Genomic DNA, 46,536 nt, shown 5'->3' with positions numbered 1-46,536 from the left:
ATGCTTACGGTGTGCGTAGCGATCGCCCTTTTGGAAAAACTTTTTGGTTTACTGTTACTATCGCTTTAACGTAGTACGAATTGAACTGCCACCTTTGCGCGATCGCCCCGAAGATTTAGAACAACTTACCCAACATTTTCTCAGTTCTATTGCTCTAAGAAACGGAATTAAAAACTTAGCAATTACCTCAACCGCCCTAGAAAAACTGAGAGATTACCCTTGGCCTGGAAATGTCCGAGAACTGCAAAATACTTTAGAGAGAGCAGCAATTTTTTCTGGAGGAAGAACCATTCTTCCAGAGCATCTAATTTTTAATCAAGAACATCAGATAAATTTGAACTTAGAACAAGCGATCGCTCAGTTAGAAATAAACTTTATCCGCCATGCTTTAGCACTTTATCCCCAACAACCCCACAAAGCATTAGGAATTTCCGCCGAAAGCCTTGAGCAAAAAAAGAAACAATGGAATTTATAGCACAATACTTTCCAAGTCTCATTCCCATGCTCTGCTAACCATATCATTTAATCTTGACAAAGCTATTCATAACTCCTAATTTAATCCAGTTAAGTCTTTCTTTCCTTTGCGCTCTTAAAGGTTGTTTGAAAAGTCGTTGGCTGTGATTTTAATCGCATAGTTACCCCCCTTCGTCCCCCCTTATAAAGGGGGTAAACAAGAAAAATCCGGTTCCCTCCCCTTAGCAAGGGGAGGGTTAGGGTGGGGTAAAAAATGACTTTGGCAAATATTTTTAGCCTTAATTTAACCACTATCTCCTAACTAATGAATTCCTTAAACTCAACATCTACACTAGAAACACACCTAGAAACTCAAACCGTTATTTACCCAACCCTACAGTACTTAGTTCGCTTCTTACCGTGGGATGGAAAACGAGTATTCGACCATCTTCGAGAAGAATCTAAACACAATCCATTTATAATAGAAAACTCTGATTTCCATAACAGCGAAGCACTTTTAGACGATATCAAACCTAATTGGTACAATCCCATCGCCCAGGAATTAAGCCTAAGCGAACATCTTCTCGGACAAATATCAGCTTTATCAATCCCATCAAAACAACGTCAAGCCTTAACCTATCTAACTCAGTGGTTATCCAACTCCGGTTACTTAGAAGAAACTCCAGAAATTTGGGCAGATGGTAGTATATGGAGTCCAAAAGAACTAGAGGCTGTAGTGCCTATCCTCCAAACTTTAGATCCACCTGGAATTGGTACTCGCTCCCTGCGAGAATGTCTGTTAGTACAACTAAAAGACCAGCCTGAAAGCCTAGCTTTTCTACTAATTAAAAATTATTTAGAAGACATACCAAATTGTATTGGTAACACTTCCGAAGCAAAACACAATTGTCAACTACTATTACAAAAGCTGCATCAAAACCATCAAAATATTGATATCGATAAAATCACCGATGCTATTCATGAAATTCAAGAATTAGAACCACGTCCGCCAGAAACTTCGGTGGTAGTAATGCTCACATCGTCACCCCTGATTTAAAAGTTGAGCTAATAGCTGGAAGTTGGGAAATTTCTTTAGCCTATGAAATCAAACAACGTTTTTGTCTGAATTCCGAAGCCATTAAACTTTTGCAGGAATCACCAAAATCAAGGCGAGATACCCAACAACTAGAAGCATTATTACAAAAAGCTAGAAATTTACTCACAGCATTGCAACAATGGCAAGAAAATCTGCTCAAAGTTGGTCAATTTTTAGTTGAGCGCCAGCAAGCTTTTTTGCAGAGTCGGGATAAATTAGACTTAATTTCTACCCCTCAGCAATTAATAGCTCAATCGGTGGGACTTAGTAACTCTACAATCAGCCGGATTGTGCGGGGACGATATATATTAGTTTGTAACCAAAACAGTCGGATAATTCCGTTGCATTCTCTATGTGTTCCTGTCGGAGTAGGCGGGCGTACTCCTCAACAAATCCAACAGATGCTATTACAGTTAATTGCAGAAGAATCACCCGCCAATCCTTATACTGATGAGCAATTAGCCCAGCTTTTGAAAATCCGATTTTGTCTGCCAATCACTCGCAGAACAGTTACAAAATACCGTAAAATTTCCGGGATAAAGTCATCACATCACCGCAAGTTGACTGATAAAAAGATGGGAAGCAAGAGCAGGAAGCAAGGAAGTCTCTTGAAATATCAAAGTTGAGCCTTTGAACCTGAACGTTGAGCCTTTTAGCCTGAACGTTGCACCTTTGAGCTTGAACGTTGCGGCTTTGAGCCTGAAATTTTAAGTTTGATTGTTGACGAATGACTAATGACTAAGACAATACGCTTGGGTTAAGGAAAGAGACGCGATAAATCGCCGTCTCTACAAAGGACTGATTATTGTAGAGACGGCGATTTATCGCGTCTTTGCAATTAGCGGCGTGTCATCAAAAAACCTTATCCGAACCGTATTGGAAGGAGAGAGTTTTTTCGCCGGGTTTTTGAGTATTTTTTTATTTGGAAGTCCCTAAATCCAAAAATAAGCCAGGATAAGAGTCAGCACAGTTAACGGTAGACCAAAACGTAGATGTTCCCAGAATGACAATTGATAACCAAGTTTTGCGACAGCCTCAGCAACAATTAAATTAGCAACTGAACCTAACAAAGTTAGATTACCTGCTAAGGTAGATCCTGCTGCTAATAGTAACCAGGTTTTTGTATCTGGATGGGGAATTAAATGTTGTAGTAACAATACGGCTGGAACATTAGAAACTAAATTTGAAAGGAGAGCAGTAATTCCTAATATGTTCATAGGAGTATAAACTAAACCGCTAAATAAATTCAATATTCCTAATTTTTCTACTCCAGCAGTCACAACAAATAGTCCAGAAAACATCACCAATAAGTCCCAATCTACTTTATTTAAAACTCGTTGCGGTTTGATTCGCCTAGTAATGAAGAGTAAACCAGCAGCTACAAATGTTGCTTGGGCTGGGGGCATCCCAATTAAGAATGCAATTAATAGCCCTCCGGTTATCAATAGGCTTTTAGTCAGCAACGGTTTAAATATGCGGTAACGCACGGGGGTTACACTCGGACAAGATTTAGTAGAACGGACATCAGGATAAAGCCACCACAATAACCCAATTTGGATTAACAAACTTACTAATGCGATGGGAGTCAATGCTTTTGCAAAATCGAGATAGCTGATACCAGAGAAGGAACCAATTAGGATATTTTGCGGATTACCACTTAAGGTAGCCACTGAACCCAAATTAGTTGCTCCCGCCAAGGCAAGTAGGTAAGGAATCGGATTGAGCTTCAAAGTTTGGGTTAAACCGAGAACCAAAGGAGTCAAAATTAGAGCGATGGTATCGTTCAAAAAAAAAGCCGAGAGAATTCCACTGCCGAAAGTTAAAACAATTAGCAAACCCAAAGGGCTACGGGTAAAGTGTGTAACTGTATCAAGGGTTAGTTGAAAAAAACCAGCGTAAGCTAAGTTTGTGCTGATTACCATCATGCCAAACAGGAAAATCAGCGTTTTATAGTCTATCGCTTGCCATGCTTCTTTGAGGTCTAATACCCCGAATGCCATCAGTAAAGATGCACCAACTAAAGCAATACTGGCTCGGTTCATCCGCAAACCAGGGAGATATCCTAAACCCAAACCGATATAAGTCAGCCCAATGATGATGTATCTGAAAACAATCATGATTTCGCTAAATGCTTTTGATGTGATGCTTTTCTATTAACTCCTGTTTTTGTTTCAGGTACACAGAACCAAAAAACTGCTAAAGCCACAACTGCAATCGCTGCTAAAATCAAAAAACCAACATTGTAACCAGCACTTTTAACTACAAACCCAGCCAACACGTTGCTCAAACCCGCACCAACACCAATGGCAGTGTTGAGCATCCCTTGGGTAACATTAAAGCGTCCCGTGCCTTTAGTCAAATCAGCTACCATCAACACCGAAAGCACACCAAAAATCCCGCCTGCAATACCATCCAGAATTTGCACAGAAACGAGAAAATAGGGATTGTCCGAAAGCGTATACAGCACTCCTCGAATCGGTAAGACGGCAAAGCCCAGCAAAAATATGGGTTTTCGGGCTGTATTTGCGAAACGTCCAGCCAAATTGGATACCGGAATCATGACTAACTGAGCCACAATGATACAAGCAGACATATAAACTGTGTCACTTGTCCCTTTACCCTGTGCCAATTCTTGACCAACTAGCGGTAACATGGCAGCATTGGCAAAGTGAAACAGAACGACTGCGACAGTAAAAAATAAGATTGGGCGATCGCTTAATAATTCCAATATGCCTTCATAGCGCTGTTGATGTTTTTCATTATCTTCTTCTTCCCCCTCTTCACCGTCTCCACGCGCTAATTCGTGGTCAATCTCTCTTTCACGAATCATCCTCACTGAAATAATACTGCCCACGGCCATAGCTGCAACCAGGAAAAATATTGCCTTACGTGCAATAAAGTAACCTGCTAAACCAGCGAGAGTTGCAGCTAGCAGATTTCCGGCATGGTTAAATGTTTCATTACGACCTACCCGCCTATCTAATCTCTCATGTCCTACAAGTCCCAGAGTAATAGCAGTAATCGCAGGTGGAAAAATTGCTGCTGCAATCCCAATCATAATCTGAGAGCCAATCACAACAGGCAAATTGGGGAATAAGCCGATAGCAATACAGCCGATAGAAACAAACACCGCCGCCAGTACAATCAACATTCGTTTTTGACGTAGCCTGTCAACCAATGCACCAGCTGGTGTTTGGGCGATAACTGTGGCAATTGCCGAAGCTGACATCGCCAATCCAATTTGAGCAGGGTTCCAATTTGCTGAAGCTTTCAGGTAAATACTCAGATATGGCCCAACACCATCGCGCACATCTGCGAGAAAGACATTCAAGTAATCAAGCGATCGCAAACTCTTCTCACTCGGTTTTCGCTGTTTTTGCATAAGTCTTTAGTGATATTTTGTCAGCTATGGAGATGTCACAATATTCTTATGCAAAAATCGTGCCAAATCAATGGGCATCTGGGGAGAAAACCTTCTTTGTGAATATATAGAGACTGAGTTGAGGGAACTCCAAGAAATAAATTATCCAAGATTGTGGGGTGGGCATCTTGCCATTGGTGTCAAGTTAAAGCGTCAGCCCAGATGTCAAGAGACCTTGCGGTGTTAGGTCGGTGTCGCTGACGCACTGCCTTAAGTAGTCCCATAGAACGTTGATGCTCGACGAACCTTCGTAATGAGTTGTAGTTTTGGATTTTGCGTGCGTAGCCCGCCTTCTCTACGAGACGCTCCGCGAACGGCATCGTGCGCGATGGAAAAAATATAAACTGCGGAAGTCCCTAAAAGTTGGCAGTTGTGTTGCACTTAGATGTGTATTTATGACAAATTACCCAGCAAGAGTCGATCTGTTTCTTGCTGGGTAATCTGTTAATGCTTGCGATAGTTAACTTTCGTTAGGCAATGACAGTAATATTTACATTAGTGAGCATTGCCTGATTCGAGAACTGAGCGATTTGAACTTGTGCAGCCTTACCAGTGCCATCTGCGTCAAAGAAAAGATTACCCGTAGTTTGATCGTAGATAAAGCGATCGCCTCCTGCGATCGCACTAGTACCAAGTCGAAATAAGCCCGAATCGAGCGTCGTATTCTGAGATTGAACCAGCGCGAATTCAGCTTTGGAAATCAAGATAGTATCATCTCCAAGAGTAAAATCAGCGATCGTATCATAGCCTCCAGTACGGCTACCAGTTAAGTTGAAGCTGTCTTGCCCAATTCCACCAGTCAGCACATCTCGACCAACTCCACCAACTAGTAAATCATCACCTGTACCACCGAGTAAGGTGTCATTGCCTGAGTTCCCAAAGAGGCTATCGTTACCATCTCCTCCTGTTAATGTGTTAGCAGCATTATTTCCTGTCAGGATGTTATAGAAGCTGTTACCAGTACCATTGATTATCCCGGTTCCACTTAAAGTCAAGTTCTCCAGGTTATTTCCCAACACCCAACTCACCGAAGACTTGACTAAATCTGTACCTGCATCTACGCCTTCAACAATCGTATCGTTGAGGTTGTCTACAGTGTAAATGTCATTGCCAACTCCACCATCAAGATTGTCAACTCCCGCACCTCCATCCAAGGTGTCATCACCCGCACCGCCTAACAAGGTGTCATTGCCAGTACCACCAACCAGGCTATCATTCCCATCTTCTGCTTTCAAGGTGTTAGCGCCACCATTTCCAATCAAGATGTTATTAAGGCTGTTACCAGTACCATTGATTGCCGAGCTTCCAGTCAGGGTAAGGTTCTCCAGGTTATTTGCCAACACCCAAGTTACCGAAGACTTAACTAAATCTGTGCCACCATTGGCCGATTCAGTAATCGCATCGCTGAGGTTGTCCACAGTATAAATGTCATTGCCGACTCCACCATCAAGATTGTCAACCCCTACACCTCCATCCAAGGTGTCATCGCCCGCACCGCCTAACAAGGTGTCATTGCCTGTACCACCAATCAGGCTATCATTCCCATCTTCTCCGCTCAAGATGTTAGCAGCAGTATTTCCAGTCAAGATGTTCTTAAGGCTATTACCAGTACCATTGATTGCCCCAGTTCCAGTCAGGGTCAAATTCTCCAGGTTATCTGTCAACACCCAAGTTACCGAAGACTTCACTAAATCTGTACCTGCATTTAAGCCTTCAGTAATCGTATCGTTCAGGTTGTCTATGGTGTAAGTATCATTGCCAGCCCCACCATTGAGACTGTCAGATCCCAGACCTCCATCCAAGGTGTCATTACCTGCACCACCATTAAGGGTGTCATTGCCGGAATCACCAAAGAGGTTGTCATTGCCATTTTCTCCACTCAAGATGTTAGCGGCAGTATTTCCAATCAAGATGTTATTCAGGCTGTTACCAGTACCATTGATTGCCGAGCTTCCAGTCAGGGTCAAGTTCTCCAAGTTATTTCCCAAGACCCAACTCACCGAAGAATTAACTAAATCTGTGCCAGCATTGGCGGATTCAGTAATAGTGTCGCTGATATTGTCCACGGCATAGGTGTCATTGCCCGCCCCACCGATCAGACTGTCATTTCCTGTACCACCATCTAAGAAATCATTTCCATCGCCGCCATCAAGGGTGTCGTTATCACCTAGTCCTTTGAGCGTGTCATTGCTTTGTAATCCAGAAATGATATCCATATTCACCGTACCAGTCAGGTTGTCTATACCTGAAGTACCAGTAAACACATTAGTAGGTTGATTAATGGTCAAGTTGACAGTAGCAGTGCTACTGCCTCCATGCCCATCACTTATGGTGTAAGTGAAGCCGTCGGAGCCATAATAGTTTTCGACAGGTGTATAGGTGTAAGTACTATTACCATTATTGACTAAGCTTCCTTGACTAGGTTGAGTGAAGCTAGTAATGCTCAAGATGTCACTAACATCCACATCTGTATCATTTTTCAACAGAGTACTAGTACTAATGACAATAGGTGTATTTTTGTTTGTGGTGATGCTGTCGTTAACAGCGACGGGCGCATCATTGGTATTAAGTACTGTCAGAGCAAAAATATCGCTGACAGTTGCCGTTCCATCACTGGCGGTAACTTTGATGTTGAGGCTACCAACATTGTCATTTGTGGGAGTACCACTGAAGGTCGTGCCGTTGAAGATCAACCAACTGGGAATTGGATTACCATTTTCCAGAGTAGCGCTGTAGGTGAGGCTACCTGCGGCATCCACATCCGTGAAGGTGTTAGCTGGTAAGGCGAAACTGAAGGGGGTGTCTTCTGTCGCTATTTTGTCACTAATGGGGTTGGCAAGGACTGGGGCATCATTCACCGCCGTAATATTAATATTGCGGGTAACGGCAGTACTATTACCAGTCCCATCATTAACGACAAAGCTGACAGTACGAGGTGTAGTATTGGGGTTGTCACTGCTATTGGTATAAGTAACAGAACGCAGTGCAGTTTGATAATTAGCAACGGTAGCACTACCATTTAAAGTTAAAACACCTGTGTTGGGGTTGTAGCTACCCGTAATCCCATTTTGGTTGGTAAAGGCGAGGATGTCTTGAGCAGAGGCAAAACCACTGGTAATACTGACAGTAGCACTAGCCAGGTTAGAGGAGTCTACATCGCTGACGGTGATGCCTGAGTCAATGACTGTAGTAGCATTCTCTGTGTATGCTAAAGCAGAATTAGTAGCAGTAGCAACGGGCGCATCATTCACCGCCGTAATATTAATATTGCGGGTAACGACGGTACTATTAGCAGTCCCATCATTAACAACAAAGCTGACGGTACGAGGTGTAGTGCTGGGGTTATCACTGCTGTTGTTATAAGTAATGGAACGCAGTGCGGTTTGATAGTTAGCAACCGTGGAACTGCCAGTTAACGTTAAAACACCTGTGCTGCTGTTGTAGCTACCCGTAATCCCATTTTGGTTGGTGAAGGCGAGGGTGTCTTGAGCAGAGGCGAAACCACTGGTAATGCTGACGGTGGCACTAGCTAGGTTGGGGGAGTCTGTATCGCTGACGGTGATGCCTGAATCAATAGCTGTAGTGGCATTCTCAGTGTATGTCAGGGCAGAAGCAGAACCAGAGGTGATTGTCGGGGGAACCCCACTATTGCTGTTTAGTTGGGCATATATACCATCCGCAGATCCATCCTGACCATCGCTAGTCCAGGAAATTACAAAGTCTCCAGTGGCATCTATCGCTACTGTGGAGTTACTTTGAGAGTTGTTGGTGTAGGTATTGACCTTAAATTCGCCCCCAATAGCTACCCCAGAACTGTTGTAGCGTTGGGCATATATGCCATCCGCAGATCCATCCTGACCATCGCTAGTCCAGGAAATGATAAAGTCCCCATCTGCATCCATCGCTGCTGTGGGGTTATATTGAGAGCTGTTAGTCTGGGTATTGACTTTGAATTCAGCCCCTTGAGCTACCCCAGAACTGTTGTAACGTTGGGCATATATGCCATTCCCAGATCCGTCCTGACCATAGCTTTGCCAGGAAATTACAAAGTCCCCAGTGCTATCCATTGCTACCGTGGGATTATATTGATAGCCGTTAGTATAGGTATTGACCTGAAATTCAGCCCCTTGAGCCACCCCAGCACTGTTGTAGCGTTGGGCATATATACCCAAGTAAGACCCATCCTGATAATAGCTTTGCCAGGAAATAACAAAGTCCCCTGTGGCATCTATCGCTACTGTGGGGTTATATTGAGAGCTTTCAGTGTGGGTATTGACCTGAAATTCAGCCCCAATAGCTACTCCAGCATTGTTGTAGCGTTGGGCATATACCCCATAGCTAGATCCGTCCTGACCACTGCTTTGCCAGGAAATAACAAAGTCCCCATCGGCATCCATCGCTACTGTGGGGTTAACTTGATTGTTGTTGGTGGAGGTATTGACCTGAAATTCGCTCCCAACAGCTACCCCAGCACTGTTGTAGCGTTGGGCATATATCCCAAGACCAGACGCATCTTGGCTTTGCCAGGAAATAACAAAGTCCCCAGTAGCATCTATCGCTACTGTGGGGTTCGTTTGATCGTTGTTGGTGTTGGTATTGACTTTGAATTCATTCCCAACAGCTACCCCAGCACTGTTGTAGCGTTGGGCATATATCCCCAAGCCAGAAGTGTCCTGACCATTGCTTTGCCAGGAAATGACAAAATCCCCATCTGTATCTATCGCTACTGTGGAGTTAGATTGATTGCCAGTGGTGTAAGTATTGACTTGAAATTCATTCATGAAAAAACCTCTGAAAAAATTAAAAATTTGATTTCAACAATTACCGTCTGATTAAACAGATTCCTTAGTCATTAGGAATCACTGCACTTGGTCGCAGCCAGTAGTTAAACTCTGGTGCTGTAAATGCTTGGCGGATTTCTTTTCGTTCCTGATTTAAAACCATCGGACGTTGTATACCAGGGAGAAACTGCACATCATAAAGTTCTTGACAGCCTGTCGTGAACTTCAGCATCCCTACCTGCTGCCCATTTCGCAAATCCACGACTGCTACGCCACAGAGCAACTTTTCAAACCGTTGGGTTATGGGCAACCCTCCGAAAATATGCCGTTCCCGAATCTGGCAAAGTCCCACTAGGGCGTAATATCCCACGCAGCACAACCCCCGCAGAAATCCTGGCAACACGCAGACTACTTGTTTGTCTCCTGATTCTGGATGAATGCGCCATATTTCTCCAGCACCAGAGTTGAGCAGCCACAAAAATCCGTCATGCCAGGTTGGGGAATGAGGCATTGATAATCCATCTAAAATAATTTCATTGCTCTCTACTTCTATAACGACCCCACCGTTGGCTTTACTCGCTCGCCATCCGCCGACGGTATCTGTCGCACCGAGGGCAGTTACATACTTGGGTTTGCCATCGACCATCGCTAACCCATTGAGGTGGCAGCGATCTTCTGGAACTACTTCAGAAATAAATTTGGGATGCCAGCGCGGTACAAAGCTAAAGTCTGGACTCAAGGCAGAAAGACAGGAAAAGCGGGTGTTGACAATCCATAGCCCTTCTCTGCCAAATTCCAAGTCGTGAATATTCAGGTCGCCTGTGAAGTATGCCATCCGTGGCAGGTAGAGGGCATCGTAGCGTCCGGGCTGGTCTTCTAAGAACTCATAAGCTAATGCAGGGGCATTGGCTAATAAACAGACTTCGTGATGGCTAGCCAGTGCCAGACGCGAACCATGAACTGCCAATCCCATTGGTTTGGAAAATTGGCGTAACAGCATGGTAATTTGTTGCCCATTCCAGCCCACAACTGCCAGTTTTCCAGCTTGGTAGGTGGTGATGGCAACTGAGCCTCCGGCTTGACTTAGCCAGGAAATAAATCCGGCATCGGCATCACATTGAATTAAGTTATTCTCTTCTGGGGCAGTAGTGGGAAAGGTTGATAACATAAATCAGTTGAATTAAATTTCAAATTTTGTTGGGGAACTTTAGACTTAGTTAAGTACAAAAATAGTCAGTGCCTTTAGCCTTTAAAATTGAGCGATAAATCGCTCACTACGAACCTCGAAAATTACTGATACAAACCACTAGTACAGCACAGCGTAAATACATCTGCCACCTCAATTAACCAGACCAGTTGCTCTGAACTGGTTAAAGGGGGCAAGTTTATGCCAAAGTGTACTAGTGTTGTGTACCATTAAATATGATGAGTTTGTAGTAAGCACTTCAGTGCTTAAAAATCCAGGACTAAAGTCCTTACTACGAACTTATTCATCCCTCGTAACTCTCGTAACTAATGAAATAGACCACTAGTCCTGCGATCATTGTCAATAAACAAACCTGTGCCAGAAACAGCACCTAAAGGAATTGCCCCTAGATAATAGGTCGCGATGCTATAAAGCTGCACTGGATCTAAACTTTGCAGATATTTTAAACTTAGTTTTTTTATAATGTCCTAGTGGTAAGTCTTATTTGGTAACTTACTGTTATAATAAAGACTTTTTCCTTTAAAAATAAACTGTATATATACTGAATATAAAACTTAGTTAAAACTTAAATAATTTCAAACCTGGGTCAGCAATTTTTGTTACTATAGCCGCGAAGTCCATTATTTGGCTTGATAAAATGCGTAGATGTAGCCCGTCGTAGATATCACCAGACCCTGTATCAAATATTGGTACTAAATACGTATAATTATATGATTCCTTCACTCCAAATCAGTAAAGGAAAAAGTAGCAAGCTTGACACGGGCTGCATTGTAATAGCTAAAATTACTGCTAAAAAAGGGTTATAAAAATAAAATTACTATTTGACCCATAATTACCTAAAAAAGCTTTTTTTCGTGTGCCATTTAAAATGTACGGCGAAAGTAGGATGAGACAACAAGAGTGTGGTGTGACAGTATGGTTTACTGGTCTGAGTGGTGCAGGTAAAACTACTATCTGTCAATTCGTGGAAAAGGAACTGCGGATACAGGGATACAGAGTTGAAGTTCTGGATGGCGATGCGGTGCGTCAAAACCTATGCAAAGGATTGGGTTTCAGTAAAGAGGATCGAGAGGAGAATATTCGGCGCATTGGTTTTGTAGCTCAACTTCTTACCAGAAATAATGTAATTGTATTGGTTTCGGCTATTTCACCGTACCGCGAAATTCGGGAAGAAGTGCGCCAAAGTATTAAATTTTTCATTGAGGTTTACGTCAATGCATCATTAGAAGTTTGTGAACAGCGAGATATAAAAGGGTTATATAAAAAAGCAAGAGCTGGAGAAATTAAGCATTTCACTGGTATTGACGATCCTTATGAAATACCACTCTGTCCTGAAGTCGAATGCAAAACTAATCAAGAAAGGATTGCTCAAAGTGCAACTAAGGTCTTAGAAAAGCTAGAAGAGTTAGGTTATATAGTTGGCTGGAATCAGTGATTTATAAGTTAATAAAGTTTATTTAACTCATAATTTTTACTAGTACAGGTCGGCAGAAAACTGATTGTATTAATACTTTCCCTGCCCCCTGCTCCCTTCATTGACTTGCATTTACGCCAATCACCCCGATGATGATTAAGGCGATCGATACTAGTTTGATTAATGTGGCAGATTCCCGAAACCAAATAATACCAATAAGAGCAATTAGAACAGTTCCCAATCCAGCCCAGACAGAATAAGCGACACTCACTTCAAGTCTTTTCAGAGCAAAGGTCAAAAAAGTAAAACAAAGTCCATAGAAAACAAATATTAATACCGAAGGAACTGTTTTAGTAAATCCCTGCGATAATTTCATGCAAGTCGTGCCTGAAACCTCAAAGAGGATTGCTAATACAAGGTAAATCCAATCACTTATTGACATACGGTATTAAGTGTTCCGAAGTTAAAACCAAAGGTGCAGTAGTATAGTTTAGCCTGATTTTGGAGGCTTTATAGCTATGAAATTAGTGAAGCATTGGGGCAACGCTTGCTGTAGGATGATTGTGGTTTTGTCCTACTAATGGTATGAGAGATGACGGCTCAATTTGAATACAGCACTCTTGCCCATCCACAGGATATTAAGCAGCTTGGGACTATCTTTGAGCAGTGTTTTATCAGCGCTCTTGTTGGCGAAAAAGCTTATATCAACCTAATTGGCATAGAAAATTTCCGCATTATTCGTGAGTCAGAACAATTAGTTGGTGGATTGGCAACTCTAAATATGGGTCAGTGGTGGGGTGGTGTGCGTGTACCAATGACAGGAATCGCCGCAGTGGGTATTGCTCCAGAATATCGCGGTTCGGGAGCTGCGATCGCTCTGATGCAGCAGACGCTCAAGGAACTTTATGTTAAAGGTATACCACTCTCTGCTCTTTATCCAGCTGTGCAAACTCTCTATCGAAAAGTCGGGTATGAGCAAGGGGGTAGCTGGTGTAATTGGGAAGTTCCGACTAAAAGTATCCAAGTGCGAGAGCAACCCCTACCTTTGCAACCCATAGTGGGTATTAATCATCAAGTATTTCATCAACTATATCAGCAGCAAGCGAGACGAACGCCTGGATATTTAGACCGACATCCAGCAATCTGGGAGCGCTTAATTCAACCAGATGAAAAGGAAACATTTTATGCATATTTTATTGGTACAAAAGAGCAACCCGAAGGTTACATCCTCTTCAGTCAACATTCAACAGATGATGGTGCAATCTTGCGAATCAAAGATTGGGTAATTCTCACGGCTGCGGCTGCACAAACATTTTGGTCTTTTCTTGCCAGTCATCGCTCCCAAATTGAACACGTGCGATGGAGGAGTTCTCTAAACGATTCCTTGACATTGCTGTTACCAGAGCAAAGTGCCAAACTCAAGCATACGATGCGTTGGATGCTGCGGATAGTAGATGTAGTCAAGGCGATGGAGATGCGGGGTTATCCATCGGGAATTGAAACTGAACTGCACTTAGATATTCAAGATAATTTGTTAGATGGAAACAATGGTAAATTTATTCTTTCTGTTGCCAATGGACGCGGTGAAGTTACAAAAGGTGGAAAGGGTGAGTTGCAGTTAGATGTCCGAGAATTAGCACCACTATATACAAGTTTGTTTGCTCCCTACCATTTGCAAATAACCGGAAAACTGCATGGGACAGAAACCGCTATTTCAGCAGCTACACAAATATTTGCAGGTAGTTCTCCTTGGATGGCTGATTTTTTTTAACGCCTAGATGCTCTGCTTGCCGAATTAAAAAAAACCTGGAAGTCGTGAATTACCGAAAGGTGATTCGTGCAATACTGGATTTTGAACCTTCTTCCAGAGTCAAAGTAAAGTACAGGGAGATGAAAAAGTATGGCTGAACACTCATTTCATGACCAACTGAGTTTAGAAGAACAAGCTGAAAAACTCGGAAAGCAAGCGGTAAGCTTGGGTTTGATTCCCAGCTTTGTGGTGCATTACTTTCCTGATACCTGGGTATTTTATATACCTAATGAAAAGCAATCGGAAGCGCTGACACCAGAAGAGGCATACTTTCGTTTAAAGCAACTAGTTAAATAGTAGATATTTTGACGACAGATTTTTGAAGATAACGGCTAGACACTGCAATTGTTAAGTAACAGTAGTTATGGCGAAACCAGCAATTTTAACCGTCGATGACGATCCAGAAGTTTTGCAAGCGGTGTCACGAGACTTGCGTCATCAGTATGGCGATCGCTTCCGCATTGTTCGGGCAGATTCCGGTATTATGGCTCTGGATGTGGTACAGCAACTAAAATTGCGGAATGAACCAGTTGCTCTATTTTTAGTGGATCAACGTATGCCCCAAATGGGAGGCGTGGAGTTCCTAGAACAAGCAAAAAACATCTTTCCCAATGCCAAACGTGCCTTGTTGACCGCCTATGCAGATACGGATGCTGCCATTAAATCGATTAATAATGCCAGACTTGATTATTACTTACTCAAGCCCTGGAATCCACCAGAAGAAAAGCTATATCCGGTTTTAGATGATTTGCTAGATGATTGGCTAGCTGGATTCCGCCCAACATTTGCAGGTATTCGAGTCATTGGTAATCGCTGGTCGCCTTTTTCACATCAGGTAAAAGATTTCCTCGCACGGAACCAGATTCCATATAAGTGGTTAGATATTGAACTGGAGCCGGATGCAGCAAAATTAGTTGAATACGCCCAAGCTGATGGTAGACAACAATTGCCCTTGGTGCTATTTCCCGATGGTTCCCGGTTAATTCAACCATCTAATTTAGAAATTGCCGCCAGAATTGGACTGCAAACTCACGCAGAGCGCCCCTTTTATGACTTAGCGATCGTAGGTGCTGGCCCTGCTGGACTGGCCGCCGCCGTCTATGGCGCTTCTGAGGGATTGAGTACTGTCTTAATTGAGCGTGAAGCCCCAGGAGGACAAGCAGGTACGAGTTCGCGGATTGAGAACTATCTAGGGTTTCCTGTTGGCTTAAGTGGCAATGATTTGGCCAGGCGAGGAGTCACTCAGGCGCGGCGATTTGGGGTAGAAATTCTCACTCCTCAAGTAGTAACTGGGGTTAAGCTGCAAGATCCTTATCGGGTTTTGCAATTGGGGGATGGTAGCGAGATTAGTTGCCATGCACTTTTAGTTGCAACCGGTGTTTCCTACCGTTGGCTAAATGTTCCAGGAGCCGAAAAGCTCACAGGAGCAGGAATTTATTACGGTGCTGCGATGACGGAAGCGATCGCCTGTAGCAACGAAGAGGTTTACTTGGTAGGCGGGGCAAACTCTGCTGGACAGGCAGCAATGCACTTTTCTAAGTATGCCAGCAAAGTAATCATGTTGGTACGGGGAGAGTCCCTATCATTGAGTATGTCCCAATATTTGATTGACCAAATTGCCGCTACTGAAAATATCAAAGTTTGCACAGGTTGCAGTGTCGTGGAAGTCAAGGGAGAGGAACATTTAGAAGTAATTGTGATTGCCCATACCAACACCGGAAAAACCGAAATCGTCCCCGCGCGATCGCTGTTCATTTTCATCGGTGCTAGCCCCAAAACTGATTGGCTCGATGGCGTTATTCAACGCGATGCTCAGGGATTTATCATCACAGGGCCGGACTTGATGCATAATGGCAAATCTCCTCGTGGTTGGCCTTTAGAACGCTCTCCTTTCTTATTAGAAACCAACATTCCCGGAATCTTCGCAGCCGGAGATGTCCGCTACGGCTCAATTAAGCGGGTGGCATCCGGTGTCGGAGAAGGTTCGATCGCTATTCAATTCGTTCACCGCTACCTAAGTAATGTTTAGTTGAAGTGGCCAATACTAAGCTGTGAAAACCCTGCCCCCTGCCCCCTGCCCCCTGCTCCCCTGCCCCCTCAAGGAGGTTTACTGATGTTGTGTGTTGAAGAATTAATCAACTTAGACCCATTTCAACAGCTTCCCAAAGAGCGATTGCAGTGGGTTTGCGATCGCTCTCAAACAGTTGAACTTTCGGCAGGAGAAGTGCTGTCCCATGAGGGAGATCCTGTATGTCGCTTATTTATCCTAGTCAAAGGTAAAATCAACATTACCCGCCGCAGTGAAGGAGTTGAAATTCCCATTGGCCAACACGAAGCCCCATCCTTTTTTGGTGAAATTGCAGTACTCACAGATGAACCGGCACCTGTGACAATGCGGGGATTGACAAATTGCAACATTTATGCAATGAAGGGAGACGACTTCCGTAAACTGCTGCATGAATGTCGTGATTTTGAGCGGATGGTCTTTCGGATTATGCAACATCGTGTCCGGGGGTTAGAGTCTTTCATTCGTGGGCGGGAAAAGATGGCAGCTTTAGGGACACTTGCCGCCGGTCTTGCTCATGAACTGAACAACCCAGCCGCAGCCCTGGTTCGGACTTTAGGAGAAATGCCAGCCGCTATCTTAGAGTTACAACGAATGAGCTTAGTTTATGGGCAACGCAATGTTGACGAAGCCCATACTCAACACTGGTTGAAAGTACGCGATCGCGGCTATGATCTGATTTTGAATAATCGCCTAGATCCGGTGACACTAAGCGATCGCGAAGAGATATTGCTGGAATGGTTAGAAGACTATGGTGTAAACCAAGCATGGAAATTGGCAGAACCTTTAGCGGAAGGTGGTGTTGAGGTTGAAACCCTAGAGCAACTCATGGAACGTTGGCGCAACGACAAGACGGAATTGCGAGAAATGGGATTGCACTGGCTAGCGCTTTCCTTTGAAGTCATATCGATGATTAAACATGGTTTGCGAGGATCTGAGAGGATTTCCGAACTTGTGCAAGCGATGAAGTCTTATTCTTACCTCGATCAAGGCACTCAGCAAGAAGTAAATATACATCAAGGCTTGGAAGATACCTTGCGATTGTTTGCTCATAAACTCAAGTCCGGTGTCCAAGTACAACGCAACTACGATCAAAGTCTTCCGAAAATCCTTGCCTATGGCAGTGAACTGAATCAAGTGTGGACAAACTTAATTGACAACGCCATTGATGCAATGGATGGTAAGGGACTGTTGGAAATTACAACATACCATTGCGATCGCTTTGCCCATATTGACATCATAGATTCTGGCAGTGGAATTCCACCAGAAATTAAAACCCGAATTTTTGAGCCTTTCTTTACCACCAAATCAGTGGGGCATGGTTCAGGACTAGGTTTAGAAACCGTTCGCCGGATTGTAGAAAATCGCCATCACGGTACGCTTTCATTTGAATCGCAGTCAGGCAGAACTTGTTTTACCATTTGCCTACCCTTATCAAATCAATGAAATGGGAACCAATGGTTCCCAAAATATAGCAGCAAATGAATATTTTCGTCAGACTTCTAGTTTATTATTGGTTACTACACTAGAATTCGTTTTGTAGTTATAGGACTAGTATTTGATTTTTGAAATGCACGTAGTGGACTGTCTACGCATTTTAGTCCCTTAGACGTAGGTTGGGTTGCGCAAAGCCTCCACCCAACATATATCAGGATGTTGGGTTGCGCAAAGCCTCCAACGCCACTTGCTACAACTCGGGGAACCCGCGCAACGCAGTGGCTCCCCAACCTACAATTTTTTTGCAACATTTTAGCCAAGAGAATCCATTACAAGACTACCGAGATTTTTTCAGAAATCAAATCTGATTCTTATATAAGATAATGACTAATTAAAATTAATTTTAACTCACTCAAACAATCTTCTATAACTAGAATGATCGCAAACCACATAATACTCAACCGTAAATCTCTAAAATAACCGATTGCTTAAATGGAGTTATATTTTATATTAAAAAATTAAACAATATGTTGAAAAATAACTTTTAGTAAATCTCCTTGTTTAAAAGGCTTAGTCAAATAGCCTGATGCTCTGACCATCTTCGCTTTAGCTCTATCTAGAAATCCTACTTTTTCTGACACCATAATCACAGGTGTATTTTTAAAACACGAGTGTTTACGCAGCAAAGAGCAGAGTTCATATCCATCTAGATTAGGCATTGATATATCTAACAAAACTATGTCAGGTTTAATGTTGATAATCTGCATTAAAGCTTTTAAAGAGTCAGTAACTCCAATCACACAAAAGGTTTGCTCGTCTAAATAACTTTTAATAGCATTTAGCACTGTAGGATTCTCATCAATGCAAAATATTTTGTAGATTTTTTTATCCGCAGGTGGTTGGATGATTTGCTGACCCCTGTGTTCATTAGTGTTAATAGAGTAGGCTGCTGGTTTATAGCCGTTTATTTTAGGCAACTTTGGCGTAGTCTTGGCTTTCGGTTGTAGCTCATTTATTTGGAAAAATTGTGAGGGATGCGATTGATAACCTGGCGATGTTTGACGATAAGCCGCTTCTCTTTCAGAGACTCTAACGCTTCGGGGCATTTGACATTGTTCAACTAATAAACGGAGATTTAGATGACAAAACTTTGGCATATCATCCAGAAAGCTCTCAGGAATAAATTCATAACTCCCCTCTTCTAAGTTTAGAAATGACTCTAGAACTTCTAGCGCCAATTGCTCTATTAGCATTGCTGCTTGAGAGGGACTGATATATTTCTGATTGACTAACCAGCAAATAGCCAGATAGTCTGGGTTTGGTATTGACTGATTTTCAATACCAGTTTCAAATATCGCCCGTAATTGATCTTTGATTCCGTAAGGGAGAGTAGAAATTTCCTGACTCAATTGTTGCAAATTTCTGTAAAGCGGCTCAAACATTTTCTCTGAGTAACAGGCATAAATTAATTTACCCTCATCTACATATATTGACCAAGAGCCTGATGTACTAAACACCTGCAAACAACCAGTAACCGACTTACCAGTGATTTTTTTCAACAAAGGTAGGGGCTGGAGCTTTTGAAAAAATCTGTATCTACTAATCGGAAGTGTCTTCATTGCGATCGCTCTGGAATAAAATTAATATTTGCAGGCAAAATTAGTGAATTTCCTTTTCAGAATTCACTGTGACTTTGTTGGAAGCACTGTTCAGATAAATATAGCGGCAACAATTGAGTTAGTACAGAGATTCCACACCCCCCAACTCTTAATTGACCAATCTCTGTTAAGCTATAATCCACGACTCACAACTAAACCAATTCATGCTATTTTTCAACAGAAAAATGACCTGACTGGTTGCCAGGATATAGTATTTCAAAAATTAGATTGGTTTTCTGTATCTTTAGCTAATCTAGCCAATCTAACAGTAACTCAAGTGCCACACAAAGACCATTGGCTCTCGCCCATCAGTCACAAAAGTATCATTGTTATCCGTATTTTGCAGCTTAAAATTATAGATACGTTAGTTCTCTTGCAAAAGTTTATTTTGTCCCTAATGCTAAAGTCTGGAGCAACTAAAATCTACTGTAATGTAGATGTAAATGCTTCTCTATCAAGACTTTTAGGCATTAATCCCGCGTTGACGATGTATGTTTTTATAGCCGTGAGGAAAGTCGGCGGGTACTTTTTCAAGAAGTTTATTCTTGAGGGGAACTTCAAAAGAGAAAAAGTATTATTAAAAACTAAGCATTCCAAAATTCCAATATCTTACTTAAGTTTGTGATTGTAGAGCAACTCTTAGTCTTGGGATTTGGCAAAATTATCACTTGCACAACAATAATGGTAAACCTCCGGCCAAGAATGAGTTTGCTGATAATTGCCGCCATGATGGTGTGTGGTGTGATGCACAGGCGACCAAATCAGCAGAAGGGAATCTCTTCATAAGTACTAGAAACGGGTTCTAATGTTCTTGTGGAGCTAAATAGTCACCCCTACACAAATTGGAGTGGTAAATTCAAGAACTTACAGCAAAATTCTTGATTAGTAGTACATACCTGCAAAATAGCTATTTTCAGCTAGATGGTAGATAACAAGTAAGGTACTCACTAAAACTTAGGTTACTATAATTTTCAAAAAAAGTTAGCAGAAATATATAAACTTCATGATAAATCAGTAAAGTAAATATGAAAACTAATTGATATCATCTTCCAGATAATTGTCATAAATATTTATTTTTTTAGATGTCCGGGAAAGCTGAAAATGTACAGTAAAAGATAATATTGTCTGCTGATTAAATTTACACTTATAAACAATGAATCATTTCATGGTAACAGTTTACCCGAACAATCCCAAGTTTTAAAAGTCACAAATATAAATACAAAATTGTATGCATAGGCGTAGTCTATTTTAAACATCGTATTCATTAAGCTAACCGCAGTAGACGCTTTGCGGCTACTCTACGAGAACGCTAAGAGCGAACCCGCAGGGTGGCGCAGAGAACGCAGAGAGAAGAATCAGAGATTTTCACGACTCATTTAGGATTGCTATAGTATTTTTTACTTAGCACTTTCTTTTTCAGGCTGACATATCTGCAAAAGGATGCGATCGCAGTTGAGCTAGAGCTAATATTTTTTAAGTACAATTACTTATAATGCACGGTTATTTTCAGGTCGATCGACTATACTCTACGGATACAGGAATGCTTATCAGAGTGCCTTTGCAAAATATTATTAGGCAACATTAGCAATCGATCGCCTGGGTAAAACATTGTTTTTTCGTTTATCTGAGGGGTCTGACCCTCTATTTATCATCTGTATGCCCCAAGGGGAAGGGGTTTTGGTTAAGCCATGCTTGTTGGTAATCAACTTGAGCGTTTATTCACAGGATGACGCTGGCTAAACAAGGGATTAAACTATGGATAATGTCGAGCAATTGTTGCTTTTAACACCACTTACATAAATTTAATCTCATTGTTAAATCTAAAATCTCATCCTGTTATATAAAATACCAGTTATGTCAGCGTATCAAGCAAGTTGTGGGGAGACCACCGATTTGATTATTGGTGTTCACAACCAAGAAAACCTCGAATTACCAGCAAATTCTGCTCCTGTGGGTGCTCTTGCCACAAGACAAGGAACTTTTTCTACGTTTCTTGCTCCCCTAACTCAGGATACTTTTAAACAGGTAGTTCAGGATGTCGAGCAAAAATTACAGATTGTTCATCAAACCCTTTCAATGCTGGATTCTCATGGGTTTGAAACCATTCTGCAAGAAATGTTGCATTCCATTACCTTAAAAACCGGGGAATTACTGGGCGCAGACCGGACGACAATATTTTTATTGGATGAAGAAAAACAAGAACTTTGGTCAATTTTAGCTGAGAGTGAGGGGGGTCGCTCTTTAGAAATTCGCATCCCTGCTAATAAAGGTATTGCTGGTGAAGTCGCCACTTTTAAAGAAGTTATTAATATTCCCTTTGATTTTTATAACGATCCGCGATCGCATTTTGCCCAAGAACAAGAAAAGAGAACTGGCTATCGCACCTACACCATGTTAGCTTTGCCACTCTTAAATGAACATGGGCAATTAGTTGCAGTAGTACAATTACTGAATAAATTAAAATCTGGAAATAATCACAATGCTCCACTTGCAGAGCGCATTGATACCAAAGGTTTTATCTGGGCTGACGAACAATTATTTCAAGAATTTGCCCCTTCAATTCGCCTGATTTTAGAGTCCTCACGCTCTTTTTATGTAGCCACCCAAAAACAAAGAGCAGTGGCGGCGCTAATGAAGGCGATTAAGTCTCTCTCTCAAAGCAGTCTCGACTTAGAAGACACCCTAAAGCGGGTGATGGATGAAGCCAAAGAACTGATGAATGCCGATCGCAGTACACTATGGTTAATAGACCGCGATCGCCATGAATTATGGACAAAAATCACTCAGGATGATGGTTCAACGAAAGAGTTGCGAGTCCCCATAGGTAAAGGCTTTGCTGGTTTAGTAGCGGTTTCTGGCAAAAAGCTAAATATTGGCTTTGATTTGTACTACGATCCTGACTCAGAGACAGCCCAAAAACTAGACCAGCAAAATGGCTATCGCACCTGTAGCTTACTTTGTATGCCAGTATTCAATGCCGATCAACAACTGATTGGCGTTACCCAACTCGTAAATAAAAAGAAAACTGGTGATTTTCCCCCTTACAATCCAGCTGATTGGCCGAAAGCTCCCGACTGCTTCCAAGCTAGTTTTGACCGCAACGATGAAGAGTTCATGGAAGCTTTTAATATTCAAGCGGGAGTAGCGCTGCAAAATGCCCAGTTGTTTGCCACAGTCAAGCAACAAGAACAAATGCAACGGGATATTTTGCGTAGTCTTTCCAATGGAGTGATTTCCACTGATAAAACTGGCTTAATTATCGCCGCCAATGAAAGCGCTCAACGTTTGCTAGGACTTGAGCCAGAAGACCGTTTAGAAGGTAAATTAGTTACTGATGCGATCGCCCTCAAAGAAGGTGACTTTAGCAAGTGGTATCAGGATGCTTTACATGCAGCTGACTTAAAAGGCCGGCAGCAATATTACCCTGATCGCACACTCATAACCAATAGCATAAAACCGCACAGTATTAATTTATCAATTAACACAATTGCCGATGCTAGCGACCAAGAGCAAATCCGTGGGGCGCTGGTGGTGATGGAAGATATCAGTGATGAAAAGCGGCTCAAGAGTACGATGTACCGCTACATGACCCAGGAATTAGCCGAAGAATTGCTGAAATTGGATGACGCTAAACTAGGAGGCGCTCGTAAAGAGGTTTCGATTTTATTTTCTGATATTCGCGGCTACACCACTTTAACTGAAACCTTGGAAGCAGAAGAAGTGGTAAGTATGCTCAATGAATATTTTGAATCAATGGTGGAGGCAGTTTTTAAACATAAAGGCACCCTTGATAAATATATCGGCGATGCCATCATGGCTGTATTTGGTTCTCCCTTACCATTAGAAGAACATGCTTGGATGGCAGTGCAAACATCCTTAGAAATGCGCGTTCGGCTGCACGAATTTAATCTACGTCGCTATGTAGATGATAAGCCCAGAATTAAAATCGGCATTGGCATCAACTCTGATACCGTGATTAGTGGGAATATCGGCTCTAGTAAGCGGATGGAATTTACCGCCATTGGCGATGGCGTTAATCTTGGTTCTCGATTAGAAAGTGTTAGTAAGCAATATGGTTGCGATATTATTATTAGCCATAACACTTTTAAACCATGCCAAGATAATATTTGGGCTAGGGAACTAGATTACATTCGTGTCAAGGGCAGAAATGAGCCAGTAGCCATATATGAATTACTGGGTTTGCGTTCCAATCCGATTGAAAGCGAAAAATTGCAAGTGATTGAGCATTATCAGAAAGGGCGTGAGTATTACCTCAAGCGGGAGTTTTCGCGTGCCAGAGCAGAGTTTGCTAATGTTTTGGCAGCAGACAGCCAGGACAAAGCTGCTATGTTGCATCTGTTGCGTTGTCAGCATTGGTTACAATCACCCCCAACAGAATCAGACTGGGATGAAGGAGTCTGGACATTTCAGGAAAAATAACTAGTAGTCTGTCAAGGACTAATTGACAAATAAATTTTCTGTAGAGACGGCGATTTATCGCATCTCTCCAACCGTCAAAATGGGTTTGACAGTTAGACGGAACGTCGTAAAGCACCATTTACAAGGATACGCCGTCGCTAACACACCCTACTGGCGTGACAAGGCTAAAAAAAATGTTGCAAAAAAAATGTAGGTTGGGGAGCCACTGCGTTGCGCGGGTTCCCCGAGTTGTAGCAAGTGGCGTTGGAGGCTTTGCGTAACCCAACATCCTGATATATGTTGGGTTGCGCTCCGCTCCACCCAACCTACGTCTACTTGTAACTAAGAAAAAAAATCATATTAGGACTTACGAGCTTTACAAAGTTCCCATAATATGCATTAGTCAATATATAGCAATCCTAAATGAGTCGTGAAAATCTTTGATTCCTCTCTCTGCGTTCTCTGCGTCTCTGCGGTTAATTTATTTTTACAAATGATTTAGGATTGCTATATACATTTCAGGTGATGACTGAACCCTGATTTAGTCGTACATTTACTGTTTTGGGTGTTAGACACGAAAAATATCCGGGAGTTTGGTAGCCCCGTCACGAAGCGAGCGGGGTGGAAAAACAACACGAGCAGATTTATCTGCTTTCAAGATTAATGCCTTTCATGATGTGGATCATTTATATATGCCATCACATTACTTGTACTAACTTTGCCTGATGTGTCGTAAAAGTAGCTCCTAGTCCAAAGAGACGGGAGTTTTTTTAGTTCTGGGAACTCTTCTCTCAATAACTTAGAACTACGTCCTTTAAAAGCTTTAACAACATCACAGATAGGTGTTTTTTCATCATACTCTACAAGCAGGTGAACGTGGTCTGATGCTATTTCTAATGCTAGGATAATCCAATTTTTATCATGAGCAACCGAGTCTAAAATTTCAGCCAACCTGAATTTGATATCACCCTTTAATACAGGTTTTCTACGTTTAGGTATCCAAACTAAATGAATAGTAGCTAACCCAACAGAATGCTCATTATGTCTATACACTATAGAATCTTTTCTCATTTTATTGGTTGATACATTGACTCTTGTCAACCAATAATGTAACATATAAATATAAGCAATCAAAAGGTAGATAAATTGTTTGGCTGTCAACAGGTACTAATCAAAACAGATTTTGACACCGAGGCAATAATAGAATATCTTTGTAGAGAGTCTAACAATCTTTACAATTGTTCTGTTTATTATGGGCGACAAATTTGGTTCAAAGCTCACAAAATAGTTACGGGGTTTGACCTAACTTCAGAGATGAAGACAAATAAACATTTTAATGCTGGTTATGCCTCCGCAATGCAACAAACTTGCTTAAATGTTGGAGAAGCTTTTAAATCTTTTAAACAGCTATTGGCAAAAGCTAAAAAAGGAGATTTAAGCCAAAAACCAAAAGTTACTAACTATAGAAAACCTGGAGGTTTATTTACTGTTACTTATCCGAAAAGATGGCTTAAACTAAAAGACAATTTTATTAGATTCCCACTAGGTAATCAGGTAAAAACTTGGTTTGGTATAACTGATTTTTATTTACCTCTCCCGTCTAATTTAGATTGGGCAGAGATAAAAGAGGTTAGAATTTTACCGAGAAACACATGCTTTTATGCTGAGTTTGTCTATCAACAAAAAAATGAAGTTGTTAACCTAGATCAATCTAGAGTATTAGGAATTGACCACGGAATAGACAACTGGTTGACTTGCGTATCGAATGCTGGAACATCTTTTATTGTTGATGGATTGCATCTCAAAAGTATTAATCAGTGGTACAACAAGTCAGCTGCCAGCATAAAAGAAGGAAAACCCCAAGGCTTTTGGTCAAATCGACTCGCAGCAATTACAGAAAAGCGCAATCGTACAATGCGAGATGCTGTTAATAAAGCTGCGAGAATTGTAATCAACCATTGCATTGAAAATCAAATTGGTTCAATAGTTTTTGGATGGAATACAGGACAGAAAGACGGTGTAAATATGGGTAAAAAGAACAATCAAAAATTTGTTCAAATCCCCACAGCTAAATTAAAAAAACGTATCGAACAATTGTGTGAACAATACGGAATAAAGTTTATTGAGACTGAGGAAAGTTATACGTCAAAAACGTCGTTCCCAGATAATGATGTTCTACCTAAATATGGTGAAAAACCCGACGGGTGGAAAAGTAGCGGTACTAGAATCAGTAGAGGTTTATTCATAACAGCAGAAGGAATCAAAATAAACGCGGACTGCAACGGCAGCGGGAATATTTTGCGAAAAGTAGCTGCGATATTTAAGTTTGACTTAAGTGGAGTAGGTAGAGGTTGTTTAAGTCAGCCTAAGAAAGTTCGACTATGGACTCTTCAGAAATCCCCGCGTCTTTAGACCGGGGAAGCTTAAACCTCAAAAGCCCAAAATTAGTATAGTACATACAGCAGATTTTAAGTTGGTGAGGTACAAATCTAAGTCTCAAAGCTAGATATAAAGCCTGTTTTATTCTCGAATTCAGAATTCTGCTGTATGTATGATGCGTAAATTCTAATTATTTTCTTAAATACTATATTTATGGATTCTTCTCAAATTGAAACAGATGCGCCTCTTTCAATAGAAATTGCTCAAATTGCCTCACCATCAACACTCTCTCCTACCTCAACACTCAGTCCTCGTATTTCTAAAGATGGTATTCGTACCAGTTTGACGGCTTCTACTGTCGATGGTGTTTTCGCAGCAATTTTCTCTATTGGCACTGGCGGAATTTTGCTAGGTAATTTCTTGGTAGGGTTGAATGCCAGTCCGGTGGTATTTGGCATGGTGAGTTCTATCCCTATGTTGGTGAATCTCTTTCAGCCGATGGGTGCTTACTTGTCTGAACGCAGCACTAGCCGCTTTCAGTATTCCCTTCGCACTCATGGGATTGGTCGGCTACTGTGGCTGATTTTAGTAATTGGCATTATTAGCTTTAGTTGGGGAGGGCTTAATTCCAACCAATTGGTGATATTGTCGCTTTTGATTCTCGTATGCAGCCATTTTTTAGGAGGACTAGGAGCCGCATCGTGGTTGAGTTGGATAGCAATGTTAGTCCCACGGCAATTACGAGGTAGATATTTTGGGCTACGCAATAGCCTTGCCAACTTAACCGAGTTGGTCGCTTTGCCAATAGCCGGTCTAGCTGTATCACATTGGTACGGCGGCGCTATTCAAGGTTATGGGGTGATTTTGCTCTTAGGCATTATCTTTGGAATTATAAGCTTGGGGTGTCAGTATTTCCAAGTAGATATAAATCCCCAATTACAAAATACTTATTATGCTAACTCATCTCAAACAAGTGAGATTCAGTCAGACTCGGCATCAAATGAATCTGGTGAGGTATCTCAAGCAATCTCTCTGCCGCAAATGCCAACTTCTCAAAACCAGATAGATAGCAGCATTTGGAAAAACTCTAATTTTTTGGTGTTTCTACTTTATTTCGGCTCATGGACGTTTGCTGTTAACTTGAGTGCGCCGTTTTTTAACCTCTACTTGCTAGATACCTTAAACCTGGATGTGAGTTGGGTAACTTTCTATAACAGTCTGCGCGCAGGGGCACACATGCTAATGCTCATTGTGTGGGGTAGATTAGCAGATAAAATAGGCAATCGTCCGATTCTAATTTCTACTGGAATTCTAATTGCAGTTATACCCTGGCTGTGGCTGAAGATGGGTTCTAGTCCTCTCGACCTCTGGGTGTGGTTGCCTCTGTTACACATTTTCATTGGGGCTAATTGGGGAGGAGTTGACTTGTGTAACAACAATCTCCAGATAGAGATTGCACCAGTTAAAAATCAGTCTATCTATTTTGCTACAGCAGCAGCTGTGGCTGGTGCAAGTGGTGCTTTAGGAGCAACTATCGGTGGCTTCATCGCTCAATTTTCTGGGTCTTTTGGCATAGTAGAAGTATTCATTGTATCTGGTGTATTACGATTAGCTTCACTTGTGCCACTTATTGTTAAAAAAGATTTGGGTAGTTAGGGTAAAATTTATTGGTTATCAAAACAGAATTCAGGAGTCAGGAGCCAGAATTCAGAATTGAATTCTGTCTGAATCCCCCACTGATAGCGTTCGCGTAGCGTCTCGTAGAGAAGCGTTAGCGAGTACTCGTTCGCTTTTAGCGTCTCGTAGAGAGCGTCGCGTCTTGATTCTGACTCCTGAATTCTGAATTCTGAATTCTTCTTCAATGCTTACTACAAATCCTGGAAAGGTGTAACTGCTAAGATATAATCTTATCAAGTTCATTAAGAATATTGCTATCTATATCAATGTCAAATTTTCGAGCGAAGTGAGCAGATGAGGCGAGCAAATTTGGCAAGTCTTCCATTAGCAATGTCTTGGGATGACAACCTCCATCTGACCAATCAATATAGCGTCGTCGGTCGTTTTGCAGCTTCAGATGAGATGCATTAGCAAGTACAGTTTGAAAATAGGACTCATCTGTGTACTTAAGCTTACTATAATACAAAGTTAACGCATTTTTCTTGCTGTGAAAATCGATAATGTACTTAGCAGCTTTGCTATTGGCACAAAACCATTGACTTCCACTAAAACAAGCAAGTTTTTTGGAAAAAGGAAGGAAAGGTTTTGTTAATAACGGATGTTCCAAGGATATTTCTAGATTCAGATGCGCCAAAGATTTTTTTGAGTAATGGAAAGAAAACGATTTTGTACAGTATCGTTGATAGGAATTTTTTTGCCATAAAATGCTTGGTCTGTCATCATATTTATAAGTCTCATAAGTGATTTTTTCATGCTGAATATAAGCATCATAAGAATTTGAGGTCAGATCGTCCAATATTTGTTTTGCAGTTTTAATGGGATAGTCTGCCCCACTGAGTAATACAAACCAATCTGGTGTGTGTGGAACCTCATACATTAATCGAAGTGCCTGTACTGTAGCTTCTACTAAAGCAAAATTTGCCCACTCTGTTTGTAAATGAGGGCGTACTAATAAAACATTTTTTGACAGAGCATCTACAGATAAATCACATTTTGAAAAATCATGATGGCAGACAATTAGAGGATAGTTAAACATACTATTTAACTTATTTATGAGTCTGTAAATTTGTGGAGGTTTTGTATGAGTTAGTAAAATAAAACCTATCGAATTACTAGGATAATTAGACATTTACTGAAGTTGCATATTTTGGAAAATGTTTTAAAATATATATGTTTCTGTGAATAAATATTTTTTATTAGTTCAATAAGAGTTTAGCCAGATTGAAATAGTGATAGTCAAGCGATCGCTATCCTATCACTACAAGCAGAAAATCTATCACGATCAATTCTGCAATACCTTTTTATTACTACCCAATGTTTCATTTATAGCCGTCAGTAATAACTCATTTAAAGGGATTCCTGCTGCTTTTGCCATAGAGGAAATCACACTTTTAGGGGCAAAAGAACAATACAACCCGGCTTCTAAAAACCAAGGTTCTCCCTTTGGGTCGATGCGGAAGTCAAATAAACTGTAGTGACGACAACCTAAAGCCTGATGGCACTTCTTAGCCACTTGCTGAACCTTTGCGGTAATCGGATCTTTAGGATCTACCATCCAAGCCTTGATATTATCTTTAGCGGCACAATCTAAGTTACCATCGTCCGTTTTTTTGAGTTTATCAGCATAGTTGCGGATGGGTTTATCGTGGGCATCTACTTGATACTCTTCAAGGGGTAAACCCACTAGTTCCCCGTCTTTGACAATGATGCCGCATCTGACTTCTCTACCGAGTTCGATGAATTCTTCTACGATGACTTCTGAAGCATATTCAAATGCTTGCTTCAGAGCAGCGTCATAGTCAGTAAAATCTTTAACTAAGGCCACCCCTAAAGAGTTGTCGGAACTTGCAGGTTTAACGATCGCTGGAGGTGTAATTGTCGGAACGTCTCCTTGGCGAAGCAGTTCTCCACGAGGCACTTTTACCCCTGCGGCTTCGACAATTGCTTTGGCTCTGGCTTTATGCGCCGCGATCGCCATAATATCTGGTGTATTGCCTACATAAGGGATCTTCAACAAGTCAAATAGAGCGCGGTAGTGAGTCATTCCCGGAATACAAAACATTTGTGGTAACACGAGGTCAATGTTTTGTCTTGTTATAAATTCTATGGCATCGGATAGAGAAATCGGTTTGGTATCAGCAATATCTTCAGAACTGAGAGAGGAAGGAAATCGCCATTGGCCATCGGGTGTGATGTATGCAATCTGAAAATCATAGTGCGATTGCTCTGCCGTTGCTGCTAGACAATCTTGAGCGTAAAGGCGTGACAAATCACAATAAAAATCATTGTGTGCAGACCCAACTAAATGAAGGATACGAAGTACTGGCATGATTCATTTTCCTATGTATTGTGAGAATTTATATATCAGTTCTCAGTTGAGTGAGATACAAAAACCTCTCCATGCAAGTAAGGCTACGGTGTATACACATCTTGGTAATGAAGCCCAAACCCTGGATTTACCCCCCTTAATCCCCCCTTGCAAAGGGGGGAAATAATCCAATCCGGTTCTCCCCCTTGGCAAGGGGGAGTTAGAGGGGGTGAGAAGGCCTAGTGTACACACCCCGCAAGCGACGAGGGGGCTATGATGTACTGAATTCTTATTTAATTTACGAATTATTTAATCGCCATCTAATTCCACCAGTTTGCCAATATTAAAGTCTATTTTTACCCATCCTTTGAGTTGTTGGAGATTCTTCAGCAAAAGTAAGGGAATCTGCCAATGATGCAAAGTCAAAAATGGTATGGGGTCATCAAGATTGTAAATAGCATCAGTGCCTTGCACTAGGGTATTAATCGATGTTTGCAATTGTTTCCAGGAACGGATACCAGTTAGTCGCCAGATTTCGTGATATATGAAGTAAGTGGGCTTGCTACTTGCTAGGGGTTCCAGAGGTGCAGCGAGGGGAGTTTTACCAAGATAGGCCTCTGCAACACTGGGGTGATTGTAGAACATTGTAATTGCCGAATGAGTACGGGGATTGCACTCAATGGCGTAAACTGTACTGTCTTCAGCTTGGATAAAGTCGAAAGAAACTTGTCCAGTCAATGCCAAACTCTTGACGAAGTGTTGCACCCATTGACGGATTTGGGGATTTTCGACGTTTTCATAGTTAATTTGAAAGGCAGAAGAGTTTGAACAGCAATGCAATCTTAATTCTCCATCGCGCACCGTACTATGTGTGCATAATTCCTTACCAGGAACAAACTCTTGCATAATCCAAGGTTTTTCTGGACTGATGGGTAAACTGTTGACAAAAGCTGCTGTCTCTTCTGGAGTGTCGCAGGGAAGTTTGGTTAAATTTAAGCGGCGAACGGAGTCGTAATCAATACTTTTAAGAATATATTTGCGGGTTTCTTGACTAAAATCGAAATTGATAACTTGTTGAGGATCTGTGATTTTAAACGATTTGGGGACAGATAAACCAAGCGATCGCGCGCGATCGGTAAAGGCAAATTTATCATCCAACATTTTGGTTATATCTGGATCAAAGTGGAAAACTTCGCAGTATTCTGATAATACAGGCTTTGCTAAAGAGTCATAATAGCTAGCGACAGGACTGCATACAGGTACATAAACGTCAACCTTTTCTTGTTTGACGATTTTTACTAGCGACTGGATATAGCCTTCTGGATCTGATTGCGGAGCCGGAACTGTATAAAAACGACTTACCGCTTTTGAGAATCTATGACCAGACAACCAGTATTTTTTACCTTCAATCAAAATAACTCTGTGTCCTGCGGCATGGAAGGAGCGAGCAAGTTGCAATGCTTTGGTCATCTTGGCTCCACTTACCAAGATAGTCTGAGGATGAGCAGCTATGATAGCTTTTTTCGTAAACGGCGAACTCACAATGCCCCACAGCAAAGATATCAATACTATCAAAGCATTGAACGGCAAGGCTATTAGTAATAATATCAGAGTACCGAGAGTCTTGAATAGAGCTACTACCTTTACCCTAAGACTTGTTGATGACGTTGAAGATTGAGGCAGAGATAAGGAGATTGATTGTGTCATAAGTCTTTCCTTTGTGTTTATTGTAGAGACGTTGTATTGCAACGTCTCTACAAACTTTGTTACACCACGCGTCTAATTAGGGTTACACCATCTCGGATGGGTAACAGAACTTGCTCTACACGAGGATCGGCGGCGACAATACTGTTGAATTGAGCGATCGCTTCACCATTAATAGTACGTTGTTCAGGTGGTAGGTAAACTTGTCCCTGCAACAAAGTGTTATCCACACAAATTAAACCGTCGAGAGTCAGTAAGTGATTATCCAAAATGGTCTGGAAGTACTCTACATACTCTTTTTTATCTGCATCAATGAAGATCAGATCGAATACTTCTTTTCTGGCAGCCAGCTTGTGGAGTGTCTCTAAAGCAGGTGCTACTTCCACAACGATTTTGTCGCCGTGGGGAGACTCACTAAAGCAAGTTTGAGCGAATTCAGCAACGTAGGGATCTACTTCGCAACCGATAAGTTGCCCATCACTTGGTAATGCTTCTGCCATTGCTAAGGCTGAATACCCTGTGAACATCCCTACTTCTAGAATGCGCTTTGCTTTGGTGATATGAACAAACATTTTCAATGTCTGTCCTTCCAGATGTCCTGAGAGCATTTCCTGCTCTAGTTGACGCACTGTTTCACCATCGCTGAAGCGTTTGCTCCAGTCTTCTTGACTTGTTTTTTGCGCTAATGTAGTCAATGCGCTCGATTCGGGCGTGGTGTATTCATCCAAGTAGGGATCTAAACCCGCCGCTAATTGAACTCCCTGCCGCAAAGAATCTAATATCTCTACGGGAATGTTGTTCTCTTCTGCTAATTTCAGGGTTTGCTGTAGCTGGGCTACTAAGATACTGTGTGGCGTTATCGGTCTAGCTGTTTCTCGTTCTAAAACACTCGTCATATCATCACACCCCTACTAGCTTGGCTTCTTGACTTTCAATGTATGCATCAACACCTTTGCCGCCACGAGGGTATTTAGCACAAAGACGTTTGTGTTCAGCTAGGGCAGTATCAAGTTCTTCACGAGTTAGATCGTTGGCAAAGAAGCACTCACCAATGGGACAAGGCATAGCTGCACGTAGCTTACCATCTCGTGTCAAGCTTATAGACTGGGTAGCATCCCAGAGCAAATCCCCATCTAGTAGAGGATGATCGAGTGATAAACCGATACGACTCATCAAATCTAGGATGCGATCGCGCTCTCCTGTGGGAATATAGCCGCGTTGTGCTGCAATGGTTGCAGACAAAGCCATATCTATATTGACGGCATGACCATGATATAGGGGTATCTGAGGTGCTAATTCTAGGGTAGGACTCCAAGTGTGGCCATAGGCGATGACGCGATCGAGGTCTAGTTCATGTAAGTTAGGTGTCTCTAACTCCAACATGGTTTTGATTGCTTCGTAGTTGACTTTATGAGCTATCTCTTTAATTTCCGGTGTCCCATTCACATGTCCAAAGTGAGTAGAAAGCAGTTCTTCGCCATATTCGTATAGCAGCTCAAAGACTTCCGAGTTAGACACTACAGCGATTTTCACCAACTCTGCCATCCCATTACGAACTTGAGACGTTGGCAAGGTTTTCAAGAATGAGAAATCTAGGATCACTTTCAAAGGTGCATGATATGCTCCCAAGCGATTTTTTTCCTTACGATGATTAACTGCAACCTTAATTGCTACACCTGCATCAATTAAACCAATCAACGTGGTAGGAATGCGAATGTAGTTACTCTTGCGACGGTAAGAAGCACAAGCAAACCCAGCCACATCAGTAATTAGACCACCACCGACAACTAAGACCGGTTCTTTACGAACTAAGCCGAAGTCCGAAAAAGCGTCAATAATTTTTTCAAAAGTTGCCAGGGTTTTAGCCGGCTCTGTAATGATGATCGGAAATACTGTCAGTTCAATGTCATAGTGTCTAAAATATGACCTGATCTGATCGCCATAAAGTTCATGGACATTGGCATCAATTACAGTCAGACAGCGACCAAATTTTGCGTAGCTATCTGCAATTTCTCTGTTTTCAATATCAAATGCACCGTTCACATAGACAAGACTAAAATCGATTTTTTCGTAACCTTGCACGTGAAATGCAGCTTCTGTAGCTTCAAATGATGCTTGAACTTTATTCATTGTGTTGACCTGATTCCAATTAAAAAGTTGTGAGATTTCGGTAATAATTGTGATTTACCCTAATGTATGCCAGCAAGCATCTATGCTTTTTACCCTTTCAGATAAAAGACAGTACGAAATCAGCTTTCAATCAAAAGCTAACGCTGATTACTGACTGGCAATGTTTTTAAACAACACCATTCATTTGAGTAAATTCTGTAGATGGGTTAACCTTTAATTCGGCATAACCTCAAACAAGCCAATTAGTCCCACTAGCAATATATTGGGATAATACTTCCCTGCTTATTCTGTGGATTGTTGACTTAAAATTTGGGAAATTAATCTGAAATTCAGATTTATTCCACTATGTTTAAATCTAGTGGCTTTCCAACTGTGCGATTCCGTAAAAATTCTAGCCTAGATAACTGATTGTATCGTTGATCCCCAAGCTTCAACTTGAGATTAGAACCCTGATTAATTGTTAGTTCGCTGTTTCTTAGCATTAGTCTCAAGCCTTATATTACTAAATTCGCTACATTCTATTTGCTTTAGAATAACAGTGGACTTTTAGGAAGTTTCGCTGAATTTATACTAACTCCAATATGTTTGTCTCTAGGAACTTTCCGAGTCTTAGACTTTGCAAAACTCATATCTTAGTAAACTACTCATATTGTCTATTATTGTCTATCTCCAGGCTGACATTTGATATTACAGGCATGATTAATTCTCATCTTGCTGTTTTTTTGCATTAGTTTAAAACCATAAAATGGCTAAAAACGAAGATCACTCACCAAATTTTAGATTTTGGATTGAAGATTCAAAATTTAAAATCTAAACTGGTCTCAGAGCAAGCGAATTTAAACACGAGAATAAATCCAAAATCCAAAATTGATTCACTGCATTCTATTCCGAACCTCAGTAGAAAATCTATTGTTTAAGTCAATTTAGCGATCAGTATCTAACATACCTACTTCAGCAACTCCTGAAAACTCAGAATTTAAATATATCTGAATTATTTGTAACAAAAATTTAACCTTTTTAAGGAACGGTTATGTCTGTTAAAGGTTTCTAAGTTTGCTGGAATTGCCTTATTAGTCCTAAATTAAGCCTTTCCAGCCTAAACCAGCAAGTAGTTTGCTAGTTGATAACTGAAAAGTACAACACAAATCATAACATAACATTACATTAGTACAAATCATAACATCTGTAAATATATTTAAGTCAATCCACCATGCGAAGTGTGGTGGATAACCAGATATCTGCAAAAAAATATGTCTCAAGATAGATATTTTATACAATAAGATATTTGAAGCAGTAGCTATGGCTGAGTGCTGAGTTCTGAGTAATGGTTCACGGTTATAAGATGGCGACTAATTCTCATAGATCGCAATCCGATCGCAAGTGGCGTAGTCTAAGACATCATATCTGCGTTAAAACAGACAACGTTACTATTATGCTAGATAGCTGTCAAAGGGGAGAATTTGTAAGTGCGATCGCTTATTTATTTTACGATCTAAAAAATTGAGTATTTCTAACAGACAAAACTTATTTAATTTGCTTTTTAAATAATCTTAATGTTCCTTAACTTAGGTTAAAAAATCTTGGTATTGACTTCAGAATGTAAGAGCGATCGCTTTGTAAAGGTTAATTGATATTAGTTGTCAAACTGCTGATGAAGTTACAAACTAAAGAAATACAACACACGCAATTATTTTATGACTGCTATTTCTAACCTTGAATTCAAACGACCAATTTGGCAAACCGCGATCGTATTGACCTTGGGCTTTTGGCTCAGTGCTAGTCTAGTTTTAGACTGGGTAATTATGCCTAGCCTTTATCTTTCTGGGATGATGAGCCAAGCTGGTTTTACAACAGCAGGATATACGATTTTTTGGAACTTCAATCGGATGGAATTATTATCAGCTGCTGTAGTCTTAACTGGCGCACTAGCTTTGAGCAAAACCCGATATCACTGGAGTATTGGCAGCATTGTTTTATCTGTGCTGCTGTTAACTATAGCTGTGCTTGACACCTATTTATTAACTCCGCAGATGTGCGCTATAGGAGTTCAACTCAACCTATTTGAAGCTGCGGCTGCTATTCCATCGACAATGAATTTACTACATGGTAGTTATTGGCTACTGGAACTAGTTAAGGTGGTAGCTGGTGGTACACTTTTAAGCTGGTACTGGCGGGAGCAATTTTAAGTAGTTGGAGAAGTGTAATGGTGAGAATATCCACTTATAAATCTCACGCCAGAGACGCAAAGAAATTCTTTGCGTCTTTTCGCTATGAGAGTAATAGTTAAGCAGTCTTAAAAAATCGAATAATTTCGCGGACATGATCCAGAAATTGCCCATCAGTGGAAAGTTGCGCGATCGCATTTCTGGCTTCTCTCGCCAAACGCTCATGTTCTGTTTGATTTGTCGCTCGTAATTCTTCTAAATTAGCCGCAATTCGAGCTAAATCTCGGCGGGTTTCTTCACCAAAGCGTTGTTGAGTTGCGGATAAAGAATAGGGTTGTTCTGGGTTGAGTTGATCTTCTAATGACTGGATTTTTTGTTCCAATATCGAGAAGCGATCGCGCAGTTCAAAAATATCTTCGCGCGGATACTTCCACTCTTGGCGAATCATCGCTAACCGCGCATATAAATACTCATAAGCGCGAATCGCGGGACGCAGAATTGTTAATAATAAAGCTGCACCAGAACTTATATACCCAACTGTACTAATACCTGTAGCAGCCAGAGTATAAAGACCAATGGCTGAGAATAAGTGTAAAGCAATGGCAACCCAGAGCGATCGCTTGGCTAACACTGTGACATACTTCACTTGTTTCTCATCGACTGGAATGCCTTTCTCTGTTGATTGTGCTGCTTCTGCTAAGACTTCTTTGGCTTGAAAATGCACATTCCACGGTACGGTGACAATTACCAACAGCCACCAAAAACTAGCACCACCAATTACCCAATCAAGAAAGTTACCAGCAGGGATGTGCAACCATTGCAGTAGTCCAAAAGCTGCCAACACTACAACCACAATTCCTGCAATAGAACTGATGAAAAAGTTAATATACATTTTGCCCTGTCTCCGGTGAAACTATCACCTCGATTATGGCTGTAACCCAGCAGTTATACGTAAATTATTGTGATGGTTTTTCTATTTGCACATACAAGCTTTTCGATAAGATAGCTACGCCAATTAGGGGATCAGCCGGGACACGCGCAAAACAAGACATCAAACAACCTCTTAGCCACAAGCAGCCGCTTATGCTGTAAAACTCTAAATTTTCTGGCAATTCGCATAGATAAAATAGTTATCTGTCACATTGACTTGGGCTTTAAACCCAATTTTTTCTAGGTGTTCTTGCAATTCATCGGCCTGATAAAAAACTTTGACTATAGTGAATTCCTGCTCATTATTTAATTTGCGAAGTTTATAGATATTACCATCATCTGCCAACAGATGATTTTTCGCTGTAGATGTAGGTTCAAAACGAGAATCGATAATAAATAATTGCCCACCCAAACGTACAGATTGATAAACCTTTTGCAAAAATGAATTGAGTAAGTTTGGTGGTACATGAGAAAGCCAAAAACCAAAGAAAACTAAATTATATTCAGTTTCCGGCTGCCATGTAAATAAGTCTAGTTGGCGATATTCAATATTTGGTGAATTTAATTTAGCTCTATTAATAGTAATCATTTCTTCCGAAGCATCAATCGCTATAATTTTCTCACCAATATTTAAAAGCTTTTGTGTCCATATTCCCGTTCCACTAGCTAATTCTAAAACAGATTCGACTAATCCCACTTTATCTAAAGATTTACTGACAATATCTACTTCCTTAAACCATTGTTGGTTCAGTTTTTCACCACGATCATAACGTCCTATTCTATAGAACCATTCATCATACTCAGTAGCTCTATTTCGGTAGTAATCTATTTGTTACTGAATAATTTTACTTATCATAATTTTTGTACTTTTTTTACCTGCAATCTATAGCTTTTAAGTAAGAATTCAGGAGTCAGAATAGTTAAAGAATCAGGAGAATATTTGATATATTCATCTAGCAATCATACTGGATTCCTTTTAAATTCTGACTTCTGACTCCTGGGTGCTGAATTCTTACGCTTTTAAAGTGGATACTCACTGGTTTTTATAGTTGCACATACCAGCTATTGGATGAGATAGCTACGCCAAATTGATTGAGTATCTTTACTGCCTTTTTCTGGAATTAGCGATCGCCAAGTTTTACCTTCTTGCTGAATTTGTAGATAAACATCAAAGGGTTTTTGTGGTTGCGTCAAGCGTCGCTTTGGTAGCTTAACAATCAAGTCGTAGGTTCCCCGAACGTGGAAAGCTGGTAAATTTTCAATCGTCAGGGGTTGTTCCTGGGTAATTGATAACCGCTTGATTTCAAATCCTTGAAAATCTAAATCCAACTGCTGGCTAAGTTTTTGTTGAGTTTGTTCTAGCCCAAGTGCGATCGCTTTTTGCACTAAATCGCTAGTCGGTAGCAGTCCAATACTACCACAAGCAGTTACTAGCACCAGTAATATTGCTGTCAAAACTAACCGCACCATGTTATTCCTGAGATTCCACTTATCAGCGATAGTATAACTGTAGTTTCTCTCAATTCTCTGATCTATCATGCCAAAACAGTCTATAGGTCTTGATAACCAACTCTACAATTATCTTTTATCCGTTTCGCTAAGGGAACCAGAGATTCTGGGGAAGTTGCGCCAAGAAACCGCCAATCATCCCCGGAGTAGAATGCAGATTTCACCAGAACAAGGGCAGTTTATGAGCTTTCTGGTACAGTTAATTGGAGCGAAGAAAACCCTAGAAGTTGGAGTGTTTACGGGTTATAGCTCGCTTTCTGTAGCTTTGACTCTACCGGCTGATGGTAAGATTATTGCTTGTGATGTGAGTGAAGAATTTACTGCGATCGCAAGACGGTATTGGCAAGAAGCCGGGGTTGCTGATAAAATCGATCTCCGATTAGCACCAGCTTTAGAAACTTTAGATAGCCTCTTAGCAACTGGGCAAGCTGAGACTTTTGATTTTGCCTTTATTGATGCTGATAAAGAAAATTATGATGGATATTATGAGCGATCGCTGCAATTAGTGCGTCCAGGTGGATTGATTGCGATCGATAATGTTTTATGGTCTGGACAAGTAGCCGACGAGCAAAATCAACATGAAACCACCCAAGCAATCCGGGCGCTGAACGAAAAGTTACATCATGACGAACGCATTACCCTCTCCCTTGTCCCCATCGCCGATGGACTTACTTTAGCAATCAAGCGACCTTAATACAGCAAGGGCGCACAGCTAACTGTACGCCCCTACCACGTCTTCTACTTCCAAGTAGCTAGACGTAAATCAATTTTTGTAGTTAGGACTTTAGTCCTAATAATCCTTGCTTTGAGTCATGAATCGCTCACTACTAACTAGGATTTTACTTAGGAACATGGATTAAATAAGATGCAAAACTTTATCCTGTCTCTAGCTTCCCTCTCCTTTATAAGGAGAGGGATTGAGGGTGAGGTAAACCAGGGATATAAATTGTATGTTATTTAATTCTCATTCCTTAGAAGTTATAGCCAACTCCTAATTGTAGTCCTACATCAGTGTCATCTAGAAAAGCAGCATTTACACCACCGGTAAGCGTAATTTTAGAACCGAGAGGAACATCTACACCACCTGTTAGCAGCAATCCAATATCAGTATTAGCATTAGCTTCAATTGCTACACCAGCACCAATATAAGGAGATATACTATAGGTTTTCTCACCTACTGAACCTGCTTTGCGGGGAGAAAAATCTAAAGTCACAGGAACTAGAAATATTGTATCGTCCCCGAAAATCACCGATGGTCGTACTGAGAGATAGTTTGTCAGACCAAGTTTACTGATCACTGTAAAGTTACCATCACTCAGAGCTGTATCGTTGCCGCTCAAACCAATGTTACCACCAACTCCGATATAGCTTCTGCCACCACGAGTACTTCTACCTACTTTAACATCAGGTGTTGTACCATTACTTCCTGTTGGCGGCTGATTTAACTTACTGATGTTAACATCAGGCGGAATCAAGACTTGGTTAATTGCATGGATAATACCATTGCTAGCTTTCACATCCGCTTGGAGAACTCTGGCATCATTTACCGAGACTTGACTGTTTGCGGAATCGATTTTAATATTTACAGTTTTTCCTTCATCGGTTGTCAATTTTCCTGCCGAGAGTTGACTAGCAGTTACCGCACCGGGAACGACATGATATCTCAAAATCTTAACTAACGCTTCTCTGTTCTCTGGTTGCTCTAACTGTTGTAAGGTAGCAGCAGGTAAAGCAGCAAATGCATCATTGGTGGGAGCGAAGACTGTATAAGGGCCTGCCTGTTGAAGAGTATCTGCTAGACCGGCTGTCTTTAATAAAGAAGTCAGAGTTGTAAAAGAACTACTGGATGCAGCCAGAGCAACAATATCAGTACTTGCAGGAGTTCCAGCTACAACATATTGACTAGCTGGAAGATTGCTAGCAATGGGTTGTACCCGTCCCTGTTTAACTAAAGCTTGATATAAAAGTGCTGCTGCTTCAGCACGAGTCAAAGACTGTTGCGGATTGAGTTGTTTTACATCTGGGTAGTTGACAACAAGATTACTTACTGTCGCTGCTGCTACACTGCCAACAGCATATTGTGGGATAGCTGATGCATCGTTGTAAAATGTAGTGAGAGTACTTGTATCGCCACCAGTTAAAGCTAAACCACTACTTAAAGCAACGATCCCCTGCACTCTGGGAATTTCTTGATTTGGTTTAAATACGTTCCCAGGATAGCCAGCCAAAAATCCAGTTTCGTAGGCGTTTTGAATTGCAGCAGCTGCCCAGTAGTTAGCAGGAACATCACTAAATCCACCTGCACTTAATTGCCGGACTCGGTTTTGGTTACTGAAAGCTTTTTGAATCAAAGCAGCAAATTCAGCACGCGTAACAGGCTGATTTGGTCTATAAGTGCCATCAGGAAAGCCACTAATCACGTTATTCTCAGCTAGGGCTTGAATGAAGGGACGCGCCCAATAATCTGAGGAAACATCAGACAAGTTAAATGTTGAAGTCGGCGATGGTGTCGCAGGTGCTGGTGTCTCAGGTGCTGGTGTCTCAGGTGATGGTGTCGCAGATGGAACAGGAGTTTGAGATAAAGCTGGGGCAGAAATTACGATGGGAGTTATTGTAGCAGCAGTCATTCCCAGAACTAGCAAAGCAACCTTTGTAGATGACCAACGAGACAAACTAGACATGGAAATATCCTCTTTTCAATTTCTTGGGTTGACTATTGGAAAATACTGGATGTAAGGTTAATTGAATATAGATATCCAGATGATTATTTGGTTGCCTTGATATGGAAACCAGAAGTGAAACCCGTTAACTCTGGAAAGTTCAAATGTGGGACATTATGAGTAGCTGCTCTGATATCTCATAACATTTATCCAAATGTTGACCACATATAGTATGGGATTCTTATTTGTTTTTTAAAGAACCGCAGATCGTACTTCAAGAGAAGCAGGTATACTGTGGTAATCTCTTCTGTTGCAACAATAAAGATAATTAATGCAAGTAGGCGATTTTATCAGTACTAAAATTGCAGTCAAGCAGTAAAATAATTGGCTTTTAATAGCCATCTCTTTATAATTGCCGAAGAGGGTTCATGCCGTCAAACTTAATGTATCATGATCTTTAGCAAGAATTAAGAATAAAATGTGTCTTGGCGATATGATGTATTATTAATCTTTGATTGAAATTATACAACTAACTCAGGGCTGGATTTTGAAGAAAAACTTTCACTCTTTAGATAGTTGTCATTGATGGTAAATTTTCAAATACTAGACTGGAAGTTAGCGATCGCAATCAAAAATTTCGAGCATGATTGCGCCAAGTTTTTGGCTAAGAATTATTTTTTTTCCAAAAGACAATTTTATGAAAATGAACCCAAAGATAAACTAGGGTTTTTGGAAGTGTAATCAGGCAAACGGTAATTATAGGTTTAGACAAAGCTACAAGTAGCTCGACGTAAGTACCGTAAGCTGTAACTAATAGACCAGACCTGTTACATAAGTCAAATTACCCCCCTTAATCCCCCCTTATAAAGGGGGGAAACTTGAAATCTTGCGCCCTCCCCTTTACAAGGGGAGGGTTGGGGAGGGGTGATTCAAGGATTTTTGCAAGAGGTCTAATGTTTGCAAGAGGTATAGACAAACACTTGATGGTACTAGTTCAGTGGCGTGGATGTTGCCATCAACCCAGAGGACAGGTTTTTCTTGGTGTGCGCCAGTGGCAAAGTTTGTAACTGTCAATACCCGCTTCCTTACGAATTACGAATTATTTTAATTAGGTTTACCCATAATCGTGAATGCTGCCCAGTAATAAGGGTGATTATAAAGATTTTTATCTGATGGCATTTTACTATTTCTATATAGTTGGGTCGCTAAATAAGTTTGAATTCTTACTTCCTCTGGATGTAGATTATTCAAAATATCTTCATACCATTTTGTCAGTTCTCCAGCAGTTAGTTCTTTCAGCCATCGGGTTGCTTCAGCTAAGGCCGTAACTGCTGATTTATTCGGCTGTAATCGTCGGTAAAACTCGATTGTTACCAAAGCACTAGCCGAAGATTCTACACTCCAGAGAGTACTAACTACATGAGGTACGCCCTGAGTTACAAAACCACTGACTAAACTCACATATTCGCTGCTGATAGTGTGGTTGCTAGTAATTAAATTTTCACAGGCAGAAAGGGTAATAAGGTTGTAACTATCTAGATTTTGTTGGCAGATTTCATCTAGAGTAAGTCTGTCTTCACCTGCTAATGCTAATTCGGATTTTTTAGGTTCAGCTAAATTATTAGTGGCATGACCCGTAAAATGCAAGATGTTATAATTCTCAGATAAGGCATTGACGACAATATTTTTTGTAGCTTCTGCTCCCGAAATTCGTTGGATATTATTAAACATCTGACTAACAATTTCAGATTCCAATTTGGCAAATTTAAGTGGAGGATAATCTGTACTTTCAGGATGTTCAACACTGAGCAAGAACTTATTTTGCCACTGCCAAATATCCTCAGTTCTGATTGATAAACCTATTTGGGCGCTAGGTAGATAGGTAACGGTGAAATTTGATTCTACATTGGGTAACTCTTCTGGCGATGGCGAAGAGAGATGGAAAAGGGTATGGATGGGCAATCTGTACAAATCACGGTGAGGAATTAAGACCAGTTGGGTGATACCTTCGAGTTCCTGGGCGATTGTGGAAATATTCAGGATTTCATAGAGTTGCAACAGCTTCTCTTCCATCTCAACTCGCCAAGAATGCTGACTTTTACTTTCTTTATCTTGGGCTATGTTGCGATATTCTTGGTATTTTTGATGCCAATCTTCTAACCAAATTTCAAATTCAATTAGGCGTTGCACTGCTTCGGGTAGAGGTAATTCATTGAGACGGATAGCATCTTCTCCTAAAGGTATTACCCCAGTATCTTGCATGGGTGTAAACAGAAGAATCGGTGATGGCGCTTGGTCTTTGAGAATGAAAGTATGTAGGGCAACTGGACTAATATGCCAGTAAATAATTGCTGTTGTCGGATTGAATAGTTGTTGAATTGCGCCATAATAAGGCGAGTAAATATTATTATTCCAGCCAGAAAGCAGCCAGTTTAAACAAGTATTTTTACCTTGTTCGGCAATTTCCCAAGCTTCAACTAAATCACCAGACTCCACAGCTAAATCAACTGCCAATTGATCGAAGCCGGCAAATTTTAAAGCTAGCTGTTTTTTACTTTCATCTGAGCGAGTTTCTTCACTCAGTAATTGTCGCAATAAATCTGTCCCACGTTGCAGCAATTCTTGAACTTGTGTGGTTTGTCCTAAACCCATCAACACTTTGCTTAGAGATTGTAAAACCTCTAAATGCAACTGAGGAAAATATTCTAATGTCAGGGTTAATAGCGCCTGATGGTATTCAGATGCAGCTTTCCGCCAATAATCGCGGGTATTGGTATGTTTTTTACCTTGCTCATAGTAAGTATTAGCGATCGCAAAATGCAATCTCCCCCAACCTTCTGGATGGGTATCTGTCCGTAGATGCCTTAACCCTTCCTCGTAGCTGGCTAATTTTCCTTCGTAGCCGCCCTGTTGTAAGGCGGGATTTGTGGCTGCGATCCTGTCAGAATCTACTAAATTACCGATCGCAGTTCCCCGACCAATCCAAGCTTCCCAATAGTCTTGTTTGATTTGCAAAGCGTTGTCATAACAGGCGATCGCTTCGGCAAATTGTTCTAAATAAAACAGTGCTACTGCCTGATTATACCAAGCTAAGTGGAAGTCGGGTTTAATGGCGATCGCTTGTCGATAGGAGGCGATCGCTTCTTGTCTACGTCCTAAGTTGTCTAATGCTATACCCCGGTTGTACCAAGCTAAGTAGAAATCAGCTTGAACTGAAAGGGCTTTATCCCAGGAGGCGATCGCTTCTGACCATCTTCCCAAATTAAACAGCACGACACCCCGATCTATCCAAACTTCGTGGTACTCTGGGTTAATTTCTATAGCTCTGTCATAAGATATAATCGCCTCGGCAAATTGTTCGCTGACGGCTAGGGCGATACCTCGGTGATACCAGTTTTCCTGGTCTTCTGGTTCGAGTTGCAGGGCTTGGTCATAACTAGCAATGGCTTCTGGTAGCCAACCTAATTTCAGCAGTGCCAGACCCTTGCTAGACCACGCTTCTTGATAGTCTGGCTTGATTTCTATAGCTTTGTCAAAAGAAGCGATCGCTTCTTCAAAGTATCCTAATTCTCCCAGAGTTCCACCCCGGTTGTACCAGGCTTTGTAGAAGTCGGGTTTTAGTTCTATGGCTGTTTCATAGGATGCGATCGCTTCTTCAAAACGTTCTAAATGGAACAGCGTTAAGCCTCGATTAAACCAATATTCTGAGAATTCGGGTTGCATTTCAATAGCTTGGCCATAAGATGCGATCGCCCCCAACAAGTCACCTGTTTTCGCTTGCTGAAGACCTTGGTAAAACCACCCTTGAGCGTGGGTAATCGGATGATCGCTATGTCGCTCAATAATACCAGGGGAATTACTGCTTTGAACTGCCAAATCAGAAGCAAGTTGCTGGACTAAATTGGTACTTTGATCCAATCTTACCCACAACTCATCTAAAGTATTAGCCACATTCGGCTCTAAGTTCGTCAAAGTGTTATCCCAGGTTTCCACCAAGGAAGACGTTGCTAATTCAGTTTTTTGTCTAGTGGAAAGGAGATTTGCTGGTGTTGTAATTTGAACAACTTTTCCATCCTCGAACCTCAGTTGGGTTAACAAGGTGATTGAATCTTCGGCGGCGGGGAGAGGGATATTTTCTGGTATTGTGGTTTGCGGGTCTTCTCTTTCATATTCCCATACCAGTTCCTCTAAGTTTTCGGGCGATATTTCCTCAAAAGAGGCATTTTGGGGTGCTGACGTTATTGGTTCAACATCTGGCACATCATATTCCCATAATTGTTCGCCAAAGCTACGGATTAGCTCTTGTCCGGGGGAAGTTGGGAGAATTTCTTCATCGGTTGTAGTTTCTACCACATCTGGCTCATCATACTCCCATAACTGCTCGCCCAAATCGCGGATCAGTTCTTGCCCAGGAGTAGTTTCTACCACATCTGGCTGATCATACTCCCATAACTGCTCGCCTAAATCGCGGATCAGTTCTTGCCCAGGAGTATTCTCTACATCATCTTGATCATCTTGTGCCTGATTGTCCTGATACTCTTGTATTTCTGTAGGTAAGTTTTGCATTAGCCGAATGCCAATGTCATAAGCAACTTCTCCAATTCTGCCAACACCAAGTTCCCCTAATTGCACCATCTGTGTGGCTAAAAGAGGATTTGGTGTAGGTGAAGCTAGCAAGCTTTCACCAAACATCACCAACCAGTCTATCCAGCGTTCAGCCGGAACGCGATTTTCGATCCGTTGCAGATACCTCAATGCCCACTGTCGTCCTCGTGCTTGATGCACGCCTTCTAACAATTGGATAAACAATTGTTCCAGATCGGCATTGGTTAGTTCTGGTAGTACACCCACCAGATTACGTCCTCTCGCACCCTTGAGAGAACTATTCTGTTTACTTGCAATGAGGCGCTTTAAAAACCTTTTAAGCGACTGCGATATCCGCCTGAGCATCTGCCACACTCTTGGATTTTGTTTTTCTAGATTGTAGCCATCGTTGTGTTATTAAAAAAATCATCAATTACTTGACATACTCCCCGGCGTGAACGCACGGGGATTCTAGCTTCAAACAGCAATTGCAGTCTGAGACTGTCTGACATCACCTAAGCTAACAGTCGATGCCCCGACTGCTTGAATGTTTTTAGCGGCGTTTTCGTCTCTCCCATTCACGGATTGACAGGATGGGCAACGCCACTCTCTAACAGACCAATCCAAACTTTCTAGAACGTGTCCACAATGAGAACAAGTTTTACTGCTGGGATACCATCTATCAATAAATACAACAAGCTTATTTTTCTTTTTGGCAATCCATTCTAG

35 protein-coding genes are annotated in these 46,536 nt (G+C 41.3%); 16 read left to right on the top strand and 19 right to left on the bottom strand.

Going from position 1 to position 46,536, the window contains the following annotated elements; genetic code table 11:
* The first annotated feature begins 43 nt into the window (after window positions 1-43).
* From HWQ37_RS07190 to HWQ37_RS07180, 3 genes are all read left to right on the top strand, one after another.
* Window positions 44-475 carry an AAA-type ATPase lid domain-containing protein gene (locus tag HWQ37_RS07190; RefSeq protein WP_292745323.1) on the top strand — a complete coding sequence of 144 codons (432 nt, stop codon included), beginning with the start codon at window positions 44-46 and terminating at the stop codon, window positions 473-475.
* Window positions 476-778: 303 nt separating this feature from the next.
* On the top strand, window positions 779-1,510 hold the full coding sequence (locus HWQ37_RS07185) for an RNA polymerase factor sigma-54 (RefSeq protein WP_292745322.1): 732 nt from the start codon (window positions 779-781) through the stop codon (window positions 1,508-1,510).
* 89 nt (window positions 1,511-1,599) lie between these two features.
* Window positions 1,600-2,175, top strand: a complete 576-nt coding sequence (locus tag HWQ37_RS07180; RefSeq protein WP_292745320.1) for an RNA polymerase factor sigma-54 — start codon at window positions 1,600-1,602, stop codon at window positions 2,173-2,175.
* Window positions 2,176-2,481: 306 nt separating this feature from the next.
* On the opposite strand, the gene HWQ37_RS07175 is transcribed toward HWQ37_RS07180, so the two are convergent.
* The 4 genes from HWQ37_RS07175 to HWQ37_RS07160 form a co-directional block, all read right to left on the bottom strand.
* Window positions 2,482-3,666 carry an anion transporter gene (locus HWQ37_RS07175; protein WP_292745318.1) on the bottom strand — a complete coding sequence of 395 codons (1,185 nt, stop codon included), beginning with the start codon at window positions 3,664-3,666 and terminating at the stop codon, window positions 2,482-2,484.
* Entirely contained in the window at window positions 3,663-4,931 is a 1,269-nt protein-coding gene (locus HWQ37_RS07170; RefSeq protein ID WP_292745316.1) for an MFS transporter, read from the bottom strand. Before HWQ37_RS07170 ends, HWQ37_RS07175 begins: the two co-directional genes overlap by 4 nt.
* A 509-nt stretch (window positions 4,932-5,440) precedes the next feature.
* A complete protein-coding gene (locus HWQ37_RS07165) occupies window positions 5,441-9,751 on the bottom strand; it encodes a beta strand repeat-containing protein (RefSeq protein WP_292745314.1) in 4,311 nt (1,436 codons plus the stop codon).
* 64 nt (window positions 9,752-9,815) lie between these two features.
* Window positions 9,816-10,919: a TIGR03032 family protein gene (locus tag HWQ37_RS07160; RefSeq protein ID WP_292745312.1), complete on the bottom strand. Its 1,104-nt coding sequence runs from the start codon at window positions 10,917-10,919 to the stop codon at window positions 9,816-9,818.
* 925 nt (window positions 10,920-11,844) lie between these two features.
* Between HWQ37_RS07160 and cysC the strand changes: the two genes are divergently transcribed.
* Window positions 11,845-12,393, top strand: a complete 549-nt coding sequence (cysC, locus tag HWQ37_RS07155; RefSeq protein WP_292745310.1) for an adenylyl-sulfate kinase — start codon at window positions 11,845-11,847, stop codon at window positions 12,391-12,393.
* Window positions 12,394-12,490: 97 nt separating this feature from the next.
* On the opposite strand, the gene HWQ37_RS07150 is transcribed toward cysC, so the two are convergent.
* Window positions 12,491-12,814, bottom strand: coding sequence for a DMT family transporter (locus HWQ37_RS07150; protein WP_292745308.1), 324 nt, complete (start codon window positions 12,812-12,814; stop codon window positions 12,491-12,493).
* 150 nt (window positions 12,815-12,964) lie between these two features.
* Here HWQ37_RS07150 and HWQ37_RS07145 point away from each other — a divergent pair, with 150 nt between their 5' ends.
* The 4 genes from HWQ37_RS07145 (at window position 12,965) to HWQ37_RS07130 (ending at window position 17,693) form a co-directional block, all read left to right on the top strand.
* Window positions 12,965-14,143, top strand: coding sequence for a GNAT family N-acetyltransferase (locus tag HWQ37_RS07145; protein WP_292745306.1), 1,179 nt, complete (start codon window positions 12,965-12,967; stop codon window positions 14,141-14,143).
* Window positions 14,144-14,272: 129 nt separating this feature from the next.
* Window positions 14,273-14,479, top strand: coding sequence for a hypothetical protein (locus HWQ37_RS07140; protein ID WP_292745304.1), 207 nt, complete (start codon window positions 14,273-14,275; stop codon window positions 14,477-14,479).
* A 67-nt stretch (window positions 14,480-14,546) separates the two neighbouring features.
* Window positions 14,547-16,211: an FAD-dependent oxidoreductase gene (locus HWQ37_RS07135; RefSeq protein ID WP_292745302.1), complete on the top strand. Its 1,665-nt coding sequence runs from the start codon at window positions 14,547-14,549 to the stop codon at window positions 16,209-16,211.
* 84 nt (window positions 16,212-16,295) lie between these two features.
* Window positions 16,296-17,693 (top strand): ATP-binding protein, encoded by a 1,398-nt coding sequence (locus tag HWQ37_RS07130; protein WP_292745300.1) that lies wholly within the window; start codon window positions 16,296-16,298, stop codon window positions 17,691-17,693.
* A gap of 509 nt (window positions 17,694-18,202) precedes the next feature.
* On the opposite strand, the gene HWQ37_RS07125 is transcribed toward HWQ37_RS07130, so the two are convergent.
* Complete coding sequence (locus tag HWQ37_RS07125) at window positions 18,203-19,303, bottom strand: response regulator (RefSeq protein ID WP_292745298.1); 1,101 nt, start codon at window positions 19,301-19,303, stop codon at window positions 18,203-18,205.
* A 28-nt stretch (window positions 19,304-19,331) separates the two neighbouring features.
* Here HWQ37_RS07125 and HWQ37_RS07120 point away from each other — a divergent pair, with 28 nt between their 5' ends.
* The 3 genes from HWQ37_RS07120 to HWQ37_RS07110 all read left to right on the top strand — a co-directional run bounded on the left by HWQ37_RS07120 (window position 19,332) and on the right by HWQ37_RS07110 (window position 23,782).
* Window positions 19,332-19,967: a hypothetical protein gene (locus HWQ37_RS07120; protein WP_292745296.1), complete on the top strand. Its 636-nt coding sequence runs from the start codon at window positions 19,332-19,334 to the stop codon at window positions 19,965-19,967.
* On the top strand, window positions 19,964-20,128 hold the full coding sequence (locus HWQ37_RS07115) for a hypothetical protein (RefSeq protein WP_292745294.1): 165 nt from the start codon (window positions 19,964-19,966) through the stop codon (window positions 20,126-20,128). Before HWQ37_RS07120 ends, HWQ37_RS07115 begins: the two co-directional genes overlap by 4 nt.
* Window positions 20,129-21,196: 1,068 nt before the next feature.
* The gene (locus HWQ37_RS07110; RefSeq protein WP_292745292.1) at window positions 21,197-23,782 is read left to right on the top strand and encodes a GAF domain-containing protein; all 2,586 of its coding nucleotides are present in this window, start codon (window positions 21,197-21,199) and stop codon (window positions 23,780-23,782) included.
* A 639-nt stretch (window positions 23,783-24,421) separates the two neighbouring features.
* Here the strand turns inward: HWQ37_RS07110 and tnpA are convergent.
* A complete protein-coding gene (gene tnpA, locus HWQ37_RS07105; protein ID WP_292745326.1) occupies window positions 24,422-24,832 on the bottom strand; it encodes an IS200/IS605 family transposase in 411 nt (136 codons plus the stop codon).
* Window positions 24,833-24,907: 75 nt separating this feature from the next.
* On the opposite strand from tnpA, the gene HWQ37_RS07100 reads away from it, so the two are divergent.
* Both HWQ37_RS07100 and HWQ37_RS07095 read left to right on the top strand, forming a co-directional pair.
* The gene (locus HWQ37_RS07100; RefSeq protein ID WP_292745290.1) at window positions 24,908-26,173 is read left to right on the top strand and encodes an RNA-guided endonuclease InsQ/TnpB family protein; all 1,266 of its coding nucleotides are present in this window, start codon (window positions 24,908-24,910) and stop codon (window positions 26,171-26,173) included.
* A gap of 180 nt (window positions 26,174-26,353) precedes the next feature.
* A complete protein-coding gene (locus HWQ37_RS07095; protein ID WP_292745288.1) occupies window positions 26,354-27,796 on the top strand; it encodes an MFS transporter in 1,443 nt (480 codons plus the stop codon).
* Between the two features lie 238 nt (window positions 27,797-28,034).
* Here HWQ37_RS07095 and HWQ37_RS07090 read toward each other — a convergent pair whose 3' ends face one another.
* The 5 genes from HWQ37_RS07090 to HWQ37_RS07070 all read right to left on the bottom strand — a co-directional run bounded on the left by HWQ37_RS07090 (window position 28,035) and on the right by HWQ37_RS07070 (window position 33,959).
* Window positions 28,035-28,853 carry a beta-1,6-N-acetylglucosaminyltransferase gene (locus HWQ37_RS07090; protein ID WP_292745286.1) on the bottom strand — a complete coding sequence of 273 codons (819 nt, stop codon included), beginning with the start codon at window positions 28,851-28,853 and terminating at the stop codon, window positions 28,035-28,037.
* A gap of 246 nt (window positions 28,854-29,099) precedes the next feature.
* Window positions 29,100-30,146, bottom strand: coding sequence for a D-alanine--D-alanine ligase family protein (locus HWQ37_RS07085; RefSeq protein WP_292745284.1), 1,047 nt, complete (start codon window positions 30,144-30,146; stop codon window positions 29,100-29,102).
* 288 nt (window positions 30,147-30,434) lie between these two features.
* Window positions 30,435-31,832 (bottom strand): ATP-grasp domain-containing protein, encoded by a 1,398-nt coding sequence (locus tag HWQ37_RS07080; RefSeq protein WP_292745282.1) that lies wholly within the window; start codon window positions 31,830-31,832, stop codon window positions 30,435-30,437.
* A gap of 59 nt (window positions 31,833-31,891) precedes the next feature.
* On the bottom strand, window positions 31,892-32,725 hold the full coding sequence (locus HWQ37_RS07075) for an O-methyltransferase (protein WP_292745280.1): 834 nt from the start codon (window positions 32,723-32,725) through the stop codon (window positions 31,892-31,894).
* Between the two features lie 4 nt (window positions 32,726-32,729).
* The gene (locus HWQ37_RS07070; RefSeq protein WP_292745278.1) at window positions 32,730-33,959 is read right to left on the bottom strand and encodes a sedoheptulose 7-phosphate cyclase; all 1,230 of its coding nucleotides are present in this window, start codon (window positions 33,957-33,959) and stop codon (window positions 32,730-32,732) included.
* A gap of 1,342 nt (window positions 33,960-35,301) precedes the next feature.
* Here HWQ37_RS07070 and HWQ37_RS07065 point away from each other — a divergent pair.
* Window positions 35,302-35,463, top strand: a complete 162-nt coding sequence (locus tag HWQ37_RS07065; RefSeq protein ID WP_292745276.1) for a hypothetical protein — start codon at window positions 35,302-35,304, stop codon at window positions 35,461-35,463.
* A gap of 190 nt (window positions 35,464-35,653) precedes the next feature.
* The gene (locus tag HWQ37_RS07060) at window positions 35,654-36,145 is read left to right on the top strand and encodes a hypothetical protein (RefSeq protein WP_292745274.1); all 492 of its coding nucleotides are present in this window, start codon (window positions 35,654-35,656) and stop codon (window positions 36,143-36,145) included.
* Between the two features lie 97 nt (window positions 36,146-36,242).
* Here the strand turns inward: HWQ37_RS07060 and HWQ37_RS07055 are convergent, their stop codons facing one another.
* The 3 genes from HWQ37_RS07055 to HWQ37_RS07045 form a co-directional block, all read right to left on the bottom strand.
* On the bottom strand, window positions 36,243-37,016 hold the full coding sequence (locus HWQ37_RS07055; protein ID WP_292745271.1) for a hypothetical protein: 774 nt from the start codon (window positions 37,014-37,016) through the stop codon (window positions 36,243-36,245).
* Between the two features lie 204 nt (window positions 37,017-37,220).
* On the bottom strand, window positions 37,221-37,805 hold the full coding sequence (locus HWQ37_RS07050) for a class I SAM-dependent methyltransferase (RefSeq protein WP_292745325.1): 585 nt from the start codon (window positions 37,803-37,805) through the stop codon (window positions 37,221-37,223).
* Between the two features lie 311 nt (window positions 37,806-38,116).
* Complete coding sequence (locus HWQ37_RS07045) at window positions 38,117-38,524, bottom strand: hypothetical protein (protein WP_292745324.1); 408 nt, start codon at window positions 38,522-38,524, stop codon at window positions 38,117-38,119.
* Window positions 38,525-38,591: 67 nt separating this feature from the next.
* Between HWQ37_RS07045 and HWQ37_RS07040 the strand changes: the two genes are divergently transcribed.
* Entirely contained in the window at window positions 38,592-39,257 is a 666-nt protein-coding gene (locus HWQ37_RS07040) for a class I SAM-dependent methyltransferase (protein WP_292745269.1), read from the top strand.
* A gap of 277 nt (window positions 39,258-39,534) precedes the next feature.
* On the opposite strand, the gene HWQ37_RS07035 is transcribed toward HWQ37_RS07040, so the two are convergent.
* The 4 genes from HWQ37_RS07035 to HWQ37_RS07020 form a co-directional block, all read right to left on the bottom strand.
* The gene (locus HWQ37_RS07035; RefSeq protein ID WP_292745268.1) at window positions 39,535-41,244 is read right to left on the bottom strand and encodes a fasciclin domain-containing protein; all 1,710 of its coding nucleotides are present in this window, start codon (window positions 41,242-41,244) and stop codon (window positions 39,535-39,537) included.
* Window positions 41,245-42,123: 879 nt separating this feature from the next.
* Window positions 42,124-42,297, bottom strand: coding sequence for a M14 family zinc carboxypeptidase (locus HWQ37_RS07030; protein ID WP_292745265.1), 174 nt, complete (start codon window positions 42,295-42,297; stop codon window positions 42,124-42,126).
* A gap of 30 nt (window positions 42,298-42,327) precedes the next feature.
* A complete protein-coding gene (locus tag HWQ37_RS07025; RefSeq protein WP_292745263.1) occupies window positions 42,328-46,173 on the bottom strand; it encodes a CHAT domain-containing protein in 3,846 nt (1,281 codons plus the stop codon).
* A gap of 111 nt (window positions 46,174-46,284) precedes the next feature.
* On the bottom strand, window positions 46,285-46,536 hold a 252-nt coding region (locus HWQ37_RS07020), incomplete at its 5' end, for a transposase (RefSeq protein ID WP_292745261.1).

Origin of the sequence: Nostoc sp. NMS4, assembly GCF_017115095.1 — a bacterium.
GTDB lineage: Bacteria > Cyanobacteriota > Cyanobacteriia > Cyanobacteriales > Nostocaceae > Nostoc.
The sequence above is the reverse complement of the archived record's forward strand: the minus strand, read 5'-3'. Positions and strand labels throughout refer to the sequence as shown.

Coding starts and splice junctions, on each gene's coding strand:
- HWQ37_RS07065 (WP_292745276.1), top strand. CDS start 35,302: ATGGCGACTAATTCTCATAGATCGCAATCCGATCGCAAGTGGCGTAGT.
- HWQ37_RS07025 (WP_292745263.1), bottom strand. CDS start 46,173: ATGCTCAGGCGGATATCGCAGTCGCTTAAAAGGTTTTTAAAGCGCCTC.
- HWQ37_RS07110 (WP_292745292.1), top strand. CDS start 21,197: ATGTCAGCGTATCAAGCAAGTTGTGGGGAGACCACCGATTTGATTATT.
- HWQ37_RS07070 (WP_292745278.1), bottom strand. CDS start 33,959: ATGAATAAAGTTCAAGCATCATTTGAAGCTACAGAAGCTGCATTTCAC.
- HWQ37_RS07160 (WP_292745312.1), bottom strand. CDS start 10,919: ATGTTATCAACCTTTCCCACTACTGCCCCAGAAGAGAATAACTTAATT.
- HWQ37_RS07090 (WP_292745286.1), bottom strand. CDS start 28,853: ATGTTTAACTATCCTCTAATTGTCTGCCATCATGATTTTTCAAAATGT.
- HWQ37_RS07095 (WP_292745288.1), top strand. CDS start 26,354: ATGGATTCTTCTCAAATTGAAACAGATGCGCCTCTTTCAATAGAAATT.
- HWQ37_RS07045 (WP_292745324.1), bottom strand. CDS start 38,524: ATGGTGCGGTTAGTTTTGACAGCAATATTACTGGTGCTAGTAACTGCT.
- HWQ37_RS07135 (WP_292745302.1), top strand. CDS start 14,547: ATGGCGAAACCAGCAATTTTAACCGTCGATGACGATCCAGAAGTTTTG.
- HWQ37_RS07145 (WP_292745306.1), top strand. CDS start 12,965: ATGACGGCTCAATTTGAATACAGCACTCTTGCCCATCCACAGGATATT.
- HWQ37_RS07140 (WP_292745304.1), top strand. CDS start 14,273: ATGGCTGAACACTCATTTCATGACCAACTGAGTTTAGAAGAACAAGCT.
- tnpA (WP_292745326.1), bottom strand. CDS start 24,832: ATGAGAAAAGATTCTATAGTGTATAGACATAATGAGCATTCTGTTGGG.
- HWQ37_RS07075 (WP_292745280.1), bottom strand. CDS start 32,725: ATGACGAGTGTTTTAGAACGAGAAACAGCTAGACCGATAACGCCACAC.
- HWQ37_RS07165 (WP_292745314.1), bottom strand. CDS start 9,751: ATGAATGAATTTCAAGTCAATACTTACACCACTGGCAATCAATCTAAC.
- cysC (WP_292745310.1), top strand. CDS start 11,845: ATGAGACAACAAGAGTGTGGTGTGACAGTATGGTTTACTGGTCTGAGT.
- HWQ37_RS07170 (WP_292745316.1), bottom strand. CDS start 4,931: ATGCAAAAACAGCGAAAACCGAGTGAGAAGAGTTTGCGATCGCTTGAT.
- HWQ37_RS07080 (WP_292745282.1), bottom strand. CDS start 31,832: ATGACACAATCAATCTCCTTATCTCTGCCTCAATCTTCAACGTCATCA.
- HWQ37_RS07150 (WP_292745308.1), bottom strand. CDS start 12,814: ATGTCAATAAGTGATTGGATTTACCTTGTATTAGCAATCCTCTTTGAG.
- HWQ37_RS07085 (WP_292745284.1), bottom strand. CDS start 30,146: ATGCCAGTACTTCGTATCCTTCATTTAGTTGGGTCTGCACACAATGAT.
- HWQ37_RS07125 (WP_292745298.1), bottom strand. CDS start 19,303: ATGAAGACACTTCCGATTAGTAGATACAGATTTTTTCAAAAGCTCCAG.
- HWQ37_RS07055 (WP_292745271.1), bottom strand. CDS start 37,016: ATGTATATTAACTTTTTCATCAGTTCTATTGCAGGAATTGTGGTTGTA.
- HWQ37_RS07130 (WP_292745300.1), top strand. CDS start 16,296: ATGTTGTGTGTTGAAGAATTAATCAACTTAGACCCATTTCAACAGCTT.
- HWQ37_RS07060 (WP_292745274.1), top strand. CDS start 35,654: ATGACTGCTATTTCTAACCTTGAATTCAAACGACCAATTTGGCAAACC.
- HWQ37_RS07175 (WP_292745318.1), bottom strand. CDS start 3,666: ATGATTGTTTTCAGATACATCATCATTGGGCTGACTTATATCGGTTTG.
- HWQ37_RS07035 (WP_292745268.1), bottom strand. CDS start 41,244: ATGTCTAGTTTGTCTCGTTGGTCATCTACAAAGGTTGCTTTGCTAGTT.
- HWQ37_RS07185 (WP_292745322.1), top strand. CDS start 779: ATGAATTCCTTAAACTCAACATCTACACTAGAAACACACCTAGAAACT.
- HWQ37_RS07040 (WP_292745269.1), top strand. CDS start 38,592: ATGCCAAAACAGTCTATAGGTCTTGATAACCAACTCTACAATTATCTT.